Source organism: Phyllobacterium sp. K27 (assembly GCF_054796155.1).
The window spans coordinates 686,757-742,556 of record NZ_JBTWND010000003.1 but is presented as its reverse complement, the minus strand read 5'-3'; the positions used below and the strand labels follow the sequence as shown (position 1 = coordinate 742,556).

The window sequence follows — 55,800 nt, the reverse complement described above, 5'->3', positions numbered from 1 at the left end:
GGGATATATCAACAGGAAAGGCCACTCATTTTGCGCGTTGATGCCAGGCGCGCACATTCCTTCTCTTAATGTCCTGATAGTCTGTTCAATTGTGGGACCCTCTACTGGTGGGGGCATAGCGCGCTCACGAAACTCACGCAGACAAAGAAAGTCAGTTCAGCAGCATCCGTCGGGATTTCTGCTGGTTCCTCAGCAAAACTCTCAAGCCGATATCGTTGGTCTTGCCAAAAAGCATTTCGACCCATGCGTATCTCGGGATGATGTGAAAATGAATCGCGTGGCCGGCGGCGCGACCGTCGCCAAGCGTAATCGTGCGGCGCTCCCAACAGATGCTCGAGTACATTCTGTGCTTTTGCCGATAATGGACCAAGTGCACCGAGAGAGTTGTCTGACAGGTTGGCGAGCTAGCATCTTAGTCGTTTCATATTCGCTACAGAGCCTTTCTGCCAAGGTGCTTGCGCATCGCAGAACCATTTAGAGAAACTAATCTAAGTGCACCATGCCTTCGGCATCAATTTCGAAGCTCATACCAGCACGGTCGGAGGCAACGGACTGCCTCGCGCTCCGTCCCGGATTGTATCCATTCCACATATTCACGTCATGTGACGCCTTGATGAATTGCTTGGCGAAGTCTAAATCCGGCTGCGGCAAGGCGCTCGCATAGGTCATTGCGAAATTGAAAAAATAATAGCCAGGCCAGTCATACTTCTGCTCGCCGATCCAACCCTGCGGCCAGTTCGTTGCGAGATATTCATCCTCGGGCGGAAACTCCGCCAAGCGCGCCGTCATGAACAAACCTGCCTCGATGTTGGCACCTTCCAGTGCATCCAGAAGCTGGGCCACCGACATCGCCTGCGCATTATCAAGAAAGAACACAACCTTTTTGATTGTCGTCGATTGTGAGGACTCATAATCTTGACCGAAATCGATCAGGTTGAGGATAATCGCACGATCGATATCAGAGATTGGTGTTCTTTGACTCACGACGATATCGATGGCGGTTTCGTTTGCTTCGCGATAGGTCGCGACCGTTGTGCCTATACCGACCACGTCGTTCAGATAGCGCGCAGTGATATTCTTTGGAAAATCGTCGATGAGTTCACGTGAAGCGAACCTGTCGTGGAGAACAACACGGCAGAACCTATCACCGGCTGCTGGGGCGAATGAAACAGGAAAGTTGTATTTTCTCATAACCACCCTTCACGAACATTCGCCGGCGTATTTTTAAGGCGTTCAGCGTCGTCGGCCAGCCGCCCAAATAACCGCTGATCGAAGCGTTGCTCGCCAATGACCATTTTCTTTCGCTGCGTGCCTTCGTGCTTGTATCCCGCTTTCAAAAGAGCGCGGTCTGAGCCCGGATTTCCCTCCACTGTCCAAGCCTCCAGCCGATAAATCTTCATGGCTTCATGGCATTGCATCGTGACAGCGATTAATGCTTCCGTAGCGTAGCCTTTTCCCCAAAAGGACTTGCCGAATTCGTAGCCGATGACCGCCAGCGAGGCTGGCTTGTCGACGGAGTTCAGGCGGATACAGCCCAGGAGAACTCCCGTGTCGCGATCCCGCACCATCCAGCCGAACCCCTTGGACTGCTGGGACACGCGAACCATCCAGTTCACAAAGCCTCTTGTCCGCTTCTCCGTGGGTTTGCGTGGAAAATCGGAAAACCGCGATGTCTCGGGGGCTGAGAAGATCGGATAATAGGCCTCCCAATCTTCAGGGCGAACCCTTGAAAGCCGCAGACGAGAAGTTTCCAAATCCAGTGTCATTCAAAGCTCCTCACCCCTTTGTAACTTCACAGGCTGTACTCGCTCAATCCGGCGTTGCCGTTTGTCTCAACCGACAGCCGTACGGCGGCGCATTGCTATAAAGACGAAAATTCCAGCTGCAATACCGGCAAAGGCCCATTTCATCGGAAGTGTGTCGGCAGTTTCACTGCGTATTGGCAACACCGTCACGGTGCCGGGACGGGATTCGACACCAGGCTGTCCCTTTGCTTGTGCCTCTGCAATTTGTTGCGGTGATACGACCCATTCCGCTCCACGTTGTTTGTCGATCATCATATATCCACCGCCGACAATCACGGCGATGATGAGGGAGACGGCGAGACGTACTGGAGTATTCATTTATTTTCCTTTCTTGGATGCTATTGGCCTAGCCGCTTTATTTCTTCTGCGCCAGTACAAATACTGGCTCAGGCATCGTACTGCCGACGTCGACCATTTTGGGCGATCTGAACCTATGAGGTGGAGGAGATAAAAGCTGACGTTCACACAGCAACAGGTGCAGGATGACCTGCATTTGCCACGCCCGACCGATATGCCAGCGACCGCTTTGTCCTAACTGCGCAGTTATATTTGAGGAGCGTAAATGTCGTTTTTCTCTTAAAGGCGAGATGAGGAATTCAACAAAATCAAAGGGGTTCCTTTGTCTCTAAATCTGATATTTTTTGCCTTTAATTCGAGATTCTTACCCCTAAACTTGAGACAGGGTTCATAGGGCGGGCGGATGGCTGCATGGATAGGGAAGGGGACTACGCCGGGGCGTTTGGTCCAGAAGCGTCCGCTGCCGATAACGGCAGGGCGACGACCGCTTGCTCGTGCCGTCAACCGGATCGGTCGCTAGATCGAGAAACGTCATTGCGCCTAGACATCGGATACCATCGAACAGGGTTGTCATCTCGCATTTAAGGGCAAGGAATGGCGTCTGTCGACGCAAAACGCGACAAATCTCGGAACTAAAGGCAAAGCGGCACTGCGAAATCAGTGCAATTTTGCTCCAGTGAAGGGAAGAGGCTTTGACCTTGCCCCGTTGACATAATCCATTTTGAAGTACGCTCTGGCCCATTGAGAGGACCAGAGAATGAAGCGCAACCGTTTTACAGACGAACAGATCATCGGCATTTTGAAGGAGCATGAGGCAGGCATGCCGGTCTCGGAGCTTTGCCGCAAGCACGGTGTCAGCGACGCCAGTATCTATAAGTGGAAAGCCAAATACGGCGGCATGGATGTGTCGGAGGCCAAACGGCTGAAGACGCTGGAGGACGAGAACACGAAGCTGAAGCGGCTTCTGGCGGACGCCATGCTCGACAATGCTGCCTTGAAAGACCTGTTGGGAAAGAAGTGGTGACGCCCGCAGCCAAGCGGAAAGCTGTCGCGCATCTGATGAACCAGCATGGGATGAGCGAACGGCGGGCGTGTAAAACCATGGGCTGCTGCCGCATGACGATCCGTTACGAAACCGCGCGCGGCGATGATCGCGACCTTCGCGAGCGAATGAAGACGTTGGCGCAAGAGCGCCGACGCTTCGGATATCGCCGCCTTCATGTGCTGCTCAGACGCGAGGGGCACGTTGTGAACCACAAGAAGCTCTTCCGGCTCTTATCGGGAGGAGAAGCTGACCGTGCGCAAGCGTGGTGGCCGCAAGCGAGCGATCGGCACACGGGCACCAATGTTGATCCCGATGGCTGCCAATGATCGCTGGTCGCTGGACTTCGTGTCGGATCAGCTCACCGATGGCCGCAGATTTCGGATCCTGACGGTCGTGGATGACTGTACTCGGGAATGCCTGGGTCTCGTCGCCGATACCTCGCTGTCCGGGCTGCGGGTTGCCCGTGAACTTGACGGGATCATCCAGGAAAGAGGAAGGCCCAGAATGATTGTCAGCGACAATGGCAGCGAGTTCACCAGCAATGCGATCCTGCAATGGACAGATCATACCAAGGTGGATTGGCATTACATCGCGCCAGGCAAACCAATCCAGAATGCCTTCATCGAGAGTTTCAATGGGCGACTGCGCGACGAGCTATTGAACGAAACCCTGTTTTCGTCATTGGCTCACGCCCGATCAGCTCTTTCAAACTGGCGCAGCGATTATAATGATCACCGCTCGCACTCAGGCCTCGGCTGGTTGACACCTGCCGAGTTCGCTCAGACCATCAACCCGCGACGTGATGCGGTGCTGCGCAGCCGAAATGGCTCCGCACCGCAGCTCGCAGCTACCGCCCCAAACACCGCAACCAAAAACCGCTGGAGCGAACTCAGAATTGGATAAAGCCTGGGGGCAAGGTCAATGCAATCTGTGCCTGTACTGCGCAAAGCTCAGCAGTTAAGCTCAAAATCCGCGCCGACAGCTCATCTCTTTCGTCTTCAACTCAACTGAAACACTCATTCATCACTCCTGAAACAACGGGATTTCAGGGTATCAAATGAACTCTATTATGTTTGGTGGCAGTTGCTAATTCCGCTTATTTCCTCCGGCGGCGCAACTGGTCAAAATAGACAATCACAATGATAAGCAAGCCCGTGATAACGCGTTGCCAGAAAGAGTTGACGTTGAGAAGATTGGCCCCATTATTAATGGTGGCAAGGATGAAGGCCCCAAGCAAAGGACCTTGAACAGACCCGACAGCACCGAAGAGACTGGTGCCGCCAATGACAGATGATGCAATGGCTTGCAGTTCCCAACCTTCGGCCTGCGTCGGATTGCCAACTCCGATCCGGGTAGCAAGCAGAATGCCGACAAAAGAAGCGCAAACGGCTGACAACGTATAAGCGAGGTAGATGGTCTGTTTGACATTGACGCCGGAGAGCCTGGCGGCTTCGGCGTTTGAGCCAACTGCAAAGAGATAGCGGCCCCAACGCGTATGCTGGAGCAGAATATAGGCAGGAACGCCAACCAGAATTACCATCCAGAACAGGTTTGGAACTCCAAGAAAGTCATTCCGCGAGAAGTTTGTAAAATCATCATTGTTGATTGAAATGGTCGCACCATTTGTAATCAACAGTCCGATTCCGCGAAGTGATGTGAGCGTAGCCAAGGTGATGATGAACGGTGGCAAACCCATCTTGACAATGCCGAAGCCATGAAAAAGACCAATGCCGAGGCCAATGCCAAGGGTAATGAGCACTGCTGCCCAGACCGGAAATCCATTGGCCAGAAGCAATGCTACGATTGTGCTGGCAAAGCCTGCGATTGCGCCAACAGAAAGGTCTATCCCGCCGGTAATGATAACAAAGGTCTGACCAACCGCGAGAATTGCGATCATGGCCCCCTGGCGCAACAAATTGGCGATATTGTTTGCCGTCCAGAACGTCGTGGTCGACAGACCAAGTATGAGCCAAAGTACCAGCAGAAGAGCAAGCAATGTGAGCCCGAAGAGAACATTGTAACGCCGTTTTGTTGAAATGACTGGTTCCTTGGTATCGACACTCATAATCAGGACTCTCCGGATAAAATTGGGTTGGCTGGGGCCGAACCAAGCGCTTTTGTCAAAATATCTTCATGGCTGGCGGATTTGAATTGATGTGTTGTAACCATCTCACCACGCCGGAAAACATGCAGTGTATCAGCCAGTTCATAGACTTCCGGCAGGTACGAAGAGATCAGGATGATCCCGGCTCCTTGCGATAGCAACACAGAAAAAAGACGATAAATCTCAGCTTTGGTGCCGACATCGACGCCGACTGTCGGCTCGTCAAAAATGAAGAGTTTGGCACCATGGTTGAGCCATTTGCCGATGACGATCTTTTGCTGATTGCCACCTGACAGGCTGGCGGCGCTCGCGCTTCGTGTTGATGTCTTGATGCGCAGGTCAGCAATCTGGCGGTCAGCCTGGTTCGATTCTTTGGTCTTCGAAATAAGCCCGCCACGGCTAAGTTTCGAATAAACCGGCAAATTGAGGTTCAGGCTTACAGGCAGTGACAGGCAGAGCCCTTGATCCCTGCGGCTCTCGGGGGCGAGTGCAATGCCAAGCTTGATAGCATCCTTCTCGTGGCGAATATGAACCTCTTCGCCCTTCCACAAGATAGAGCCTGAGGATTTCGCATGTCGGCCAAAGACAGTGGTGACAAACTCGCTGCGTCCCGCGCCGATCAGCCCATAGAGTCCGACAATCTCGCCTTCCCGAACAGTGAGCGATATATTCTCGAAACCCTTGCCGGACAGATTGCGGGTTTCCAGGATGGGCTTGCCGAACTCGAAACTGTCCTTGTGATAAATCTGCTCGATGGACCGATTGATCATCATCGCAATCAATTCGTTCTCATTGGTGTCGGCAATTTCTCGTGTTCCGACCAGTGTGCCGTCTCGTAATACCGATATCCGATCGGCAAGTTCAAAAACTTCTTCCATCCGGTGGCTGATATAAACAATGGTCACGCCATTTGCCTGCATACGTCGGATAAGGGCAAAAAGTTGCATGCCCTCCTTTCGTGTCAGATAGGCGGTAGGTTCATCAAATATGAGAAAACGGGCGCCTCTTGTTGCCGCGCGTGCCGTCGCAATTAATTGTTGCTGGCCTATCGTCAAGTCGCCGAGCATGGCATGGGAAGGCAGGTCGAAGCCCAAATCATCGAGGATATTCTGGGCTTCTCGCACCATATTGCGGTGTTTAAGCAGTCCAAAACGCAGATGTTCTTCGCCCAGAAATATATTGGCTGCCACACTCAAATGCGGACAAAGAACCACTTCCTGATGCACTGCGTTAATGCCATGCCTGATGGCTTCGATCGGCGTGCTCAACGCTACAGGTTCACCGCGCCAGTAAATTTCGCCGCCTGTGCGCGGAATAACGCCGGTCAGAAGCTTTATGAGGGTTGATTTCCCCGCGCCGTTTTCGCCAACAATAGCGTGTATTTCGCCAGCCTTGAAAGCAAGGTCGGTTGGTTTCAGGGCGTGAGTGCCAAAATACTGCTTTTCCAGCCCTTTAAGTTCCAGGATAGGTAAATCGGCTGCCATGATCGCAGCGGTTGCATTTGTTCCGTTGCCGGATTGTGATGCAAAGTTCTCAGTTGCCATGGCAGCCCCTTCGATTGGAGAGCAGAGTCCCGGTTAATCAAGTTTCGGGTTCAACAACTCCTGCGCACGTGGCTCGTTCATGTTCGCCTTGGTAATCAGATTGGCGCCCGTGTCGACGTTGGTTTCAACTTTTTCCCCCTTTGAAGCGGCGAGAGCGGTCTTCACCCCATCGTAACCCATACGAAATGGGTCCTGTACAACGAGCGCATAGAGTATGCCATCACTCAGGAACTTCACCAGCTTTTCATCGCTATCAAAGGCGATGACCTTGATCTTGTCCTCGGCTTTGTTTTCGGCAATTGCCTGGCCAGCGCCCTGACCCATGATCAGGTTGGATGCAAAAATTCCACGCAGTTCGGGATTGGCAGTGATCAAGTCGGTCGTAATATTGAGGCCGGTTGTCGCCTGACCGTCAGCAACCTTATCGGCTACCAACTTGAGACCTGGGTATTTCGCAGCCAATTGCTCTTTGAAGCCCTTCGCCCGTTGATCCAGTGAACCGACACCTGGCAGCGCGGTAATGATCGCGACATCGCCCTCTGCCTTGCCATATTTTTCAGTAATTGCAGCAGCCAGGCCATCTGCGGCGACACGACCGCCCTCAACATTATCAGTTGTGAGGAACGAGGTGAATGCCGTCGAATCCGCTGCGGAATCAATCCCGATGATCTTTACCGATTTTGCGGCCTCATCAATTGGCTTGCCGAGCGCCTTGAACTCTGTCGGAGAAATTACAATTGCTGCCGGTGCCCCGGAAACGGCATTCTCCAAAATGGATATCTGGCCGTTGATGTCCGACTCTGCCTGAGCGCCGAGTTCTGGAACTTTAACGCCAAGATCTTTGCCCGCTTTACGTGCTCCGGCAAGCACGATCTGCCAGTAAAAGGAAGTGGTGTCCTTAACGATAATCGGGATGGTCACGTCCTGTGCACGCACAGGTGCAGTTCCCATCATGCCGGCCATAATAGCGACACCGGCTACACCAAGCAGAGTTCTGCGGTTCAAGTGTTTTCCAAAAGATATCATTTCGAGGTTCCTCTCCAAGCGCCTTTCTTGTTTGATTGTCAGCAGGATCGTGGCGCACTCGATCCCGCTTGTCGTAGTTCTATTTGATTGTGAACTGTTCCACTTCCGCAAAGAAAGAATCGGGGACCGTCACGTTCAAAAGATCCATATTTCGGTTGAGACTAGCCGCTTTTGCTGTTCCGATAAGAACATTTGCAACCACAGGTTCTCGTAGTGGAAACTGCATGGCGGCAGCAGCCAGAGGGATGGAGTATGCCTTGGCGATGGACTCCATGGAGCGGACACGCTCTGATATGTCGTTGGATGCCGGTCCATAATCAAAGTTGGCTCCCGGTACCGGTCCTGTTGCCAATATGCCGGAGTTGAATACGCCGCCAATGACCAGGGAGATCTTCTTCTTGCGGCATTCTTCAAGCAAGCCACGTTCTGCCGAACGGTCCAGAAGAGAGTATCGCCCGGCCAGAAGAATGCAATCTATATCGCTTTGGGCGATGACATCCATACATACTTCAACCTCGTTCACCCCGAGGCCGTAAGCCGATATCGCACCTGACGATTTCAGCTCCTCCAACGCCCTCATTCCACCGCCCAGAAGTTGTCGCTGATAGACAGCATTTTTTTCAAGACCATGAGTGTATGCGCCGATATCATGCACATAGAGAATGTCTATTCGGTTTAGCCCAAGCCGGGCAAAGCTGAACTCGAATGACCGCATGATACCGTCATAGCTGTAATCATAGTCAACGGTGAAGGGCAGGGGATTGACGTAGGAGTGATCCGGGATTTGATCATCGGGTACCGGCCTGAGCAATCGGCCTACTTTTGTTGAAAGCACATAGCTGTTGCGTGGTTTTGAGCGCAGAAAGTCACCTGTTCGGCGTTCTGAAAGACCAAATCCGTAAAATGGAGCGGTATCGAAGTAGCGCAGACCTGCATCCCATGCTGCTTGCAGCGCTGACATGGCATTCTCGCGGGGGCATTCTCTATAAAGACCACCTATTGCCGCACCCCCAAATCCAAATTGGGTTAAGGCCAACGGCGTTGTGCCAATTTTACGGATTTCCAAAGCGTTCCTCCCAGACACGCAAAGTCTATATTGTCTTTTATCGACAAAAAACCTTTTCAGTCAATCGTTCTTGTGCCTAAATGTTTGGGAGCACGCAAACATGCGCGTTGGGGGGCGGTATGTCGAAGCAGAATACGGTTTTCAAGGAAGGCTATAACAGATGCCTCCGTCTGTTGAACGACGTGGAAACTGTGCCATCCGAGTCTGAGCTTGGCGCGATATTGGGTATAAGCCGGACGACAGTGCGGGCCATTCTTAAAAAACTGGCCGAATCCGGGCTGGTGAAAATGGAAAAGCCGGGCAAGTCTGTACTGCGTAAACCAGGCCCCAAAGACTATTTTCCCGAAGACCAGACGGATTCTCTTTCGGAGATTATCGAACGAAGTTTCATGAAGCGCATTCTTGCCGGTGGCGCACAACCGGGAATGCAGATCAATGAACTGGAACTGGCGCGTGACATTGGCGTCGGCACCTCAGGCGTTCGGGAGTTTCTGATAAGATTCAGTCGCTTTGGCCTGATTGAAAAGCGAAAGAACAGTCACTGGATACTCAAAGGTTTTACGCGTGAATTCGCGCTGGAGCTTTTCGAAATTCGTGAAGTGTTTGAATTGAGATCAGCCGTTGCATTCACCAAACTGCCCGATGATCATCCTGCGCGCGCGAAGCTGGATGATCTCGAAGTTGAGCACCGGAAGCTTCTGGACGAGATCGATAGAAGGTACACAGAGTTTTCTGAACTGGATGAACGGTTTCACCGGCTGATCCACTCAGCTTCCCATAACCGGTTCGTTGATGATTTTTACGACATTATCGCAATTGTGTTTCACTACCATTATCAATGGAACAAGCAGCATGCCCGAGAGCGTAATACGCGTGCTGTTGAAGAACATCTGGCTTACATCGAGGCGCTGCGCTCCCGCGACCCTTCGAGCGTCAACAAGGCGTGTCGCGCGCATCTGAAATCCGCGCGCGACACTTTGCTTCAGTCCATAATGCCCAAAGACAAAGAGCAGGAATTGGGCTAGAGCAAAAACGCAGTCGCTTTCAATGCTCTATCTCTTTGTTTTTACGCAATTCCGGACGCAAAACCGGTTCCCACTTTTGCTGGAATTGCTCTAACTACTTTTTACGCATGGCATCGGCCAATACTGCGCCAAACGCACCCTGCGCCGCCGTGCTCTGCGGCTTGGGTGGTTGGTGCGTACGATCGGTTGGACGTGGGCTCCGGGGCTTTTCATTCCCACCCCCGTCTTTGCGCATTGTCAGGCTGATGCGGTTGCGTTTTGGATCGACCTCTACAACACGAACTTTAACCACATCACCGGCTTTGACGACTTCATGCGCATCTTTGACAAATCGGTCTGCCAGTTGGGAAAGGTGGACAAGCCCGTCCTGATGCACGCCAATATCGACAAATGCACCGAAAGCAGCAACATTTGTCACGGTACCTTCGAGCAGCATGCCGGGTTTCAAATCCTTGATGCTATCAATGCCATCCGCAAAAGTTGCCGTCTTGAACTCCGGCCTGGGATCGCGGCCGGGTTTTTCCAGCTCCGCAATAATATCGCGCACTGTCGGCAGGCCAAAGCGATCATCAACAAAAAGCCGCGGATCAAGTGCTTTCAACGCGGCACTGTCATTCATCAGGGAGCGCACATCCCGTCCGCAGGCACTGACGATCTTCTTTGCAACGCCGTAAGCTTCCGGATGGACGGCAGATGCGTCAAGAGGTTCGCTGCCATCGCTGATGCGCAAGAAACCGGCGCATTGTTCAAAGGCGCGGGGGCCAAGACGGGCAACTTTCAAAAGATCGCGTCGCGTTTTGAATGGACCTATTTCATTGCGATGCCCAATAATGGCCTCTGCCAGTGAAGCCCCCAGACCGGATATACGCGTCAACAAGGAGGCTGATGCTGTGTTAAGGTCAACGCCGACAGCATTGACCGCATCTTCCACAACGCCTTCGAGTGATCGTGCAAGACGATACTGATCAACATCATGTTGATACTGGCCGACGCCAATGGATTTTGGCTCAATCTTGACCAGTTCTGCCAGTGGATCTTGCAGGCGTCGGGCAATTGACACTGCACCGCGCAATGAGACGTCCAGAGCCGGAAATTCAGCGGCAGCAGTTGCCGAGGCTGAATAAACCGAAGCGCCGGCTTCACTGACAATGACTTTCATGGGCTTTGGCGCAGGCATATCGCCAAGCATATCAGCAACGAGCTTTTCAGTTTCGCGGCTGCCAGTGCCATTGCCGATGGCAATGAGTTCAATCTTATGCTTTGCGATCAACTTTGCCAGTTCAGCCTGCGTGCCTCGCACATCATTGCGTGGTGGAAATGGGTATACAGTCGTCGTGTCAAGCAGTTTGCCGGTGCCGTCAATGACAGCAACTTTCACACCCGTGCGAATGCCGGGGTCAAGGCCCATCGTTGCGCGGGAGCCAGCGGGAGCTGCAAGCAGCAGGTCTTTAAGGTTCCGGGCAAACACGCGGATTGCCTCTTCCTCGGAGCGCTCGCGCAAAGCCGTCATCAGATCGACGGAGAGATTGAGGGAAAGGCGAATGCGCCATGTCCAGCGCACAACATCCATAAGCCAGGTATCGGCGGCACTATTTCCCGAGATCGAATAGGCTTCCGCAATCATCCGCTCAACCGGCTTGATGGCAGCCGTGCCGTCGGTATCGATTTCAATATCAAGAGAAAGCACCTCTTCATTGCGACCACGCAACATTGCAAGGGCACGGTGACTGGGCGTCGTTGCCCAACGCTCGAAATGATTGAAATAGTCCGAAAACTTTGCGCCTGCCTCCTGCTTGCCATCAACAACCTTGGCGCGCAGCACTGCCCGATCTTTCATGTAGTTCCGCAAGCGACCAATGAGATCGGCGTTCTCGGAAAACTTTTCGACAAGAATATCGCGTGCACCATCAAGCGCAGCCTTTACATCGGCCACGTCAGCAGTGACGAAATTTTTCGCAAGTTCATGCGGAATTGTGCGCCGATCAGAAATGATTGCTTCTGCCAAAGGACCAAGACCCCGTTCCCGTGCTATCTCCGCCTTTGTTCGCCGCCTGGGCTTATAGGGTAGATAAATATCTTCCAGCTCGGCTTTGGTGGTTACGGCCGCAATCTTTCCTTCCAGCTCCGGGGTAAGTTTTCCCTGGCTGCGAATTTCGGTGATGATCGTATCGCGACGCGCATCCAGTTCACGCAGATAGATCAACCGTTCATCAAGCGTGCGCAACTGTGTGTCATCAAGTGCGCCAGTTACCTCTTTACGGTAGCGGGCAATGAAAGGGACTGTTGCTCCACCATCCAGCAATTCAATCGCGGCATTGACCTGCTCAGGACGCGCATTGATTTCGGTGGCGATGAGACGGGCGATGCTGGCAGTATTGGTATTCACTTTGTATCCATAAAATCATGATCGGGCGACCAACATAGTGGCGCCCGACCATGACCGCAATCGCTTGGGAGCGATGGTTTATTGCTTTTTCAACAGTGATCTGGCTTCCTTGATGCCCAGTGCCTCCGGTCGGGAACAGCTCGTTTTGATGTCGATGAATTTCTTTTCCTCACCCGATCTGAGGATCGAAACCATGACATCGACGCCATGCAATGCGCGTTCCAGCGAGCAGCGAATGTCCCTGTCATCGAGAATCGCCACAGCCATATCGGCGAGACCCGAAGTGCGATAGTTCGCCATCATTCCCTGGGAATGTTTCTGGTTGGGAGCGCCCAGCGGGTGAGCCCAGGCTTTGACCGCTTTGGCTTTCTTGCCCGGCTTTGCCAGCCTGACCTCGCCGCCAAAGAAATTTGGATCGGGAAGGAACAGCGAGCCGTCTGTGCCATAGAGTTCCATATTGGGGTGATTATGCGCCCAGACATCCCAGCTTGCAGACAGGGTGATGGATGCGCCGCTTTCAAATTCAAGCAATGCCTGAATTGTTGTTGGCGTTGTCACACTGATTTTCTCGCCAGCACGTGGTGCGCTTGAAATCGTTCGGATGGGGCTGGCCATTGATGTGAGCGCGGCGACGCGCCGGACAGGTCCGATAAGATTGATGAGATTGGCGATGTAGTACGGCCCCAGATCAAGGATGGGCCCCCCGCCGGGGCGGAAGAAGAAATCCGGGTTTGGATGCCAATGCTCCATTCCGTGGCTCATCACGTGGGCCGTCCCGGAGGTTATCGTCCCGACTTGCCCATCATCCACCAGTTTGCGCGCAAGCTGATGCGCGCCCCCGAGAAAGGTATCAGGCGCACATCCGGCTTTGAGTTTTTTCTTGTCAGCGAGTTTTTGAAGTTCCAGTCCATCTTTCAACGAAAGTGTCAGAGGTTTCTCTGAATAGAGATGCTTGCCCGCTGATAGAATCTGTTTGGATACGTCGAAATGTGCATCCGGGATGGTCAGGTTCACGACAAGATCAACGTCTTCGCTGGAAAGCAATGCTTCGATGCTACGTGCCTCCACGCCAAATTCAGAGGCGCGCGCAGTTGCTGCCGTGTTGTTGATGTCTGCAACGGCACGAATCTCGATGCCTTTGAAAAGTGGTGCCAAACTAAGATATGTTGCGGAGATATTGCCCGAACCGATAATGCCGACGCCTAATGTTTTGGCCATTTTCTTGGTCTTTCTTCCTGGTGCCGGAACTTCAAAGTGTTTTAACAGTTGCAATGGACCGACGGGCAAACCGCTCGTCATCCGCTGGCTTGTCATGCTCCATCACGAAATACTTCACGGGTGTGGTCTTCAGCGCGGTGAGCAGTACTTTCCAATCAACGGTTCCGTATCCGACATCAGCCCAGCCATCCTCATTGGTGTTTTCTCCAGCAGGAGCGATGTCCTTGACGTGCACCGCGCCAATGCGGGAACCATAATTCTTGATCCATTCAAAGGGATCACCGCCACCACGTATGATCCAGGCAATATCCGCCTCCCAATTTATGCTTGGTGCGGCGTCAAAAATCAGCTTCTGGGGAATTGAGCCATCGGGAAGGGCTACGAATTCGAAATCGTGGTTGTGCCAGCCAAAGCTAAATCCCGCTTTGCTGTAGACGCCGTGGGCTGCTTCAAGCCGCCGTCCAAACGCAGACCAACCGGCTGCATCTGTGGGGCGCTGCTCTGCTGCCAGATGTGGACAGTAAATGGCTTTGATCCCGAGGGTTCCCGCGATGTCGATGACCTTCTGCGGGTCATTTTCAAGCAAATCAATGCTGAAATGCCCGGTTGGCATTGCAAGGTCGTTTGCGTCCAACGCTGCCTTGGTAGATTTCACGTCGGTATAGACGCCGCCATAGCCTTCTACCTGCGCATACCCATGGCGCTTCAACATTTCCAATGTCTTTTCAAGTGGTGGAAATTCACGGGAGCTATAGAGCTGGTAGGAAAAATTGGTCATCATATTCTCCGTAAGTTATATCGTCTCGGGATTTAGATACGGTTTTCGGTCGTGGCATCGAACAGTGACGCCATCACGGGATTGAAGCTCAGGAAAACTTTCTCGCCAGGCCTGTAGCGTCGACCGGAATCAGCGCGTACCGATATTGGTTTGCCCGCAACTTTCAGCCAGACCAGGCTGTCGGCACCCATCGGTTCATCGAGATCGACCGTCGCTTCGCAAGACAATCCTTCCGGGCCGGGCTTGTCGTTGATCGTGATGTGCTCTGGCCGGAAACCGAAAATAACATCGCGGTCGCCCGTCAGAGGTTCCTGTGCGTCATAGCTTGCCAGTGAGACCATAAAGTCGGACGCAGTGAATGACGGCGCACCGTTCGTAGCGGTGATCTTGCCCTGCAAAAAGTTCATTGCCGGTGAACCGATAAAACTGGCAACGAAGAGATTGCGCGGCTTGTTATAGATGGTCAGCGGCTCATCCAATTGCTGGATCAATCCGCCCTTCATGACCGCAATTCGATCGGCCAGCGTCAAGGCTTCGATCTGATCATGCGTTACGTAAATCATTGTATTGGCAAGTTTGTGATGCAGGCGCTTGATCTCGACGCGCAATTCAGAGCGTAACTTGGCGTCAAGGTTCGAGAGAGGTTCATCAAACAGGAACACGTCAACATCGCGGACAAGCGCACGACCAATGGCGACGCGTTGGCGTTGGCCGCCGGAAAGCGCGGCAGGCTTGCGTTGCAATAAGGGTTCCAGTTGCAAAATATCAGCCGCATTTGCGATACGCTTCTGGATTTCTGCCTTAGGCAGTCCGGCGACGCGCAAGCCGAAAGAGAGGTTTTTCTCAACGGTCATCTGGGGGTAGAGGGCATAGGATTGAAAAACCATGCCTATGCCACGATCTTTCGGTTCCTCCCAGGTGACGTTCTTGCCTTTGATGAATATTTGGCCTTCCGAAATGTCCAGCAGACCAGCAATACAATTCAGCAATGTCGATTTCCCACACCCGGAAGGGCCAAGCAGGACGAGAAATTCACCGTCAGCCACCTCTATATTGAGGTCTTTCAGAACGTTGACCGAGCCAAAGCTGACAGAGAGATCCTTGATCAAAACACTGTGCACAATAATCACCCTTTAACGGCGCCAGCGGCTATGCCCCTGACGAAATATTTGCCTGAGAAAAAGTAGACGAGGAGTGGCACTGCACCGGTCAGAATGGTGGCCGCCATGTTGACGTTGTATTCCTTCACGCCTTGCGTGGAATTGACGATGTTATTGAGCTGAACCGTCATGGGCACATTCTTGGAACCGGCAAAAATCACGCCCAAGAGAAAGTCATTCCAGATGCCGGTCACCTGCATGATGATCGCAACGACAAAGATCGGGGCTGAAAGCGGCATCATGATCTGGAAGAAAATGCGCCAGAACCCTGCACCATCGACCCGCGCCGCTTTGAAAAGTTCGGTGGGCAGGGACGCGAAATAGTTGCGGAACAGCAGCGTCAAAATCGGCATGCCAAAGACGGTGTGGATCATAATGATGCCCGTCAGCGTTCCGAAGATGCCGAGTTCACGTGTAATGATTACCAACGGATAGAGCATTACCTGATAAGGGATGAAGGCTCCAAAGAGCAGGATGCTGAAGAATATTTCGGACCCTTTGAAACGCCAGTTTGCAAGCGCATAACCATTCACGGATGCAATCAGGATTGAAATGATCACGCTGGGGATGAGGATCTGGACCGAATTCCAGAAGCCAACTTGCAGACCTTCGCAATAAAGACCGGTGCAAGCGCTCGCCCAAGCCGTCGCCCAGGGCTGGAATGTTACTTCGACGGGAGGCGAGAAAATATTGCCAAGCCGAATTTCGGGCATCCCCTTCAGCGAGGTCACAATCATCACATAGAGTGGCAAAACGTAGTAAAGCGCTGCGACCAGCAAGACGCCGTAGATCATAATCTTCGCTGGGGTAAATGTTCGTGCTGGCCGCTTGCCGCGCGGTTCGGCGGATATGGTGTTAATCGCGGTCATTTGCGCTTTCCTCCACGATATTCCATCAGAGCCCACGGAATGACGATAATGAGAACGGTGGTGAGCATGATGGTGGAGGCAGCCAGACCCTGTCCAAGATTGGCGCGCCGGAACATGAATTCGTACACATATTTGGCGGGCACCTCACTGGCATTGCCGGGCCCTCCGCCCGTCAATGCGACGACAAGATCATAAACGCGCACAATGCCGGTTGAGATCAGGACAACGGTCGTTATGAAAACAGGGCGCATCATCGGGATGACAATGAAAAGATATGTCTTCCAAATGGGAATTCCGTCGACGCGCGAGGCTTTCCAGATGTCCTCGTCGATTCCCCGCAAGCCCGCCAGCATAAGTGCCATAACGAGACCTGTGCCATGCCAGAGTCCGGCAACAACGATGGCATAAATGGCAAAGCGCTGATCATTAAGAATCGAGAAAGTAAATGTCTCAAATCCGAGGTCTCGAACAACACGTTGTATGCCGTATGTGGGCGTGAGAATCCATTGCCAGACAAGGCCGGTGACAATGAACGAGAGGGCATAAGGGTAAAGGAAAACGGTTCGGAACGCCCCTTCAAAACGGATTTTCTGATCCATAAGCGCTGCAAGTACAAAGCCGATCACAGTTGAGAAGACCAGCGTGAAGACACCGAAAATGCCCAGGTTGATGGCTGAAATATTCCAGCGCGGTGTATTGAAGAGACGCGTATACTGCTCAAACCCAACGAAAGTGAGTTCGGGAAGAGATCGCGATGAGGTGAACGAAAGAACCACCGTCCACAGGGTGCAGCCAATGAACACAACAAGGACCGTTGCGATCATGGGCAAGGCTGCAACCTTGGCATTCAGATTTTTGAAGAGAGTGTTGGGGGGCGTTGTGGCACTCATCGTTTTCTCCATCAGACCGAACGGCGCCTTGGCGTTTGTTGTGAGCAAACCCAAAGGCACGGCATGGTTGATTATCGGGCCTGTTCGATGATGCTGACGAAGCGAGCCTGTGCGTCCTCAACTGTCATGCTGGCATCGGCGAAGAACTCTTTCGACAGGTCTTCAACCTCCAGTTTTGAGTCGGGCGACAGAAGCTGATTGATTGACGGGACGACATTATCGAGTTTGTTGAGGACCTCGACACCCTTCTTCATGCAGGCGTTCGCTGCAGCAAGATCGACATCACCGCGGATCGGAAGCGAACCTTTGGCGAGATTGAATGCGACCTGTGTTTCCTTTGACACCAGCATGCTGGCGAGCTTGAGCTGTGCTTTGGTGACTTCCGGGTCTGCGTTCTTGGGAAAATAGAAGGCATCGCCGCCGGTATTGAGAACAGGATTGTTGCCGAGCCCGAGCAGGCAGTCATAGTCCGTTTCGGCAACCTTGCCGGCTACGCCGAATTCACCCTGCGCCCAATCGCCCATGATCTGAGCACTTGCCTTCCCACTAATGACGAGACTTGTAGCCTCGTTCCAGGAGCGCCCGACATAGCCAGGGTCCGCCAATTCACGCGCTTGAGCATAGGCTTCAAAAACGGCCTTCATCTCGGGGCTTGCTGCCGCTGCGGCATCCTTGTCCCGATAGACTTTCAGGAACAGTTCCTTGCCCCCAATCGATGATACCATGTCATTGAAAATGAGATTGACCTGCCATGCATCGCCGGTCGCAAGCGGAATGATATCTTTTTCTTTGAGTTTTGGACCAACGGCAACAAACTCCTGCCAGTTTGTCGGAACAGATACGCCTCCTGCTTTAAACGCTGCCGGGTTTACCCACATCCATTGTTCGGTGTGGATATTGACGGGTACGCAGTAAATCTTGCCCTCATATTTGCAGGCATCAAAGAGTTTGGATGGCCGAATAAAGTCTGCCCAACCTTCCTTGGCAGCAATTTCGGTAAGATCGGTCATAAGCCCCGCTTCTACCAGATCTTCGGCATCGCGCCCCGTATTGAGCTGCGTCGCGCCCATGGGATTGCCGCCAAGAATGCGACTGACAATGATTGGTGTCGCCGTGCTGCCACTGCCGGCAATGGCGCCGTCGACCCACTTGTCATCGCCCAGCTTATCAAAGGATTCTGCGAGGACTTTTGCAGCGGCGGCTTCGCCACCCGCAGTCCACCAATGCGTAACCTCAAGGTCCGCAGCATTGGTACTGCTGATCGTAAACAGGAATGTCGAAGTGGCCAATACGGTAATAGCTGCACTGTAACGCATCTTTTCCTCCCAAATCTGAAACGTTACAGGTACGCTAGACTAATCTTCACGGCAGCGCAATTCCCCGGGTTTATTTTTCTTGTACAGGTGTTTTGGTGTTAAAAAACAAGCTATTCAATCTGATTTGGCATATTTAGGCACCTTTGTGCCATTGCAAGTCCGGTTTGAGCTGGTCTGAGTTGTGCTTTGAAATGCCAAAGAGCTATACTTGGATGAGAAAAGAACGTAATGTTTCTGAAACGATACAGAAATTGTTCACCAATTGAGGACGGCTTTAATCGCCGAATAGTATGAACGCAAAAGATCCGAGACGTGTTTCCGGTACCGAAACAGCTGAACTTCCCGAAGGTGAACGTCCAACTTTAAAGACGATAGCCTTTATGGCAGGGCTGGGTGTGACAACGGTTTCACGTGCGTTGAAGGATGCTCCTGAGATTGGTCGCGCAACCAAAAATCGTGTGCAGTTGATCGCCAAACAGATTGGCTACCGGCCAAACCGTGCCGGCGTGAGACTTCGTACCGGCAAGACCAATGTCATCAGTCTGGTTCTCAATGCGCAATCTGAAATTATGGGTCTGACGTCAAATATGGTCTATGGTATTTCAGAAGTATTGTCGCAGACGCCTTATCATCTGACCGTTACACCTTACTCGCTTGAAAACGACCCCATGCAGCCAATTCGCTATATCGTCGAAACTGGTTCTGCAGATGGTATCATCATGTCACGGACGGAGCCTGATGACGTTCGCGTTCGTTATCTCACCGAGCACGGTATCCCGTTCGCTACACACGGGCGAACGGAAATGGGCATTGAGCATCCGTTCCATGATTTCGACAACGAGACGTTTGCCTATAAATCAGCCAAGAGCCTGTTGAGCAAAGGCCGCAAGAAAATTGCCATGATGGCAGGCCCGACCGCAGAGGTAACGTATCACAGGCATCTTGAGCGAGGTTTCTATCGGGCGATCGAAGAGGGTGGTGCGCAAGCCATTCTGGTGCCTGACATCAACGTCGATACATCGCTTGGCCGCATCCGGGATCGAACGGAAGAAATCATGTCTGGTCAGAATCGTCCGGATGGAATTGTCTGTTGTAGCGGAAGCGCTGCTATTGCTTTGGTTGCAGGAATTGAAGCGGCGGGACTGAAAATCGGCAGGGATGTCGATCTCGTATCCAAGCAATCAACTGATGTGTTGAAGTGGTTCCGACCCGAAATCATCGTGTTCAATGAAGATGTTCGTCACGCCGGACGTGAACTGGCACGCGCAGTTTTGCGCCGCATCGAAGGAGTGGATGCGCGCGAGTTGCAAAGTTTGAGCTATCCGGAGGAATAGCACTTGCCACATATGCGCGCTATTATGTAGGAGCCACCACCGAGCGTTGGACGGCTACTTTTTGTGATGTCACTACGGTCATTTTTCCGGACTTAGGCAGCAATTGCAACGCGTGATTACGCGCCGCCTTTCGGTTATGCGTATTGCTTCACATAGATTTCGGGATCGAAGTCAACCCGCTTTGCCTTGCCGTCAGGTGTCTTCAAGACCAGCTCGACACCGCCTCCAATGGAGTGCATGTAGCGTACTACTGAGGAAAGGAGGACATCGTCAGCGCTCTCGATCTTCGAGACGGTATTCTGCGTCATAGCGGCACGAGTGGCAACTTCCTGCTGTGTTGCATTCATCACCTTACGCACTTCAGCCAGAGCCTTGCCCAAGCGACGCGCTTCGCGCTTTTCGTCAAGGCGCGAACGAACGTCTTCCGGGAGTTCGGCGCGTAGCGCCTTCCAGTCATTGCTCATCTTTTTTCTCCTTCAGCCACGAATCGAAACGCGGGTCAGCCTTGCTTAATAGTTGTTTGAAAAAGAGCTTTTGGTTCTTACCTTGCTTCTCCCGTCGCAAAGGATAATGGCAGCCTGGGCGGGGTCAAAGGCAAAGGCAAAACGCAACACCTGCTTTACAAACGTAACTCTGCTCTCTTTCATATTGGCGTGGCCGGAACCCGAAAGCGTATCCACCTCAGGGCGACCCAAGAACGGGCCATCGTCTTCAAGGCGGTCCAAAACCTCGCCAACCATTCTTTCAACCCCATTTCCAACTCCTTTGGGAATGAAGGTGGGATGGAGTTTCACATCGTATGAGATTGTCTACACCAAAATATATCTTCAAAGATATAAAGTTGAGCCTGAAAGGCACTCGTCGGGCGCATGGAAGAGCTTCACGGCTTCCCGCGAGGGAGGGTTATGGCTTGAAGGGCCGCGTAGAGAGACGGCCCGAATACTTCAAGCAGTCATAAAGCCACCGCCAGATTTTGCATTTGCGATCCAAGGCATGACCGACGCAGGGTCTTCAAGTATCTTCGCTTTACGTGCGAAGCCTTCGAATGCTGAATGCGCCACGTTCAAGGGTTTGTGGCCATCGAACACCTCGCAGCACGTGCGCCAAGCAGTTTCATGAATAAGGTCGCGTTGCGGTTCCGGCCAATTGTCCAGGAATTCAATAGCATCTTCAAGCGTCGCAATTTCTCGCACAATTCGTGAACCATCTTTTACGAAGATCGGGCTCTCAAAATAGAAGTTCGTCAATTCCTCCAGAATGGTGAACCGAAAAATGGTTTGGGTTATTCATGCTTTTCCTGATGATTTTACGCGGCGACGCATACATCCGCCTTTCGCTCTGCGTAATATCTCGGAGATTGTTTCAGGCGGTGAGTAATCTCGAACCATCTGAGATTTAATTGTCTTGAGCAGCTCCGGTGGAGCTACACGATTAACAGAGGTCCTTTGAGTCAATCCTTCCATGTTTTGCCACTCCCTGAAGAATAACAAACTGCGCCAGCGTGCGAGTACGCCGGGTAGCATTCTGGGTTGTTTGGATGACAATTTTATAATTCTGAGCAAAGCGTATTTCAAGAGTTTTGTCGTAATTTTCAGTACCATGCGGATTGGTAAAGTGGTCTTCTCGTCTGGCTCATAAGCACGAGGCCGTCGGTTTGAAGCCAGTTAAAGCTTTTCGCGCGCATTCTTTCGAGCAAGAACGTCCTTAAGCGGACGGTCATTGACTTTAGTCTTTGTCGGGCGCGTGGCCTTTAACGTTGCTTTGTGAAGAGCAGCCTCATCAACAAGTTCGATATCAATGGTTGCCTTTGCGATCAGACTTTTGCTGGTATGCCGTCCTACCCGGTTGGATGCCGCTTTAAACCGGGGGATGGCTTTGCGTTTAGCCTTGTTGTTCTCTCCGTAGGAATCTCGGCAGTCCTTCTCCAGTGAAAGACGTTTGTCTTCTGGAGGAGAGCGGTCAATTCGGGTTTTGGTGTTACTCATTATTGACAAACAATAACAAACTCTTGATCGGACAAGCCGCTCTGTCCTTCCGGATGGGGAACCGCCATTGCAACGTTCGCGCACAAGATCATTTGCAACGCACAGCCAATCTGAGTGCGATCTATCCTCAAATGCGTTCTATGAGTGCATTCCCAATGTCATCGAAAGTTCCCGATATGAGCTTTACCTTCCCCCTGAATTGAAGTTCCTCTAATACTTCACCCCAAATTTGCATTGCCAATCCCGACATCTGGTCAAGCAAAAGGTATGGTCGAACCATCATAGTATCATGGGCTAGGAGCGTTTCATCGCTGAACCTGCTTGCATCAATGCATTTCATTGTATTGTCCCAGTTGGTCCTTAAGGGCGATCGATAAATCAAAAGCTGCACTGTCCTTCGGGATGGGGCGACGCTTTTTTCATAGTTTGCGGTATCTGCGGCCCGCACACGCTTTGATCGCGTCAGAAGCGATAGCGTATGCCGATCGTATTGGCGTTGGATGTTTCACCCATATCGCCGAAAGTGCCTCCACCCCCGGAGCGGTGATGCAATTGCCATGTTAGTTCAAGATTGGGTGCACCGCGCCAGCGGAACGACAATTCCGGTCCCAGGAAGCCAATGAATGTGGCATTGCCGTCATAGCGCTCCTCACGCCCCTTTTCGATTTCCGTCTTTCCCGTCACAGCGCTCAGACCGGCCGTGAACGCTGGAGAGATCAACAGATCGCCGATGACCAGACCCTGATGTTTTAGGCGCGCTCCCGCCCAGACCTCTGCTGATGTATCATCATCCTCGCCAAAGCGGATGGCTGCGCCTGCCACACCGCCAAGTAGAAAACCGGCGCCAATATCGAAGACATCACGACCGTAGGTTGCACCAATAATATAGTTGGACGTGTAGTCGGTCGTGAACAACCGTAGGGCACCGCCAGCGGTATCGGTTGTAAAGGCACCGCCAAGCAGGGTGACATCATTTTTTGTCGGTTGCTGCCCGGGTTTCAGAAATGGATCCGAAGTGGCAAAATATATGAAGGGTTCGACCTTCGACTTGGTTGACACATCGGCCGCGACAGCGGCGTTTAACGGTATCAATATAAGCGTTGAAAAGTACGCGATTTGCTTGAACGCTTTGAAATTCATCTGCTGACCCCCAAGACGGTAATCATGTGTGCGAATCAACCGCTAGTCCTACAATTCCGCGATTATGCCTTCACGCGCAACTCTGCGTTTAAATATTTTCTTGCGCCAGATAAACGGGCCAATCAAGTAATTCAAAATGAGGCGTTTTTTCCAAAATTTTTTTGCCTGAATCCTTGAATTCAATTTGGCCAAAACTAAATCATTTTGCGTCGATCGCTAAAGTAGGATCGATACCGCTGGAGGCGTCAACTTCGGCGTCTCAGCGTCATGTTGCTTCAAGGAGGATATGGCAATGACAGCAAATTCAAATTTCGCTCCACTGTTCCGGTCCAGTGTTGGTTTTGACCGGGTGTTCAATCTCTTGGAAAACGCTCAGCGCGCAAGGTCGATAAGCGACTGGCCGCCCTATGATATCGCAAAGACGGGTGAAGACACGTACAGGATTACCGTCGCTGTTGCAGGCTTCTCCCAAGATGATCTGGATTTGACCTATCAATCCAATCTCCTCACGATCATCGGGAAGAAGGAAGAGTCGCAACATTCTGAGTATCTTCACCGAGGCATTGCCGGGCGACCGTTCGAGCATAGGTTCGAGCTCGCTGATCATGTGCGTGTAATTGGGGCGGGGCTGGAGAATGGTCTGCTTTCAATAGAGTTGATCCGAGAGGTTCCAGAAGCCATGAAACCACGCAAGATTTCAATTGGCATAGAGAAAGCCGTCTCGGCATCGAAGGAGTTGGCGAAGCCAAAACATCAAGAAGCGGCCTAGCATAAGCAGCCGGGGAGGGCGCTAAGAGTGCCTTCCCTTTATAAAGGGAACAACTGTCATGATGGAGAAGTATTTCATGAGGCCCGTTTCCATCCTGGTTGGCCTCGGCGTACCGGCAGATATCCACTCAGTTATGGAAGCCTACCAGTTATTGAATGACTGGCCAGTCCATAGCCGGGATATTTCGCACAGCCTTGCGTTAAATGCTTGCAAGGGTGTGCTGACGGGCGCCATTGAAACTGAAACGGCCCGTGGGCTGTTTGTAGCTTTCGCGATGAAACACGACTTGCTTACGCCGAAGCTTAACCCATCAATCGAACATAGGCGTGGGGGAATAAGCTTGCGAGTAGAATAAAATCAGAGACGCGGCGACTCGTGAAACTCGGCGAGGCTCAAATCAACACGCCACGACTGAGGCCAATCATCGAAGCTTTCAATAGCCGCTGCGTCACACAACAGTGTATACAATGGTTCCGCAGGGAAATCGTTCAATCGAATAGCCAGCTTGCTTCCATCTGGAGCGACTGCCGTATAAACGACCTCTACATCTTCCGTTTTCATCCAACGAATATTATGTTTCAGAAAAGATTTTGCGCTCATTGTTCTATCATATGCCGGTTCATGTTTTCCGCCTCAGGCGCGCCGTCGCATCTTTTCCTTGCGCCACTTCTCCAGCTTACCCGTTGGCTGTGGCCGTCCGGGAGCGTCGATATAGATATCAGCTTCCTTCGCAGCTTCAATGAATGCCATGCGGGCGACACCGGCGACATGCAATCGTCAGAACTTTCGGCGGTTTGTATCCACAACCCTCACTTGGTCACCGGGCCGGTGTCACTCATCCGGGTTGTCGACCTCACAGCCAATACCATGGCATCCTTGATAGTTGCCTTGAGTGTCAAAATTCGGATTGCCGTCTTTGTCGTACTGGGGCCGGTCATCGATGATGCTAGACCCGGCAGTGGATTCGAGATCTTTCAGACGCCTCCGGTCTCTTCGATCCTGTCGTTCCAAGTCATCCATTGTGCGCCGCTGGTCGTCGGCGCGTTTCTGGTCTTGATCCATCATGCAATCAGCAAAGCGGTTTGTTCCCTGTTGATAGCCGTATGAAGCGCACTTATCCTGATCCATTGCTCGCTGGTCTTCAGAGCTGACGCAACCGGCAACAGCCAGCGGCACAAGCGCGATCAGAAAATATCTCATCTTGAAACTGGGCATTCGTCCCCTCCAGATTGTTCGGCCGGTTCCGCACATCAAACATTCACATGCACAACGTTGTCAATCTATCCGCTCGTCTCTGTCCTTCGGGATGGGGCGGCGTTGTTTCGTTAATTCCCAATTGGTTTTCACATAACAGCAAGCAATCGAAATCACCAGTCTTCAGTCGCGGGGTGGTTCGGAAGGCACGAGCCACATAGGACCCAAGGTAACCGCGAGCGGTCATTGTAATTGTAGGTGGGAACAGCAAGCTGCGGTTGATCCAGGGTACCGGCGTAAACTGCGATCTCATCGGAAGCGTCATAGATCAAGGCAATCGGAGTGCCGCAATCTCCACAGAAACTCCTCGTTGCCAAGGGTGATGACCGACGCTGTTTGGGTAATGATGATTCCCAGTGGAGGTTTTCGGCTTTAATCCAGCTTAGAACAGCAAAAGGGCTCCCTGTGGCCCGTCTGCACATGTCACAGTGGCAGAGATGGGTTCGCTCTAGTGCCGTTGCGTGAAACCTTACGCGGCCACATAGACAACCACCTTTTATAAGGCCAGGTTGTTCCGTCATATGGCCTTCCTTGTCCCTTTGAAAACCCATCAACCAAATTTGTTATAGGAGCAGTCGCCCTGTCAAGCCCTGCGCTGCTCCTTCCCCTTGCGCCACTTCTCCAGCGCCAGGTGAAATCACTTCCTGCCTAGTTCGGCTGCGGATTCTTCGACCAGTGATCGATGGAGGAGTCATCAAGGTATCGCCCTAGCGAACGAAGATGTGCGACGATCTCAAGTATGAGATGGTCCCGATCACCATACTTTTCCTTTATTCGCCCCAACTCGGATGCCACCTTATCGTAGTGTTCGTCAGGGATATCAGCATCGCCAACCACGTACATGTCGTGACCGATCGCACATATATCGCACCCGGATTTTATCACCTCGTCAATGAAATCTGGGATTTCGCTTTCAAGCATTAATCTCTGTCGTTTGTCTGCCATTTGTTTTTCCTTCATGGTTTTGGCCTTTCCGCGCCGCTCTGAAAGACAAACCATTAAGGCAGGTGTTTCGAAACTTTCTACTGTGTAATTCTACAGTGCCGATCAACGTAAAGCTGGGCACTTCGATGAAAGGGCCATGGGAACTGATTCATTCTACCCGCATTGAGTCCTGTCACAGGAGTGAGTGTCATGATGAGACCAGCCATCGTCGGTCCCCTGACCGAGATAGAATACGAAAGCCCGGAAGAGCGTCATGCCCATTGTATGGAAGCTCTCCGCGACCGTTTTCTTGAAGAAGTATCAACGCGAGAAATGCAGGCAATTGCAGATGAGGCCCAGCTGTCGGGCTGGGGCCTCATGGAAGTGCGGCGGGCAATTGACGCTCTTGTAAAAGAACGCGCGCGTTTGGCGGGTGCAGACACGTGCGAATAAATGGCGGCTGGGACTTCGTTGACTGTGACGAACTCAGCCCTCAGGCTTTTCTTTCGATTTGCCCGTCTTTCATTTCAAAAATGCCGTCCTGCCCACCTTGCGTGTTGAAATCGCGTTCAAGCTCTGCCCAACGACCAATATATTGATTGCAGGTGCTGCAAAAAATCGGCGTGTCGCCAGTAACGTTGTCAGGAATCGTCAAATAAATCGTGCCGCAATCTTTGCAATCTAGTTTGTGGTCGAGTCTTTCCATTTCTCTGTCGCCTCAATGAAGTAAAACCCGTCTTCACTAGCGATATCATCATCGCTAGTGGCTGGCATGCCGCGTGTGCGTGCAGCATCTATCAAGCTCATTTCCCGGCTCATCGCCAATGAGCTTAACGTGCTCGCACAGTGTACACCGCTGTCAAAGAACGTCATGACGCACCGCGCCAGCCGGTAACGTTGCACAGATGGACTTTTTCCAATGTGTTGAATTGCAAGTTCGTAGGCTTTCGCCATCATGTCCCAGTCGCGGGACGTGTACTTGTTAGCATAGATATTATTACGAAAAGGCATAATCGTGCTCCTCCCACTAGGCTAAGAGTACGCATCACCTCTCAAGCATCAACCGCCGGTTGCTTAGTGTTGGTGCCGGATGAAGTATATGCTTCACAGCGAATGAGTCCATGCCTTGTCGGTTAGGGAACTAATTCGGTTGCGGCATGTTCTACGACTAATAGAGAGGCAGGCTTGTGGATGGTGACGAAGCAAAAAAGAATCGAACCGATGCGAGTAACCTGCGCTTACAAATGCAAACGCTGATCTTCGGGCAGGCGATGCGCTCCGCACAGGGGCCTATTGAGACAGATGGCTATTTCAAAGGTCTATTGAAAAAGCTGGATGAAGCTTAGAAGAGGCAATGGTGATTTTGATCGCTTGCGTATATTGGAGATCGCGCGCTTTTACGTTTAAATATCCGAATGTTCGTTTCCATATGCGAGCATGGGGCACGAGTTCTTGCTTGCATGAACACTCGATTGGGAGACAGTGCGATCAAGACTGAAACGGAGAAAACATGTTTGAAACGCTTCGCAGCGACTTCCGGGTTGCCAACCTTTGCTTGGCAACGCTGCTTTTAGCTGCTGCCATTCCACATACCCATGTGATTGCACAAGGACTGGATGCACCTGATGCAATGGAAAAGATCATCGGATCGGATGTCCGTGAAGAGGAAGCTGCGGCATCCGATGATGAAGATGACATCGTGGAGGCAATCAAGAAAACTGCCGACAATATAAACATCGTTAAAATGATAACGAATCTTGATGCGATTAAGATTGTGTTTCTTTCGGATGCAACCGATGTTCATGGTGGGCCGCCGCCCAAAGTTGAAGCCAGCTTGAATGAATCCGACGATGCAATTCAGGATTTGCGACGAGAGCTTGAAGGCAATGCTATGCTCTACCATGCCATCAATTCGCGTGGCATTTTAATGCGCGATGTCTTGGCAATAAAATTTGACGGAACGAAAACGGCCGTCGTTTATGCCGCTGCCAAGCCAACGCAGTGAACTCGGCCTTTTGAGCGTCCCCGATAAATATTGATGACACCATCCTTGAGGGCAGGCTGACATTCTGCAAAGCGCTCCGGGTGGCAGCGGTCGACGCGTGGTCGCATTCTGGGGCTCCTGAAGCAGATTCTGCTCTCCCGGATATTCGATCTCCGGTTGTACGCAAGCCAGCGTCTTTATCGACCGCAAACGCTTTTTAGCTGCCATGATAGCCCACCAGCATGCGCGTATAACGCGGCACCCAATTGCCTCTTCTGCTCTATTCAGGCGTTATCCATTCGTCTTCAAAGGCTTTCAGGAACTCGGGCCGGACCACTTCCTACGTTTGTAGCAGAGACATCGAACTTTCGGCATCGGGTTGGGCGCACTCTTACGCTCGTGTAGGTTTTTTACCACCGGTGTTCTTGCTCAATGAGGTCGATACGATAGAAATCGAAGAGGCGGACTTGTTAACTTTGGGATACGGATATTTGGCTAACGCGTGGGCGGTCCTGAACGACATGCACGCACTCATTCGACAATCTCTATCGCCTGATCAACGTTTTTCAATGCGTGAAGTTAGTTTGCATGGAGCCAAATACTGGCAACTTCCCGCAAGGTAATGTGGTAGGAAACGCAAAGCGCCATATGCTCTGATGGCTCAAATCCGGCGCATTGGAGGGGCAGTATTTTCACCGGGTTTCATTTTCCTACCGAGACTTTTATTCGGCAAGGCGCGACGGGGGCGAGATCACTGTCGTTCAAGAGGCGAGCTTACAACCAACGACGCGAAAATATCGGTCGGCTGATAGTGGGACAGTCGATGCAAATTCTATAATGATTTCAAGGGGCACAGAATTGTCCCACTCTGTTGTAACCTATTGAGCTGAAATGCTTTCCGGTGAACCTCCGGGCCCACCATGCTATTCGCGAGCGGCGATTATTTGGGCGGGACCTGCTTCCGAAAAGCATTGTAAAAACATGAAGCATGAAAATGTCCAGAAGCTCTCTAACCAATTGAAATTGTTCAAAAGAAGCACTCCGCGCCTAAGCGCATCGATCTTCCTAGCGACCTCGTCACGTTTGGTCTTTAGTTCATCAGCAATTTGCATGGCAACTCTCTCTAAAAGCACTGCTTTTAAAGTAGTGGATCAAACCTGCGAAGTCTGGTGGTGGGTCCTACATAATAGCGCATATGCGAATTGGGGAACGCCAAGGTGGCGTTCCCCAAATTCTAATTGTTCTCGCTCAAAATTTCGCGTTTGCCCACATGGTTTGCCGGGCCGACCAACCCTTCTTTTTCCATGCGTTCCACAAGTGAAGCGGCACGATTGTAGCCAATCTGGAGACGGCGCTGGATGTAGGATGTCGAGCATTTTTTGTCGCGCAGCATGATCTTGACCGCTTGGTCATAAAGCTCGTTTCCATCTTCGGAAGCCATATTGCCTTTGTCAAAAACGGCACTATCGTCGCTTTCAACCTCTTCTTCCTCGCTCTCATCCGCAGTCACCGTATCGAGATAAGTCGGCTGGCCTTGCGCTTTCAGATGCGTCACGACCTGCTCGACTTCTTCATCGGAAACAAATGGACCATGAACGCGGGCGATCCGGCCGCCGCCGATCATATGCAACATGTCACCCTGGCCCAGCAACTGCTCAGCGCCCTGTTCGCCCAGAATGGTGCGGCTGTCGATTTTCGACGTTACCTGAAACGAGATGCGTGTGGGGAAGTTTGCCTTTATGGTGCCAGTGATCACATCGACCGATGGCCGCTGGGTTGCCATGATGAGGTGGATACCGGCGGCACGTGCCATCTGTGCAAGACGTTGGATTGCTCCCTCGATGTCCTTGCCGGCCACCATCATCAAGTCAGCCATTTCATCGACGATGATGACGATGTAGGGCATTGCCGTCAGGTCCATTTCTTCCTGCTCATATTCAGGCGTGCCGGTACCCTTGTCGAAGCCGGTTTGAACCGTACACATCACGGTTTCACCCTTTTCGCGGGCGCTGGCGACGCGTGCATTGAAACCGTCAATATTGCGCACACCAAGCTTAGACATCTTGCGATAGCGGTCTTCCATTTCGCGGACAGCCCATTTCAATGCCATGACAGCTTTCTTGGGGTCGGTAACGACAGGAGTAAGCAGATGCGGAATGCCATCATAGATCGACAGTTCAAGCATCTTCGGATCGACCATGATCAAGCGGCACTCATCCGGGGTAAGACGGTAGAGCAAGGACAGGATCATCGTATTGATTGCAACGGATTTGCCGGAACCCGTTGTACCCGCCACCAGCAGATGTGGCATTTTGGCGAGCTCAGCGATCACCGGCTCGCCACCTATGGTCTTGCCAAGGCATAGCGCCAGTTTGAATTTGGTCTTGTCGAAACTGTCGGATTCGATCATTTCCCGCAGGAAAACGGTTTCGCGTGTCGTGTTGGGCAATTCAATACCGATAACATTGCGACCTGGAACAACCGCAACACGCGCAGACAATGCCGACATGGAACGCGCAATATCGTCAGCAAGACCAATGACGCGCGAGGATTTTACGCCCGGCGCAGGCTCAAACTCATACAATGTGACCACAGGGCCGGGGCGCACATGGATAATCTCGCCGCGGATACCAAAATCTTCAAGCACGCTTTCCAGCAAACCGGCATTCTGCTCCAGCGTTTCCTGCGAAATGGTGATCGTATCCCGTGTGGTGTGCTCCTGCAGCAATTCGACAGGGGGCTTTTCGTACCCTGTATGGACTGGTGCCATACGAGTCTCGATACCGCCTACGATGGCAAGTCGTCTCTGTGGTGCAAGCATCTGCGCAGGTGCGGGTACTGGCTGTGGAGCAATCTCGCGCCGCTGCACAATGACTGGCTGCTCTTCGACAGGAGCAACGGTGGGCTCGTCCACCACGGCTTCTACAACCGTCTCCAGCGTCTCGTTGACGGTCAACGCGGCGTTCGGCTGATTTTCTGATTGTGACGGCGCAGACAGGGCCAAAGACTGCGGGTCTATAGTTTCCGCAGCAAGCGCCTTTTTACACTCTACGATACGGAAACGGGCAGTGATCTCGTCAGGACTATATTGTATCTTTCTGGGGCGCACATAGGCGGTGAATGTTGGAGCTGCATCAGCGATCGCACCCATAGTTTCCCAGAATGCGAAGTCCGACACATATGCATAGGCTGAGGTGTCTTTGGCCGGTGGAGGCGCGGCAACCGTACTTGTGTTTTTTTCTTCGGTTCGGACCGGCGGTACTTTGCTCACTGAAACCGGTAAACGTTCAGGTTGCACGTAGCTCTGCACAACGGGTGGACGTGGCGGAGCCACAGGTGCCTTCACGCTTATAGGAGCGGCATTCTGTGTCGTGGAAACTTGTGCGGGCCTATCGACAGGCGGCTCTTTGCCTTTTTGCAACTCACTGTCTGGCGTGCGGGTAAAGCGGACATTTTCAGACAACGAGAACATGCGCTTTGAAATCGGGGCTGTCGCAGAATCCGGCAATACATAGCCAGCGCTGTGCAACCGCTCAATGGGATGCGCAGGAGCTTGCGCAACTGGCGGAGCGGAACGGCGAACGTTAACCGGAGCATAAGCTGGTGCTGCCGGAGCTGACTTGTGCGTCGGGGCATTTGCAGGAGGCGTCTGACTTACCTCGGTTGCGTCATAGTCATCTGATTTTATTGGGAAATTTGTTCTGGAAATGTGCATGATGCCTGCGAACGAAACGGGATGAAGTGACCGGAATTGTGCAGCCTTAGGAATAGAAAATGAAGGTTAACAACTCTCTACCGAGCGTCGTTTTCTCGTCGCTGCGCGTGCGGAAAACACAAAAAAATATCCCGGAAGCGAACTTCCGGGATAGTGTTCAATATAGAATCTGTGCAGCTTTGGATCAGCAGGCCATCAGGCCTGGCGTTGCAGCAATGCCCCGGATGTGTGTGCTGCATCGTTGGTGCCGTCGATTCCAGTTGCAACGACTGAAACGCGGAAGACACCCTCCAGAGCATCATCAAATGTTGCGCCGAGAATAATATTTGCCTGATCGTCAACTTCTTCCCGAATGCGGGTAGCGGCTTCATCGACTTCAAACAGTGTCATGTCGCGACCACCGGAGATGGAGACGAGCACGCCCTTGGCACCCTTCATCGATTCAACATCAAGCAACGGATTGGCAATTGCAGCTTCTGCGGCTGCCTGCGCGCGCCCTTGGCCCGTGCCTTCGCCGGTACCCATCATGGCGCGGCCCATGTCGCGCATCACGGAGCGAACATCGGCAAAATCCAGATTGATCAGTCCTTCGCGTACCATCAGGTCGGTGATGCAGGCGACACCCGAATAGAGAACGCGGTCTGCTATGGCGAAGGCATCGGCGAATGTCGTGTTGGCGCTGGCGACGCGGAAAAGGTTCTGATTGGGAATGACAATCAGCGTGTCGGCACTCTCGCGCAAGGCTTCAAGACCTTCCTCGGCCATGCGCATGCGCCGGGTACCCTCAAACGAAAACGGCTTTGTCACCACGCCAACGGTAAGGATGCCTGCGGACCGTGCTGCACGCGCGATAACAGGGGCTGCACCTGTACCGGTGCCGCCACCCATACCGGCCGTGACGAAACACATATGCGTGCCCGTCAAATGGTCCATGATTTCGTCAATGCTTTCTTCGGCAGCAGCGCGCCCGATTTCCGGGTGTGAGCCGGCACCGAGGCCCTGCGTAACATTTGCGCCCAATTGTATAATTCTGGTTGCCTGGGACATCGACAATGCCTGCGCATCCGTGTTTGCAACGATGAACTGGGTTCCTTGCAAGTTTTCGCGGATCATGTTGTTGACCGCATTGCCACCACCACCTCCAACGCCGAACACGGTAATATTCGGCTTCATCTCGGAAATTTCCGGCTTTTGAAGGTTGATCGACATGGGTGCAATCCTTGTTCCGCGCCGCTTGTTGTCATCGGCGTACAGGTCTAAATCTCAAAACATAGCGTCCGTGAGAATCAAAACTGACAATATCCCGGAGCGGCGGCAAAGAATCAGAAGGAGGTTTGCGGCGCAAGCCCTGAATTGGTCACTTATCGTATCGCCTATGTTTTTCTTGGTATTTCTGGCTGGACACGGTCTCGAAAAATCAAAGTCAATAGCCTTGCACATCGATCCTTTCCGGATGCATTCCTCACTGAACCATTCTAGTCTTCCCCGGGATTCGGCCACACAGAGCTTCATGAAGGAACGTTTCAATGTCTGATATTTCCGCCTTGCACCCGATTTCGCGCCGATCCCTTTTGGGTGGTATGGCCGCAACATCGGCACTCTTGTTGCTCCATCCATTTTCAGCGCGGGCAGCATCCAATCAGGCACATCTACGGCTGATGGAAACCACTGACATTCACGTGAACGTCTTTCCCTATGACTACTACGCCGATAAGCCAAATGACACGATGGGATTGGCCCGTACTGCGACAATCATGGATTCAATTCGTGCTGAAGCCACAAACTCGTTGCTTATAGACAATGGTGATTTTCTTCAGGGCAATCCAATGGGCGATTTCATCGCCTATCAGCGCGGCATGAAGGAAGGCGATGTCCACCCCATCATCAAAGCCATGAATGTTCTCGGCTATGACGTCGGCACGCTCGGCAATCACGAATTCAATTACGGTCTTGATTATATGTTCAAGGTCGTTGGCGGGGCGAACTTTCCTTATGTCTGTGCAAATCTGACCAAAGGAAAGTTAGCCAGCGATCCCAAGCAGGATGAGCTTTTTTTCAAACCCTATGTGATCATTGAAAAGATCATCAAGGACGGTTCCGGTGCGGAAAGCCCGGTAAAGATCGGATTTATTGGCTTTGTGCCGCCTCAAATCATGTTGTGGGATACCAAGAATCTAGAAGGAAAGGCGCAGACGCGCGATATTGTCGAAGCAGCCAAAGCCTGGGTGCCTGCCATGAAGGAAGAAGGCGCTGATATCATCATCGCATTGTCTCATTCCGGCATTGATGGCGCAGCATTGTCCGATCGCATGGAGAATGCCTCGCTTTACCTGGCCGGAGTTGAAGGCATTGATGCAGTTTTCACCGGACACCAGCACCTGGTTTTCCCGGGGCCGAGAAGCTGGGAGGGCATTGCGGGTGTTGATCCCGTTAAAGGCACATTGTCGGGCAAACCTGCTGTCATGGCCGGGTTCTGGGGTTCCCATCTCGGACTGATCGATTTGCTGCTCGAAAAAGATGGAAAGAACTGGAGAGTCGCTGACTTTACGGCAGAGGCTCGTCCGATTTACCATCGTGATGACGCAAAGAAGGTTGTGGCAGACGTCGCCGACAAACCTGAAGTAGTTGAGGCTGCCAAAGCTGAACATGAAGCAACACTGACTTACGTCCGCACACCCGTAGGAAAAACGTCAGCGCCGCTTTATTCCTATTTCGCGCTCGTCGCGGACGATCCCTCCGTTCAGATCGTGTCTCAGGCGCAAACCTGGTACATAAAGCAGATGCTCAAGGAAACGGAATACAAGGATTTGCCTGTTCTATCGGCCGCAGCTCCATTCAAGGCTGGTGGGCGTGGCGGCGCTGACTATTATACTGATGTTCCCGCCGGTGATATTGCCATCAAGAATGTTGCAGACCTCTACCTTTATCCCAATACGGTGCAGGCGGTTTCCATCACTGGCGAGCAGGTCAGGAACTGGCTGGAAATGTCGGCGGGTATGTTCAATCACATACCGGCAGGGTCGAAAGATGCAGCCCTGCTCAATGCGAATTTTCCATCCTATAATTTTGATATTATCGACGGCGTGATTTATGAAATCGATTTATCGCAGGAACGCAAATTCGACAATGACGGGCAGGTTATCAACCCTCAGGCAAACCGTATCCAGAATCTTCAATTCGCGGGCAAGCCGATTGATCCCGCCCAAAAATTTGTCGTTGTCACCAATAATTATCGTGCTGGCGGCGGTGGTAAATTCCCCGAAATTGCTGCGGACAAAGTGATTTTTGTAGCGCCCGATACAAACCGCGATGTCATCGTGCGTTTTATTGTTGAAGAGGGAACGATCAATCCGTCGGCGGACGCCAATTGGACTTTCAAGGCGCTTCCTGGCACCACTGCGATCTTTGAAAGCGGCCCCAAGGCGAGGCAATTCCTTGGCGATCTGAAAAGTGTGAAGATTGAAGACGCAGGTGATGGTGCAGAGGGCTTCGCCAAATTCCGGCTCGTTTTATGAATGCATTCGCAAGGGCCGATGCGTTCATGGTAACAAATGAGCCATTAGAACCCTCCCGCTTTATTACTATCGGGAGGAAGCGAATGGGTCAGAACAACTTCGGAAAACGGGCGCGGCTTCTCTTTGCCACCTGTGTGGTTCTGGTCTTTGACAAGGCTTTCTTTCCTACAGCTGATCCCATGATAGGAGTTTGCTCGGCCTCGGTACTTTCGCTATAGGTTTCATTGCCCGTCCGTTGGGTGGCGCAACATTCGCCATGGGGCTTCTGGACCAGCTTTCCAATTGTTGGTGGTCCTGCCGCCAACGTTCTGGCAGCAGCCACGATCAGCTTTCTAACACTACGGGCTGAATGGGCCTACCTCGTGCCGACCTGTGTTGCTTTTCCAAATTCAAGCAAATGCTTGGATCGACTTCTTTTGAGGATTTGTTACGATAAGTGCACGACTCCACGATTGAAATCTAGTTAAAGCAGGTGCCGCCATGAGCAAATACTATTTTGTCGGAAGTGGGATTGCATCACTGGCCGGTGCAACATTTTTGATCCGGGACGGCGGCATTTCAGGCCGCGATATCGTCGTCCTCGAGGAATCCCACCAGTTCGGCGGTGCATTCGATGCCCATGGCGACGCAGAACACGGCTACTATATGAGTGGTAGCCGAATGTTCGAAGCAAAGTACGAATGCACCTTCGATCTGCTCGCCTCGATCCCTTCCGTGAGCAACCCGAACATTTCGGTTAAGGAAGAGACCGATCAGGCAAACGCAAAATGGCCCTGGTACAACAAGGCCCGCCTCGTCGATCGCGACGGCAACATTCCCGACTTTCACAAGATGGGTTTCAGCGAACGCGATCGCGTTGACCTCGTCAAGATTATGGCCGAGCCCGAGAGCTTCCTGGACTCCAAGCGCATATCGGATTGCTTTGAGGAGCATTTCTTTCAGACCAATTTCTGGTTCGAATGGTGCACGCTGTTCGCCTTCGAGCGCTGGCACAGCGCCATCGAGTTCAAGCGCTACCTGCTGCGCTTCGTTCACCATTTCTCGACCATCGATACACAGGAGAACATTTATCGCAGCCTGTATAATCAGTACGACAGTTTTGCCGTACCCTTGGTCAAATGGCTGAAGGACCGCGAGGTCGACTTTCGATACGGTGTCCGCGTCAATAATTTGGGCTTTACGTCTGGAACCGACGCGATCACGGTGAAGAGCATCGAGTGCAGCAAGGAGGGTGTTTCGGACCATATCGAAATCGCCGACACGGATCTGGTCTTTGTCACCAACGGCTCAATGACCGCCGACAAGGTGTTCGGATCGATGAGCAAAGCGCCGCTGATCGACCGCAGCAACAAGTCAGGCGCATGGCGACTGTGGGAGACGCTCGCGGAAGGTCGGCCTAGCTTCGGCAACCCCGCCGCCTTCAACGGTAATATCGCGGAATCCTCATGGATCTCCTACACCGTCACGGTCAAGGACCCGCGGTTTATCGAACTGATAGAAAAGTTCAGCGGGCGACCGGCAGGAAGCGGCGGCCTGATCACCTTCAAGGATTCAAACTGGTTGATCACTATTTCGATCTTCCATCAGCCGTTCTTCCCCGGGCAGCCGGAGGGCGTTTCGGTATGGTGGGGGTACGGTCTGTTCCACGACCGGCCAGGCGATTACGTCAAGAAGCCCATGAGCGAGTGTACCGGTGCCGAAATCCTTGAGGAGGTACTCGGTCATCTGCACTTTGCCCAAGCGGACAAGGACGCCATTCTTGCCGCCTCCAATTGCATTCCCTGTACCATGCCATACATCACAAGTCAGTTCATGGTCAGGAAGGCTGGTGATAGGCCGAAGGTGGTTCCAGAGGGCTCGACCAATCTCGCCTTCATTGGACAATATGCCGAGCAGCCCGATGACGTCGTCTTTACCGTGGAGTACTCAGTTCGGAGCGCAATGACCGCCGTGTATTCGCTGCTCAAGCTGAACAAAAAGCCGCCACCGGTCTACAAGGGTCTGCATAGCCCCCAGGTCATCGTCGACGCCATTCGCACGTTGCACCGCTAAAGGACCGCCGGGAGGGAAAAGGCATTGCGGCTGCGACGGGCTGCCGCTCAAACCACAAAGGTAACTTACCTTGGCAAAAAAGGTAAGCTTTTGACCAAAAAGGTCACAACTGACATTCCCATGGCCGTACGTGGACAATTTAATCCTCATTATACATACAGGAAGCACTTTATGTTAAATTATGGCCCCCTTTATCGATTGATAAGTCTTTTGTCCCGTGGGAGGCTGCGAATTGGGAGCCACGCCAAGATTTTATACAGACTGCGATTTCGATGGAGAGCAGGCAGCATCCAAATTGGTGAAAAGTTTTCAACCCGATGTGGCGTTGTTATTGATGCGCAGAGCGGGCATATAGAGATTGGCAACAATGTTTCGCTGAATGATTATACCATTCTGCTGGGTCACGGCGGAATCAAAATCGGAAATGACGTAAGAGTTGCTGGCCAAGTCTTGATCGCCTCCTTCGACCATAATTTCGAGGATACCTCACAACTTATTCGAAAGCAGGGCCTGTCGCGGAAACCAGTAATTATCGAGGATGATGTTTGGATCGGCGCAGGTGCGAAGATACTTGGTGGCTCACACCTATCGATGGGCTGCGTAATCGGAGCGAACAGTGTTATAAAGGGAAAAACGAAGCCATATGGGATTTACGTTGGAGTTCCCGCGAAACATATCAGACAGCGTGGTAGGCTTGTCGAGGGCCAGGCTCGACTTGCCCTGGATTAGTAGAGAGATAATCCCCCGTTTTTAACGGCTATCTGATGCACACATCCCCGAGCAGCCAGCATTTCCTTTAAAAGACTGATTCACTGAGTGCTCATTTGCTCAGGAGTTGAGATGGACATCAACGGTTATTGGTGAGCGGGCGTTTCGGTTTGCGCCTGTAATGGCCGAATGGACAGGATTATTGCCATGGTCGCACAGAGCATGAGTCTTAGTCGTTGACGTACGTTCGTTGTTCATTATCAGATATTGCCTGGTTCCTTTGCATCGTTTTATTGTTCCAGAGCGGCATCCCAAGCAATTCTGATACTTCAGGGTCCGTCGTATATACCGGGAATCCTCTCTCCAAAAGCCTGACCAGAACTTCACTGTCGGTTTGAACATGGAAGCGAGAAAGATTCGCGTCATTGTAAATATGGCCAGCGGAATTTGGATTAATGCCAGTTATAATAACCGCCGTTGCTCCATTATATAGAGCAAATAGAACAGCAATTACTCCATTTGAACATTTCGAGTGCTTGTCTTGCTCGAACATTTTGATACCGCTCACCTTTTCAATGAGGGCCATTCGCTTATAACGATTTACAATTTGTAGATCTGTATAACGATAATCAAAAGTTTCAAGTTTTTGCTCAAGGCGCTTTCGCCCTTTGCGCCAAAGGAGCACATAAAGAACGCCCGTGCGCTGACCCTGAAGTACACGTCGGACATGTTCAGCGTTCGTATTTGTACCTTCGAGCTGTCGGTGTTGCATCAGCGTTATATGAGGCACTTCGATACCCCATGTTCTCGTGACGGCCTGAGATCCATTGATTGTTATTACTCGAAACGTGTCATCAAAATCCGCCGGCATGTGCGATACTGGGGCTGAACCAACCACCAACACAGGTCCATCAAAGCGAATCGGTGCCGTGGGCGGCTTCGGCTGACGAACTAAGTATTTAAACTTCCTGAATAGAAGTTTCGTGGCATCTGCCAGCGATGCCCTCATCCATCAATCTCCAATTGCATATGCGATCTATTCACGAGACCTCCCCGTTTAAACATTCTGTCCACGTTGCACTCAGCGCCCACGTATGGCAAGTCTACCCGCTCTTACACGTCTATCCACGAAGCGACCACTAAGCATCTGCGAGAAAAAACACTTGAAGAGAAATATCCGGCTGGTGTCACCAAAATCAGAAATCGCATTTCCTTATTCTGCGAACGAGAGACAGCGTTTGGACCCGGTTTCACGGACAGTAACTCACAAGCTCCTCAGTCGCTGGCGAACGTTTCAAACCAAGAAGAAGCCAAGCGGAACTGGCCTGATACCACTCAATTCCAACGGTATCAAACCGCTCGTTGCCTCCGATTTACCCTTGATATTTCTGACCCGAAATAGTCTGCGCTTTTTGGAATCTTTTTTGACCCATTACCGCGGACTGGGGATCACACGGTTTCTTTGCGTCGACGATCAATCAACTGACGGCACACGAGAGAAACTTCTGAAAGAGCACGATGTCGAACTTTTTGGCTCTGATATTCGATATCGCGAGGCAAAAGGTGGTTTGTTGTGGCGAGAGGCTATCATTGGCTTATACGGGACACAGCGATGGTATATGAATGTCGATTGCGATGAATACTTTGTTTATAGTGGGTACGAAACAAAGAAGCTCCCTGAGTTTATTCTGCGTTTGGAAGCAGCCGGCATTCTCCATTGTCCAGCACCCATGATCGATTTATACCCAGAAGATTCGATCTGCTCTGCTGTTTTCAATGGTACGAATAATTCGATGCCTTGGACAATCGCTAACATGTTCGATCGGACGGGCTATCAGCTTTTTCGAACCAGCTCTGGAATGATCATGTCTGGTGGCCCGAGAGATCGAATTCTGGGACGTCCTGCGATCCACGATGAACTCATGAAGTATCCGCTGGTCTACGTCGAACATGGCACCACATTTAGTGTAAGTATACACAAGCCTTGGCCATTTACCCGAAATTTTTCTCCGATAGTTGGTGCACTCCTGCATTTCAAATTTTTCAATGAGACCGAAAATTTGATCAAGGAAGCTATAAGAGATAATCAATATTATAAGGGCTCCCGTTCATACAAGAGCATGTTAAAGGCGCTGGATGAAGGGAAACTTGTTAATCTTAAGTCGGACATCTCTGTCGGTTATGAGAACTCACAGCAACTGGAGACGCTAGGATTTTTTAAAACGCTTTTCTAACCATCAATACAACAAAAACGGCAGCGGAACATGGATCATCCTTGAGACTTGTTATAATTGCGAGAACACATATTGCTCCGTATGTATTCTTCCCTTAGGTTACACGTAAGTTCCGGCGGTTTATTTCTCGCCGGTCCCGTTTCGGATGCTTGAGATAGTCGAACATACGCGTGGAATTTCAATGAACATTTGGCTCGTATACTGTTTGGGTAGCATTTCTACAGTTCTAATGCTGAAAGCAGCTTGGCATTGGCATTCTGCATCTGAGAGCTTAACCCCAGCTGATTTAGCCGGAATGTCTGATGGCAGAGATGTGGTTCACGATTTGATCAACGACATGTTGGCCCAAAGTGCGTCAAATGCGAAAGGTGCACTTTTTGCTTCGGTGTCTGCAGTATTCGGTTTTGTTGCGTTGGTAGCGTCTCTTTATTTTATTGGATCGCGGTTTCATCCTTCCTAACTCCAGCAGAAAGTGGCCCAAAAGGACTTATTGTCTCAGAGTTGGCTGACGAATATTCTCAATGATTGCTAAGAAGGTATACGAGCACTTGGAAATGTGCCGTCTGGGTTCCACAGTAGCTTTTCTGATTGGACCATCGATCAGTCGCAGCGATCGGGATGTTGGTTAGAAGGTTGCAAGTGATGAGATTTCCTCGATTTGAAATCGTGACTAAAATTCGCAGATCAATAATCTATCGGTTTGGGCGATATCAACCGTCTGCACATCCTTTTAGATTCGATGGACCCGTTGTTGTGGTCGGTTCGGCTCCTGTATCAAACGTGCCGGAAGGCTTCGACAATCGGTTTTTCGTAATTTCGGTAAACGGCTCGCAGGTTGTTGCCGGCACTTGGGGAAATCAAAAACCCGATGCAACTTTTATGCAGTTCAATCAGATCGAAGGGCAGACTACAAATGCTTTGCATGTTCGGGAAGTACTGCGTGGCAAACAAACGAGTCTCTTGTATGTTGTTCGCTGGTCCAAAAGCCTAAGGAGCCTTCAAAAGGGATTGGCTGCGTTCAGATATTCCTACGATGAACTGCGTGTACTAAATCGCTACAACCGCATGGCATTGTATGAAACAGTTACGGGGAACCTTAATCTCGAAATTGATGATGATATGAAGTTTTCCAACGGAATCACGGCTGTTTTATATGCTATTACAAATGGTGCCGGAGCGGTGATTGTCACGGGAATAAACCCTTCTTCATCTGGACATGTTTATAATGACGCAAATCTAAAGCGCCTACATGCCAACACCGACAAACAAATTTTAGAATCGCTCATTGATCGAGGCTATCAATTGTTTACGGCTGATGCGGATGTGGCAAAAGAGTGCCGAATTCCTCTTTGGACTGCCGAGACTTTAAAAAGATTTGAAGAAACAAATAAGCGGATTGAATAATGGCATTGGCCGACGTGCTGTTAGAAGTATCTGTCGATATCGTCGAAGGTTGAAAGATTTTGTACGTCGTGATCGGTAGAGACTGAGCGGCCGGATAAGAACTGCCGTCGTTGTCGAGCGATCTTGGCTTATTAATTCGTGGTAAAATGAAACGAGCTCGTTGGACTATTAGGCAGCAAGTTCGAGCCATCATAATCTTCCAACGAGCTCGCGATGCAGTCGACAGCTAGAGGTTTCTCCGCACGCGGACGGTGATCAGCTTCTTGCGTCTCGAAGCAGGTAAGTCACAGCAATGCATCGCTATATCTTAAACCCTTTCCTCCCACTCTTTTACTTTGTAGGAAGCTGCCCCATATTTTATCTCTCTTAGAATAGCCTTGAACTCCGTAACCGGGGAGTCAGACTATCAAATGGGTTTCCAGCCAGGATGCAGCTCATCTGCCTCGGCACGCCATTCGTCCGCATAATCGACATTTTGCCAATCCTTAAACCAGGGGCCGCCATTGGTGTAGTGAACGGCGTTTGGATAGCCTCGCTGCGGCTTTTGGTTCCACCCTTCCAACCAATTCCACTCGACCGGCATTTCACCGATTTCTTCGTCTTTGGCCCATTGCATTCGGTGTAAGTATGCGCCGCTTTCCTTATTAATCAGCTCTGGCGTCAATTTTCGTGTAGAGGGGTGGTCGCAGTTAAACAGCATAAACGATGACCAATTTTTTCTCGGGTAGCTGGTTTGGATTTGCCCATCCATTTTGGTGCCTTCCTTTGGCGTATAGTCATGCTTAACACAAACCACGGCCTTGGTTTCATCTCGATACTGCAGCAGTTGTGCTACATCGGAAAAAAAGAGGAAGTCGCAATCACAAAATAATGCCCAACCCTTATATCCGGCGAGCAAAGGGGTAAAGAAGCGAGAATAGGTAAATTCTGTAGATGCAAGGGGATCGATCTCGCGTGAATAAACGCCGGAATCAACAAGCTCGGTCAATTTGATCGGTATGACGCGAACCGGAATAGTAGCGTGCTTCAATATTGTACGTTCGGCGACGTCGAAGGCAATAGGTTCCCGTGAGTCCCAGCCGACATACACGTCAAGTTCATTTTGCATTGGTGCCTCGCTTCAATGGTCTAGAATCAGATGACCTTATGACAGAATGCTTAGAAAGAAAACTTCGCCTCAGGTGGACTCTACGAATCCCAGGAGCTCATTATTTACGTCTCGCTCTTGCATTCTAAAAAGAGAACCAGCCAGGCAAAAGGCCGTCATGACATTTAGCTTTCCAAACATTTTCTTGTTTCGTTTGAAATGGTCGTTGATAGTTCCCCAGGCTGGAGTTTTTCTTCAGCTGGATTGGGGTATGAAGCTGTTATGACAGATGAAAAAAGAGAATTGTCGCTCGGAGAGAACCCGATAGCTGTGAAACGACACCCGCTTCGCTTCTTGGCCAGGATTTGGTGGAATTGCTTGCGTGCAACTGTTTCTGACGGATTCTATTTGAAGGAGTTGGCAGCTTTCGAAGCCAGTTTAAAGGGAGAACTTCCAACTGGCCGCGACGTATCTGATTTGATTCTTGTCGCGTGCAACGATGCTTACTTCGCGAAGTACGCACATGCGTTGGTCAATTCGGCCGCTTCGGTAGGTCAGCATTTCGCTGTACATATACATCTCTTGGATCCGTCGCAAAAAACTTTAGAAGAAATACAGTTGCTGCAGCGTCGCCATTCGACCGTGCGTCTCTCTTTCACGATGGACCAATGTGAAATCGCAAATACGCTTCGGTATCGGAACATTTACTATACTGCGGCAAGATTTCTGTTGGTACCGTCTCTTTTGGAGCGTGGGGTGACCCGCGTATTGGTGATTGATATAGACACAATAATGAAAAATTCGCCCTGGCCTATTCTCGACCAAGGTGTGAAGTCTGACAATGGTGCATTTATCTTTCGGTCGCGTCAGTGGAAGCCATGGAAAAAGATACTCGCTTCAGCTGTCTACTATCGTTCCACGGAACAATCTCTGAAAATGTCGAGAAGAATTGCGAAATCGATCCTCGCAACAATCCACCGCAGCCCCAAATATCATGTCGACCAAGTTATTCCGCACTACATAATGCAGATTGGCTTACACAGACTAAGATCCACTTATTCTCAGATGCCACCCGACATAATGAGCTATCGGTATGCACCTTCCGCGGCTTTTTGGACTACAAAAGGACCGGAAAAAGAATCGGAACAGTTCACACAAGCGAAGGCCCAATTCGAGAATTGAGCCTTTTCAAAGTATCACTGCCAGAGGTCCGCGACTTCACTGTGCTGACCTCAATCCAGCAGATGCTGCACCCGATCAACTGCCCAGTGATAGAAACTACCGGGTTTGATTGGCAATGTCGTGGGCTTCTTTTTGTGAATATGAAATCCTATGAAGTTAGGATGTAAAGTGGGTTCCAAGCCGTACTGGGGTTCAAAGATCTTCAATGCATCTCTTCCGGTCCAATAATAGAAATTCTCTTTGGGTGCGGCATTTTTGAAGAAACCATGACGGCGAGCCAATCTGGAAATCCCATCATTTCCGAAAACGGTATGTCCGATTGCAGTGGTCGTTATCTCTTGATGCATCAGTCGCCTCAGAGCAGGTTTGATTACGCGCCGACGAAATCCCAGCCAACCGGGTAGGATTTCTGTGCCGTTCATGTAAGTCTCAAAATCGTCGATGATGGGATTACCGCGCGGCAAATAAAGGGCGGAAACTCCGACGCGGCTGAAATTCTCCCTTGCAAAGTAAGGCGCATCTAGGGATGGCGCGAAGTGCTTTACGAGATAAACGTCAGTATCCAGCCACAACCCCTGACCATGTTTCATGAGCATTATCCGGAATAAGTCACTAAACTGAAGAACAGTTATACCCGGTGCTCGGTGAGGAAAATCTTTATTAATTCGTGAGATGGCGCTCTTGGGGAGAATTAGTTCGGCGTTGAATATCTCAATACCAGCGGGGACGTTGGTTATCTCATCATAGCAAAAGAGTTTGACCCGGTGACCCGCGAGTATCATGGATGCGAGGCAGACGCGATCAACAGCGCGCAAAGAGCGGCCGTACCAAAATGTACAAATTTCCAAGGTCGCTCCCGCCTTCAGCGATTGCTATCGAATCTAACTCCCAAAATCTATCTGCAGCAGGAAAATACAGCAACCCGGAAACTGGCTTGATCAGAGTACTGCGTCTTCGAGTTAATGAACTATTGAAATGTTACGTACCCTTCGATAGCTCCTATACTTCGCGTCAAGGTAGCGGTCGGTAAGTTTCCCATCTGTTCTTTCAAATGGCCAAAATCTCAGGTTCGGGCCGATTAGGCCTCCCTGTTCTCTGGCATCAGGGAACAGAAACTGCGACGGTTTACGCAACCTTTTTCGCGGGCGTCATCACCATATCGACATGAATATTTCCATACGGGCAATGTACCGCGCCGCGCTCGTCTTTCTCGATCAGGCCCAACTCGACCAAAACCGCGGCGTCTTCGTGGACACGCTTAACGTCGCGGCCCAATCTGCGAGCGAGTTCCCGCACGCCCACGGTGCCACTTCCCAGAAGCTCATTCAACAAGCGCCAGCGGCGTTCGGTAAGGTGAGAAAAGAAAGCTCCCGGCGTCTCGAAGTTAAGCGTTTCACCCTGATATTCCCCTGACGCCAAACCAATCTTGGCCCGTTGTCCGGCTGTACGCAACGCCGATTTCCAGTCTGGATTCGTCGTGATCGTCAATGTTCTCATGACTGCCTCCGTTTTTCTATTTCGGACAGAAAGTCCTCAATGAGTTGATCCAGTGTTGTGAACTGGTAAGGTTGCTCCTTACCGTCCAGATGCATATGATCACCTTTTCCACGCTCATTATCGAAGCCGACGACACGTTCCCCATTTCGAATGTAAACCATTCGGTATTTAAAGCCGTGGGAGGTGGGCGGAACCGGTGTCGGGACCTTCCAGATAACGAACTGGATAATGCTTCCATCTGTCTCGACGCTCTTGTGTTCGGTGATCTTTTGCGCCTTCATGTTGTCCATGATGCCAACAATTGAAAGTGTTGTCAAGTCGGCCAACACATGGATTTGGGGTTAACCGGGATCCACTGACTGTGCCCCATGCGAGACGCGAGGGGTAGACCTGACAAAACCTAGGGTCCGGACCCTAACCTTCGTCTGTCAAAGCGCCTGACATGCTTTGCCGGTAGTATGTTTCCAGCGCAGCGAGCCCGGCTTTCAAATCACGCGCGCCGCGCTCGCCAAGCTTTGCAAACAGATCGGTCTCAAATCCGTGGGCGAGCCTGGCTAAATGCTCATATGCTTTGAGCCCCGCAGGCGTCAGTTCCAGATGTTCGGTTCGACGATCAGCCTCGTCGCGCCTGCGCTTCAACCAACGGCGCTGCTCCAGTGCATATACCGCGCGGCTGACTTTGGTTTTATGCATCGAAGAATGCACGCCGATGGCAGTGGCGGTCTGAGCACCAAACTGGCCAAGTGTCGCCAGCGTCCGCCATTCAGGTCGCGTCAGGCCATATTGCTCGCGATACTGGCTGGAAAAACGCCGACTGATCGTCTCCGCTGCCTTGTTCAATCGATAGGGCGTAAACTCTTCCAGAATAAGTGGAACTCGTTCCAGTATTTCATGGGTCATGACTCAAAAGCCTTCTTTTCAATTGATAGTTACAAAAAAGATAGTCACAAATGCAACTAAATAGATGGAGGTTCATCATGACTCTCAATTACATGCCGGGCTTCGGAAATGATTTCGAAACAGAATCGCTTGCAGGCGCGCTGCCTCAAGGCCAAAACTCACCGCAACGCTGCGCCTATGGCCTTTATGCAGAGCAGCTCTCGGGCTCTCCCTTCACCGCGCCCAGAGGCATAAATGAGCGTTCCTGGCTTTATCGCATCCGGCCATCCGTCAAACATAGTGGCCGGTTCACGTCGGTAAAGCGCGAGCATTGGAAGACAGCCCCCAATCTCGATGATCATGAATTGCCTATCGGCCAGTTGCGTTGGAACCCGACGCCGATGCCGAAAGTCGCTGTAAACTTTATCGACGGCATTCGCACCATGACGACTGCTGGAGATGTCCACGGCCAAGTTGGCATGGCCGCCCATGTCTATGCTTTCAATCAAGACATGGAAGATGACTATTTCTTCAATGCAGATGGCGAAATGCTGCTGGTGCCCGAGCAGGGTAGGCTTAGCATCTTTACGGAGATGGGCATTATTGAGATAGAACCATCGGAAATCTGCATCATCCCCCGCGGCATGATGTTCAAGGTTGCAGCACTTGATGGTGAAGCGCGGGGCTATATCTGTGAAAATTATGGCGCAAAGTTTTCTTTGCCGGATCGCGGACCCATCGGAGCGAACTGTCTTGCCAATCCGCGTGACTTTAAAACACCGGTTGCGGCTTTCGAGGAAAAAGAAACGCCATGCCGCCTGCACGTAAAATGGTGTGGCAAATTTTACGAAACCACGCTTGGACATTCTCCGCTGGATGTTGTCGCCTGGCATGGAAATTATGCGCCGTATAAATATGATCTGCGGACTTTCTCGCCCGTTGGCGCAATCCTTTTCGATCATCCCGATCCATCCATCTTCACAGTGCTGACAGCGCCATCGGGCGAAGAGGGGACGGCCAATGTCGATTTTGTGATTTTCCCGCCGCGCTGGCTGGTGGCGGAGCATAGTTTTCGTCCGCCCTGGTATCATCGCAATATAATGTCGGAGTTCATGGGCCTGATCTATGGGCAGTATGACGCAAAGGAAGAAGGGTTTGTGCCTGGCGGCATGAGCTTGCATAATATGATGCTTGCTCACGGGCCGGATAGCATGGGTTTCAACAAGGCATCCACCGTTGAACTGAAACCGCAACGATTGGAAAACACCATGGCTTTCATGTTTGAAACGCGGTTTCCCCAGCATCTCACCCGCTTTGCCGCAGAATTGGAAACGCTGCAGGATAATTATGCCGATTGCTGGACGGGCCTTAAAAAGCGATTTAACGGTACAGTGGAGGGGGACTGGTCAGAATGAAACTGGCATCAATCAATAATGGCACGCGGGACGGTAAACTCGTTCTCGTGTCAAAGGATTTGGCCTATTGCACCGATGCTTCCTTCCTCGCTCCGACGCTGCAAGCGGCGCTTGATGATTGGGCGCGGATCGCACCGCATCTGCAAGCGCTCGCTACCAGCCTTGACCATGGCGCTGTGCCGACCTTGCGGTTTCATGAACATGAGGCATTGTCGCCATTGCCGCGTGCCTATCAATGGGCGGATGGCTCGGCTTACGTCAATCACGTTGAACTGGTCCGGAAAGCCCGCAATGCTGAAATGCCGGAAAGCTTCTGGACAGATCCTCTTATGTATCAGGGCGGCTCAGACAGTTTTCTCAAGCCCCGGGCTCCCATTCGCATGGCGGATGAGGCCTATGGCATCGACATGGAGGGCGAAGTCGCGGTCATCGTTGATGATGTAGCAATGGGTGCAACCATTGATGAAGCGCGTGATGCAATCCGTCTCCTCATGCTGGTCAATGATGTCAGCCTGCGGGCTCTCATACCGGCAGAACTGGGAAAAGGATTTGGCTTCTTTCAGTCCAAACCCTCGTCCGCCTTTTCCCCGGTAGCGGTGACACCAGATGAATTGGTCGATGCCTGGGATGGCGGCAAGGTGCATCTGCCCCTCAGTGTTGATCTCAACGGCAAGCCCTTTGGCCGGGCAAATGCCGGTATCGACATGACATTTGATTTCTCAAAATTGATTGCTCATGCCGCCAAAACAAGGCCCTTGTCGGCGGGCACAATTATCGGATCGGGCACGGTCTCAAACAAGCTTGATGGAGGGCCGGGAAAGCCGGTCGATCAAGGCGGGGCAGGTTACTCATGCATTGCTGAAGTGCGTATGATCGAGACCATTCACAGCGGCGCTCCACAAACGCCATTCATGCGGTTTGGCGATATTGTTCGCATCGAAATGCGCGATCGTCATGGGCGTTCAATTTTCGGCGCCATTGAACAACAGGTCGAAAAATATGAGCACTGATGCAATCCTCTATGATTACTGGCGTTCATCGGCGAGCTATCGCGTTCGCATCGCGCTCAATAGTTTGGGGATAGCTTACAAAGCCGTCCCGGTTGATTTGCTCCAGGCCGAGCATAAGAGCAATGAGCATCTGGCGCGGAATCCTCAAGGGCTGGTGCCTACATTGGTGCTGGATGGTCAGCTATTCACGCAATCCTTAGCCATTATCGAATATTTGAACGAGACTTTCCCTCAGGCAGGCTTTCTACCTTCCGATGCAATGGGACGGCACAGAGTCCGTGCCTTGTCTTATGCAATCGCCATGGAAATTCATCCGATTTGCAACCTGAGTGTCGGTGCTCACATTATGTCGCTTACAGGCGGAGGCAATGGCGCGCGCAAGGACTGGATGCGAAAGTTTATTTCTGAGGGGTTGACAACTTTTGAACAGATGCTGAACCATCCCGACACCGGCATGTTCTGTTATGGTGATACACCCGGAATGGCTGACTTCTGCCTTGTGCCCCAAATTTATAATGCCCAACGCTGGGGAGCAGACATTGGCAATCTCGCCCGCATCAACGAGATTGCTGAACGCTGTGCGACATTGCCTGCTTTCGCAGCAGCCCATCCTGATCGGATGAAATAAGCGCAGCCGAAATTACTCAGCTGCGTCCATCTTGATCACGCCGCGCCGGATCTGATCCTCTTCAATGGATTCGAACAGCGCCCGGAAATTACCTTCACCAAAGCCTTCATCGCCCTTGCGCTGGATGAATTCGAAGAAGATCGGGCCGATCACTGTTTTGGAGAAAATCTGCAACAAAATCCTGGTCATGCCGCCGTCTACAACGCCTTCGCCATCGATCAGAATGCCGTGCTTTTTCATGCGATCAAGCGGCTCATCATGACCATTCACGCGCTCATGTGACTTTTCGTAGTACGTTTCCGGCGGACCTGGCATGAACTTCAGGCCGTTCTCGTCCAGCCTGTCAGTAGCGTCGTAAATGGCTTCTGTCCCTACAGCGATATGCTGTATGCCTTCGCCGTTATATTTGCGTAAGTATTCCTCGATCTGGCTCTTGTCGTCCGTCGATTCATTCAATGGAATGCGGATTTTACCACAGGGCGATGTAATTGCCCGCGAGACAAGGCCGGTAAATTTGCCGGCGATGTCAAAGAAATGGATTTGCTTGAAGCCGAAAAGCTCGCGGTAGAATGCCCACCACTTATCCATATTGCCGCGATAGACATTATGGGTCAGGTGATCGAGATAATAAAAACCAACGCCTTCCGGTTTCGGGTCATGCTCTCCCAGCCAGTCGAATTCCGCATCATAGGCCGATTCACGATCACCATAAGCGTCCACGAAATAGAGCATTGATCCGCCAATGCCGACAATGGCTGGCACGTCAATGGTCTTGTCGTCTCCCTCATAAGGAGTAGCGCCCTTCGCGACCGCATGATCAAAGGCATGCTGCGCATTGACCACGCGCCAGGCCATCGACGGCGCGCAGGGGCCATGTTCCGCGACAAATTTCATGGCGTGCGATCCGGGTTCTGCATTCAGCAAATAGTTTATATCGCCCTGGCGCCATAAGGTGATCTTCTTGGTTTTATGACGGGCAACAGGCACATAGCCCATACGTGTGAACAGCTCCTCAAGCTTTTCAGGTTCCGGATGTGCAAACTCCACGAACTCAAACCCGTCTGTTCCTGCCGGGTTTTCTTTGCTGATTGTTGCCTTTGGTGCGTCGTGCGGAAACGGACCCATATCATCCTCCATATGTTGCAAGGATTATCGCGCAAATCATCCGCAAGGTGTTTGCGTTATTACGCTTGTATACGCTATGATATGCACGATACGTGCATGTAAGATAGAAAAGGTGCATTATTGGAACATTTGGACGCGTCAGATCGCAAAATACTAAGTTGTCTTCAGGAAGATGGGCGACTCACGAATAATGAATTGTCGGAGCGGATTAACCTGTCTCCCTCGCAATGTTCGCGTCGCCGGACGCGGCTTGAGGAAGAGGGATTTATTCGCGGCTATCGCGCGGAAATTGACCGGGAAAAACTTGGGCTTGGAATCGTCAACATTATTTCAGTGACGCTTGCCACGCATAATCGAGACAATGCCCGCCACTTCTCCGACCTCATTTCCAGATTGCCGCAGGTCATGGAAGCTCACGCACTGACTGGTGAGATGGATTATTTCATCAAAGTTGTTACGCCGGATCTGCGGGCACTGTCCGCGTTCGTGAACGAAATCTTGCTGCCTCATGAATCGGTGCAGAATGTAAAGACGGCAATTGTTCTGGAAACGCTCAAGGAAGACGGGCGTTTGCCAATATAAGCCTATCCCTTCATTGCAGTTGCCGAGAGTTTGCGGCATCATTCCTGCTGTAGATCATATTGACGAAGGCGGAAAATAACCTGACAGAATCGCAAGGCTTCAGCGCTTCACTTCGTATTCTTCATTGGATTATTGCGATGCTCGTCTTCGCAATATGGCCGCTTGGTTTGCTGCTTAAATATTTCAAGGAAGACGTTAAGCTCGACTTCTATCTCTTGCATGAATCCTTCGGGTTCCTTGTCCTTTGGCTCATGTTGCTGCGGGTGGGGGTGCGATTGATCCAGGGTCGGCCAGAGCAAGAGACGGATTGGACGGGCAAAGTATCAGCAATTGTTCATTGGTTATTGTACTTTGCGCTGATCCTGATGCCCATCAGCGGTTTTTTGGCCACCAATGCGCACGGCTTTCCCTTGCATTGGTTTGGCGTTGTTCCTGTGTGGAGCCCAATTGGCCGGGAGCCTCAGATTGCGCCTGTTTTCAGCGTTATTCACGCGGTGATGGCGTGGTTCATTCTCGCGCTTGTTTCGCTTCATATAGCGGGCGCACTTTTCCATCGGATAATCCGCAGAGATGGTGTTTTTCAGCGGATGCTCTGAGGCAGCGCGAGGACATCACAATGCACCACGCGACATTTCGACGTTTCAGCTTTTCCGATGCGAAAGGCGTGCCATTCGCTGATTTTTCCCTGCTCCAGCATGCCAGTCTCTGCGACAGCAGAAGCCATTCCATCGATGAATAATCGATGAAGTTCGATTGCTGTCTCATCAATCAACCAATCGCTTTGAGCAAGTTCGACCGTGTAGTCCACCTTGCTAAATACGGCCGCAAGAACATCGGAAGCCTCCGGGCCAAGGGCGGGACCAAATCCCTTATCGGATTTCTGATGATGATTGAATAATCGGATCATGAGAGCGTCATTTGCATGGGGAGCGTCGAACACAATCTCACCGGAATAATTCAAGGCGGCGTATAGCCCGCTTTTGGAGCTATCGAGACGACCCGCCAGACTTTCAACAAACGGCCTTGAGCATAGGTCAAAAAGTGCGGATGCGCTGACAAGTTCTGCCTCACCAAGGAACAGGGATGCCAGATCGTTGAGATCGGCTCTTTGATAGGTAATGTTTTTCTTCCCGGAGTGCTGCCGAGCGGCTTCCTGGAGCAGTTTTTCATCAAGGTCTATCAATCGCCATTGGGCATCAGGCACGTAAGGTGCCAGCGCCCTGAAGGTTGAACCTGTGCCACTTCCAAGATCCGCGATTGTTTGGCGCTTTGAAGCTTGAACAAACCCCCCGGCTTTTCGCAGCAGGGTTTGATCGCGCGCACGCCTGTCCAAAGGCTCTCGAAGTTCAAGCCAGTTAAGATCAAATCCGCTCATCTGCAGCCTTTGTCAGTGCTGTGGCGAACAGTTTTGCCGTGTCAGCCCATTGCGGCAGCAATTTGCTGTGATGGAAGGACGCATCTGCCAGTTGATTTGCCAACTCCTTGTCTTCAAGCACGCGCCGCAAGGCATCGCCGAAGGCAGCGGGATCATCTGGAGGGACGAGTATGCCGGCATCAACCGGCACAACCTCCGGTATGGCACCGGCGCGGCAGGCGATGATCGGCAGGCCGTGAGACAGCGCCTCGGCAAAGACCATGCCATACCCCTCATATCGGCTTGCCAATGCGAAAATATCAGCGCTGGCCAGCTCAAGGCGCGTGTTATCGACTTGCCCGACCAGACGAATACGATCTTCAAGTCCACTATCACTGATCTGCTTTTGAAGTGCAGCATCATAATCCACATCCATTGTTCGGTTGCCGACAATGGAACATTCCCAGGAAAGGTCGGTGATTGTGCTGAGTGCGGCAATAAGCACGTCATGGCCCTTGCGGGGAATGACCGAGCCAATGCTCGAAATTCGCGGGATTTTTGAGTTTCGTCTTGAGCGGATGCCTCTTTCTGTGCCGGGAATGGCGACGATGATCCTGTCTTCAGTAACCCCGTAATCGCTGACAAGTTGCTGCCGTGTTGCCGATGACGTTACCAGTACCGTTTTTGCATATGCCAAAGCTTCTCGTTCGGAATCGGCAAGCGCAATTTGCTGCTGCTCCGGCATATTGCCTTCAGAAGCAAGCGGATGATGGACGAGCGCTATAATTTTGAGCTTTGCTGACAGCCGTGCGGCGATCTTGCTGAAGGCTCCATAGGCCAGGCCATCGATGAGCACGAGCGCCCCTTCCGCCAGGCCCCCCAGCGTCTCTTCGGCCTTTTGCAACGTTGCGTCATCGGGAAACGGGAATCCTGCTCCAAGGGGAACCAAGCTCACCTGCCACCCGGATTTCCTCAGCTCCGAAACGATCTGGCGGTCATAGCCATAGCCGCCTGTTCTCGTTTCAAGATCACCTGGATAGGCAAAATGCACGGAGCGCGTCAAAGGTCTGCCTCATACCAGCCGCGAGCGACATGGGATTCATTGAGCAGCACCCGAATTTTGCAAATGCGCTGGCTTCCCTTGCCGAATTCACCTGACTGAACGGCTGCAGCCAATTGGTCGAATATATGTTTTGCCAGAACTTCTGTCGTTGTAACCTTGCCGGAAAATACCTCCATTTCATCAAGGTTCTGGTAGTTCAACGGCTTTAAAATCTTTGACAAAACCGCAGTTGCCAGTCCGATATCAACTGCCAGCCCATCTTCATCCAGTTCCTTGGTAAAAAATGCTGCATCGACAACAAATGTTGCGCCATGCATTGCCTGAGCCGGGCCGAAAACCGGCCGCGGCAGACTATGCGCAATCATGATGTGGTCGCGAACTTCAATTGCAAACATGGATGTTCCTTCTGAACAATTCAGTAGACGATACGGTGGCACAGGGTGGAGGGAGATCCGAGAATCCCTGCATAGTCGTGATCAAGTGTATCGAACGGCGTTTCCCCCGAAAACAACCCGTCAAGCCTTTGATCTGCCAACAGCGAGAGCGCCGCATTGAGGCGCCTTGCAAATGTCCAGCGTGAGCGCCGTGAGCCGCCGATCCCGCCGACTTGAGAACTTACGAGGGAAATGCGCTTTGAGTGAAACTGTCTTCCGAGATTGATCTCGATTTTCTTGTCGCCATACCAGCTGGCTTCAATAATTCGCCCTTCATAGCCAGCACACTCAAGCGCTTGATCAAGAGCCGCAGAAGAGGCGGAAGCATTGATAACGACATCGCAATCGCGTGGTGCATTATCCGGCAATGCAAATGCAATTCCGAGATTTGCAGCAACATTCATTCGGTCGGCGTTTATGTCGACAAGAGTGGTTTCAGTTCCGATGATTCCAGTTGCAAGATAGGCGGTGAGCAGTCCAACGACACCGCCGCCAAATATGACGACCCGGTCGCCCGGGAGAATACCGGCATCCCAGATTATATTGAGAGCGGTTTCCATATTCGCTGCCAGCACCGCACGTTGCGGGGGAACGCCAGCCGGAACGAGATGCAGATCAGTCCTCTTTGCCACAAAATGCGTTTGATGGGGGTGAAGACAAAACACGGCGCGACCGAGCATTTCTTCCGGCCCCGTCTCAATATCACCAACGATGGAATAGCCATACTTTACAGGAAAGGTGAACGAGCCGTTCTGATGTGGGCAGGCCATGTTCTCATATTCGCTTGCAGGCACCTTTCCATTGAATACAAGCGATTCCGTGCCACGGCTTATTGAACCAAACCGCGCCTTTATACGTAGATTATTATTATCCACCGGTGGGAGTTCTTCGGTTCGCAATGCGCAAGCGCCCTGTCTTTCAATCCATAAAGCACGGGGCGATATGTCCGGGTAGTCTTGCTTCATGGCTTATCCATTCCTTATCCAGGCTCAAACTACTCATTTGCAGCGCCGGATAAAAGCGCGATCGTCACTTTTAATTGAAACCTAAAAGCCTGCCGGGATGTTGTAGACTAATGATAGTCAGCTAATGCTGACTGCGGAGCAAAGAATGACGATCCTGTCGGAAGAGAACGTTCAAAATATCTATACCGGAAGCCAAACGCTGTCCGCGTCAAGCAAGGTCAATTCTGACCAATCTTCGCAACTTGTTAAAAGCACGCTCGTCGTCCTGACATTTGTCGGCGCTGTGGTGGCTGGTGCCTCCATCTGGCTGGCATATGCAAGCGATCTCAACTGGCTTTTTCCGATGCTCTCCATCGGCGCGTATTTGGTTTCAGGCGGGCTTGTAATGGCCATGTTGAAGACTCATCCCTACAGACAATTTGGTGCAGCCAATGCCATCACTGCCATAAGAGCAGGGATAACATGTTTGATAGCCGGGGCATTGTTCCAGGCAGAGTGGCTTTTGGAAACACAGATGCTGCCGGTATTGCTTGCTGCCGCGGCCATCGCCCTGTGCCTCGATGGAATTGACGGCTACGTCGCTCGACGTTCCGCCATGAACTCCGATTTCGGCGCGCGTTATGATATGGAGGTGGATGCAGCGTTGATCCTCTGCCTGTCAATTTTGGCATTCTTGTTCGAAAAAGCAGGCTGGTGGGTCATGATAATTGGCAGCATGCGTTATTTGTTTGTTGCGGCACAATATCTCGACACAAGGCTTCGGATAGAGCTGACGCCCTCCTTAAGGCGGCAAACAATATGCGTGTTACAGATAGTGGCCCTTGGCATCATCCTTTTACCTGTCGTGGAAGCACCCATTTCAACGGTGATTGCAGCAGTGAGCCTTATGACGTTGAGTTATTCTTTTGGATTGGACGTTACAAACCTGCTCCGTAGAGGTCGTCATCTGTCAGCGCGATCGAAAAGCGGGTGAGATGAACAGCGCCAGACCGGGCAATGTCCCCAATGTTACGATTGCACCGTATAAAATGC

58 protein-coding genes and 3 pseudogenes (1 of these 61 cut by a window edge) are annotated in these 55,800 nt (G+C 51.5%); 22 read left to right on the top strand and 39 right to left on the bottom strand.

Annotation, left to right across the window (positions count from 1 at the left end):
- Window positions 1–483 precede the first annotated feature (483 nt).
- From ACYJL1_RS21430 to ACYJL1_RS21420, 3 genes are all read right to left on the bottom strand, one after another.
- Window positions 484–1,191 (bottom strand): hypothetical protein, encoded by a 708-nt coding sequence (locus ACYJL1_RS21430; RefSeq protein WP_460899137.1) that lies wholly within the window; start codon window positions 1,189–1,191, stop codon window positions 484–486.
- Entirely contained in the window at window positions 1,188–1,766 is a 579-nt protein-coding gene (locus ACYJL1_RS21425) for a GNAT family N-acetyltransferase (protein WP_460899136.1), read from the bottom strand. Before ACYJL1_RS21425 ends, ACYJL1_RS21430 begins: the two co-directional genes overlap by 4 nt.
- Window positions 1,767–1,832: 66 nt before the next feature.
- Window positions 1,833–2,123 carry a hypothetical protein gene (locus ACYJL1_RS21420; RefSeq protein WP_460899135.1) on the bottom strand — a complete coding sequence of 97 codons (291 nt, stop codon included), beginning with the start codon at window positions 2,121–2,123 and terminating at the stop codon, window positions 1,833–1,835.
- Between the two features lie 736 nt (window positions 2,124–2,859).
- Here ACYJL1_RS21420 and ACYJL1_RS21415 point away from each other — a divergent pair.
- Window positions 2,860–4,050, top strand: a pseudogene (locus ACYJL1_RS21415) (IS3 family transposase).
- A gap of 193 nt (window positions 4,051–4,243) precedes the next feature.
- Here ACYJL1_RS21415 and ACYJL1_RS21410 read toward each other — a convergent pair.
- The 4 genes from ACYJL1_RS21410 to ACYJL1_RS21395 form a co-directional block, all read right to left on the bottom strand.
- Complete coding sequence (locus ACYJL1_RS21410) at window positions 4,244–5,212, bottom strand: ABC transporter permease (protein WP_460899134.1); 969 nt, start codon at window positions 5,210–5,212, stop codon at window positions 4,244–4,246.
- A gap of 2 nt (window positions 5,213–5,214) precedes the next feature.
- A complete protein-coding gene (locus tag ACYJL1_RS21405) occupies window positions 5,215–6,735 on the bottom strand; it encodes a sugar ABC transporter ATP-binding protein (RefSeq protein ID WP_460899192.1) in 1,521 nt (506 codons plus the stop codon).
- Window positions 6,736–6,828: 93 nt separating this feature from the next.
- Entirely contained in the window at window positions 6,829–7,821 is a 993-nt protein-coding gene (locus ACYJL1_RS21400) for a substrate-binding domain-containing protein (RefSeq protein WP_460899133.1), read from the bottom strand.
- A 79-nt stretch (window positions 7,822–7,900) separates the two neighbouring features.
- Entirely contained in the window at window positions 7,901–8,887 is a 987-nt protein-coding gene (locus ACYJL1_RS21395; RefSeq protein WP_460899132.1) for an aldo/keto reductase, read from the bottom strand.
- A gap of 119 nt (window positions 8,888–9,006) precedes the next feature.
- Here ACYJL1_RS21395 and ACYJL1_RS21390 point away from each other — a divergent pair, with 119 nt between their 5' ends.
- The gene (locus ACYJL1_RS21390; protein ID WP_460899131.1) at window positions 9,007–9,912 is read left to right on the top strand and encodes a GntR family transcriptional regulator; all 906 of its coding nucleotides are present in this window, start codon (window positions 9,007–9,009) and stop codon (window positions 9,910–9,912) included.
- Window positions 9,913–10,006: 94 nt separating this feature from the next.
- Here the strand turns inward: ACYJL1_RS21390 and ACYJL1_RS21385 are convergent, their stop codons facing one another.
- The 7 genes from ACYJL1_RS21385 to ACYJL1_RS21355 all read right to left on the bottom strand — a co-directional run bounded on the left by ACYJL1_RS21385 (window position 10,007) and on the right by ACYJL1_RS21355 (window position 18,529).
- On the bottom strand, window positions 10,007–12,298 hold the full coding sequence (locus ACYJL1_RS21385) for a Tex family protein (RefSeq protein ID WP_460899130.1): 2,292 nt from the start codon (window positions 12,296–12,298) through the stop codon (window positions 10,007–10,009).
- Between the two features lie 78 nt (window positions 12,299–12,376).
- Window positions 12,377–13,516 carry a Gfo/Idh/MocA family protein gene (locus ACYJL1_RS21380; protein WP_460899129.1) on the bottom strand — a complete coding sequence of 380 codons (1,140 nt, stop codon included), beginning with the start codon at window positions 13,514–13,516 and terminating at the stop codon, window positions 12,377–12,379.
- 31 nt (window positions 13,517–13,547) lie between these two features.
- Window positions 13,548–14,294 (bottom strand): sugar phosphate isomerase/epimerase family protein, encoded by a 747-nt coding sequence (locus tag ACYJL1_RS21375; protein ID WP_460899191.1) that lies wholly within the window; start codon window positions 14,292–14,294, stop codon window positions 13,548–13,550.
- 32 nt (window positions 14,295–14,326) lie between these two features.
- Window positions 14,327–15,418 (bottom strand): ABC transporter ATP-binding protein, encoded by a 1,092-nt coding sequence (locus tag ACYJL1_RS21370; RefSeq protein WP_460899190.1) that lies wholly within the window; start codon window positions 15,416–15,418, stop codon window positions 14,327–14,329.
- A gap of 2 nt (window positions 15,419–15,420) precedes the next feature.
- Entirely contained in the window at window positions 15,421–16,323 is a 903-nt protein-coding gene (locus tag ACYJL1_RS21365) for a carbohydrate ABC transporter permease (protein WP_460899128.1), read from the bottom strand.
- Window positions 16,320–17,213, bottom strand: a complete 894-nt coding sequence (locus ACYJL1_RS21360; protein ID WP_460899127.1) for a carbohydrate ABC transporter permease — start codon at window positions 17,211–17,213, stop codon at window positions 16,320–16,322. The genes ACYJL1_RS21365 and ACYJL1_RS21360 overlap by 4 nt, the downstream gene beginning before the upstream one ends.
- Window positions 17,214–17,284: 71 nt before the next feature.
- Window positions 17,285–18,529, bottom strand: coding sequence for an ABC transporter substrate-binding protein (locus ACYJL1_RS21355; RefSeq protein ID WP_460899126.1), 1,245 nt, complete (start codon window positions 18,527–18,529; stop codon window positions 17,285–17,287).
- A gap of 290 nt (window positions 18,530–18,819) precedes the next feature.
- On the opposite strand from ACYJL1_RS21355, the gene ACYJL1_RS21350 reads away from it, so the two are divergent.
- Entirely contained in the window at window positions 18,820–19,863 is a 1,044-nt protein-coding gene (locus ACYJL1_RS21350) for a LacI family transcriptional regulator (RefSeq protein ID WP_460899125.1), read from the top strand.
- Between the two features lie 134 nt (window positions 19,864–19,997).
- On the opposite strand, the gene ACYJL1_RS21345 is transcribed toward ACYJL1_RS21350, so the two are convergent.
- The 5 genes from ACYJL1_RS21345 to ACYJL1_RS21325 all read right to left on the bottom strand — a co-directional run bounded on the left by ACYJL1_RS21345 (window position 19,998) and on the right by ACYJL1_RS21325 (window position 22,988).
- Window positions 19,998–20,327: a helix-turn-helix domain-containing protein gene (locus ACYJL1_RS21345; protein WP_460899124.1), complete on the bottom strand. Its 330-nt coding sequence runs from the start codon at window positions 20,325–20,327 to the stop codon at window positions 19,998–20,000.
- 45 nt (window positions 20,328–20,372) lie between these two features.
- On the bottom strand, window positions 20,373–20,603 hold the full coding sequence (locus ACYJL1_RS21340; RefSeq protein ID WP_460899123.1) for a type II toxin-antitoxin system RelE/ParE family toxin: 231 nt from the start codon (window positions 20,601–20,603) through the stop codon (window positions 20,373–20,375).
- Between the two features lie 204 nt (window positions 20,604–20,807).
- Window positions 20,808–21,110 carry a DUF982 domain-containing protein gene (locus ACYJL1_RS21335; RefSeq protein WP_460899122.1) on the bottom strand — a complete coding sequence of 101 codons (303 nt, stop codon included), beginning with the start codon at window positions 21,108–21,110 and terminating at the stop codon, window positions 20,808–20,810.
- A 417-nt stretch (window positions 21,111–21,527) separates the two neighbouring features.
- Window positions 21,528–21,848, bottom strand: coding sequence for a hypothetical protein (locus tag ACYJL1_RS21330; protein ID WP_460899121.1), 321 nt, complete (start codon window positions 21,846–21,848; stop codon window positions 21,528–21,530).
- Window positions 21,849–22,310: 462 nt separating this feature from the next.
- Entirely contained in the window at window positions 22,311–22,988 is a 678-nt protein-coding gene (locus ACYJL1_RS21325) for a hypothetical protein (protein WP_460899120.1), read from the bottom strand.
- Between the two features lie 292 nt (window positions 22,989–23,280).
- Here ACYJL1_RS21325 and ACYJL1_RS21320 point away from each other — a divergent pair, with 292 nt between their 5' ends.
- Window positions 23,281–23,757: an Hsp20 family protein gene (locus ACYJL1_RS21320; protein ID WP_460899119.1), complete on the top strand. Its 477-nt coding sequence runs from the start codon at window positions 23,281–23,283 to the stop codon at window positions 23,755–23,757.
- Between the two features lie 58 nt (window positions 23,758–23,815).
- On the top strand, window positions 23,816–24,112 hold the full coding sequence (locus tag ACYJL1_RS21315) for a DUF982 domain-containing protein (RefSeq protein ID WP_460899118.1): 297 nt from the start codon (window positions 23,816–23,818) through the stop codon (window positions 24,110–24,112).
- 2 nt (window positions 24,113–24,114) lie between these two features.
- On the opposite strand, the gene ACYJL1_RS21310 is transcribed toward ACYJL1_RS21315, so the two are convergent.
- The 4 genes from ACYJL1_RS21310 to ACYJL1_RS21295 all read right to left on the bottom strand — a co-directional run bounded on the left by ACYJL1_RS21310 (window position 24,115) and on the right by ACYJL1_RS21295 (window position 25,956).
- Window positions 24,115–24,357: a hypothetical protein gene (locus ACYJL1_RS21310; RefSeq protein WP_460899117.1), complete on the bottom strand. Its 243-nt coding sequence runs from the start codon at window positions 24,355–24,357 to the stop codon at window positions 24,115–24,117.
- A gap of 231 nt (window positions 24,358–24,588) precedes the next feature.
- A complete protein-coding gene (locus ACYJL1_RS21305) occupies window positions 24,589–24,972 on the bottom strand; it encodes a hypothetical protein (protein WP_460899116.1) in 384 nt (127 codons plus the stop codon).
- 152 nt (window positions 24,973–25,124) lie between these two features.
- Window positions 25,125–25,532 carry a GFA family protein gene (locus ACYJL1_RS21300; protein ID WP_460899115.1) on the bottom strand — a complete coding sequence of 136 codons (408 nt, stop codon included), beginning with the start codon at window positions 25,530–25,532 and terminating at the stop codon, window positions 25,125–25,127.
- Window positions 25,533–25,659: 127 nt separating this feature from the next.
- Window positions 25,660–25,956 (bottom strand): hypothetical protein, encoded by a 297-nt coding sequence (locus ACYJL1_RS21295; protein ID WP_460899114.1) that lies wholly within the window; start codon window positions 25,954–25,956, stop codon window positions 25,660–25,662.
- Between the two features lie 189 nt (window positions 25,957–26,145).
- On the opposite strand from ACYJL1_RS21295, the gene ACYJL1_RS21290 reads away from it, so the two are divergent.
- A complete protein-coding gene (locus tag ACYJL1_RS21290) occupies window positions 26,146–26,388 on the top strand; it encodes a hypothetical protein (protein ID WP_460899113.1) in 243 nt (80 codons plus the stop codon).
- Between the two features lie 40 nt (window positions 26,389–26,428).
- Here ACYJL1_RS21290 and ACYJL1_RS21285 read toward each other — a convergent pair whose 3' ends face one another.
- Both ACYJL1_RS21285 and ACYJL1_RS21280 read right to left on the bottom strand, forming a co-directional pair.
- Window positions 26,429–26,641: a hypothetical protein gene (locus ACYJL1_RS21285; protein WP_460899112.1), complete on the bottom strand. Its 213-nt coding sequence runs from the start codon at window positions 26,639–26,641 to the stop codon at window positions 26,429–26,431.
- Window positions 26,617–26,946 carry a hypothetical protein gene (locus ACYJL1_RS21280; protein ID WP_460899111.1) on the bottom strand — a complete coding sequence of 110 codons (330 nt, stop codon included), beginning with the start codon at window positions 26,944–26,946 and terminating at the stop codon, window positions 26,617–26,619. The genes ACYJL1_RS21285 and ACYJL1_RS21280 overlap by 25 nt, the downstream gene beginning before the upstream one ends.
- A 176-nt stretch (window positions 26,947–27,122) precedes the next feature.
- On the opposite strand from ACYJL1_RS21280, the gene ACYJL1_RS21275 reads away from it, so the two are divergent.
- Both ACYJL1_RS21275 and ACYJL1_RS21270 read left to right on the top strand, forming a co-directional pair.
- On the top strand, window positions 27,123–27,281 hold the full coding sequence (locus tag ACYJL1_RS21275; protein WP_460899110.1) for a hypothetical protein: 159 nt from the start codon (window positions 27,123–27,125) through the stop codon (window positions 27,279–27,281).
- Between the two features lie 164 nt (window positions 27,282–27,445).
- A complete protein-coding gene (locus ACYJL1_RS21270; RefSeq protein ID WP_460899109.1) occupies window positions 27,446–27,940 on the top strand; it encodes a hypothetical protein in 495 nt (164 codons plus the stop codon).
- Window positions 27,941–29,153: 1,213 nt separating this feature from the next.
- Here the strand turns inward: ACYJL1_RS21270 and ACYJL1_RS21265 are convergent.
- Window positions 29,154–31,634 carry a DNA translocase FtsK gene (locus tag ACYJL1_RS21265; RefSeq protein WP_460899108.1) on the bottom strand — a complete coding sequence of 827 codons (2,481 nt, stop codon included), beginning with the start codon at window positions 31,632–31,634 and terminating at the stop codon, window positions 29,154–29,156.
- 231 nt (window positions 31,635–31,865) lie between these two features.
- Window positions 31,866–32,843, bottom strand: a pseudogene (gene ftsZ, locus ACYJL1_RS21260) (cell division protein FtsZ); the annotation flags it as partial.
- 317 nt (window positions 32,844–33,160) lie between these two features.
- Between ftsZ and ACYJL1_RS21255 the strand changes: the two are divergent.
- The 4 genes and pseudogenes from ACYJL1_RS21255 to ACYJL1_RS21240 all read left to right on the top strand — a co-directional run bounded on the left by ACYJL1_RS21255 (window position 33,161) and on the right by ACYJL1_RS21240 (window position 37,930).
- A complete protein-coding gene (locus tag ACYJL1_RS21255; RefSeq protein WP_460899107.1) occupies window positions 33,161–35,149 on the top strand; it encodes a bifunctional 2',3'-cyclic-nucleotide 2'-phosphodiesterase/3'-nucleotidase in 1,989 nt (662 codons plus the stop codon).
- Window positions 35,150–35,232: 83 nt separating this feature from the next.
- A pseudogene (locus ACYJL1_RS21250) lies at window positions 35,233–35,408 on the top strand (MFS transporter); the annotation flags it as partial.
- Between the two features lie 221 nt (window positions 35,409–35,629).
- The gene (locus tag ACYJL1_RS21245) at window positions 35,630–37,201 is read left to right on the top strand and encodes an oleate hydratase (RefSeq protein WP_460899106.1); all 1,572 of its coding nucleotides are present in this window, start codon (window positions 35,630–35,632) and stop codon (window positions 37,199–37,201) included.
- 24 nt (window positions 37,202–37,225) lie between these two features.
- Window positions 37,226–37,930 carry an acyltransferase gene (locus tag ACYJL1_RS21240; RefSeq protein ID WP_460899105.1) on the top strand — a complete coding sequence of 235 codons (705 nt, stop codon included), beginning with the start codon at window positions 37,226–37,228 and terminating at the stop codon, window positions 37,928–37,930.
- A 208-nt stretch (window positions 37,931–38,138) separates the two neighbouring features.
- Here ACYJL1_RS21240 and ACYJL1_RS21235 read toward each other — a convergent pair whose 3' ends face one another.
- Entirely contained in the window at window positions 38,139–38,918 is a 780-nt protein-coding gene (locus ACYJL1_RS21235) for a membrane-anchored protein (protein ID WP_460899104.1), read from the bottom strand.
- A gap of 154 nt (window positions 38,919–39,072) precedes the next feature.
- Here ACYJL1_RS21235 and ACYJL1_RS21230 point away from each other — a divergent pair, with 154 nt between their 5' ends.
- The 3 genes from ACYJL1_RS21230 (at window position 39,073) to ACYJL1_RS21220 (ending at window position 41,547) form a co-directional block, all read left to right on the top strand.
- Window positions 39,073–40,143 (top strand): glycosyltransferase family 2 protein, encoded by a 1,071-nt coding sequence (locus tag ACYJL1_RS21230; protein WP_460899103.1) that lies wholly within the window; start codon window positions 39,073–39,075, stop codon window positions 40,141–40,143.
- Between the two features lie 181 nt (window positions 40,144–40,324).
- The gene (locus ACYJL1_RS21225) at window positions 40,325–40,603 is read left to right on the top strand and encodes a hypothetical protein (protein ID WP_460899102.1); all 279 of its coding nucleotides are present in this window, start codon (window positions 40,325–40,327) and stop codon (window positions 40,601–40,603) included.
- Window positions 40,604–40,785: 182 nt separating this feature from the next.
- Window positions 40,786–41,547, top strand: a complete 762-nt coding sequence (locus ACYJL1_RS21220) for a membrane-anchored protein (protein ID WP_460899101.1) — start codon at window positions 40,786–40,788, stop codon at window positions 41,545–41,547.
- Between the two features lie 406 nt (window positions 41,548–41,953).
- On the opposite strand, the gene ACYJL1_RS21215 is transcribed toward ACYJL1_RS21220, so the two are convergent.
- Complete coding sequence (locus tag ACYJL1_RS21215; protein ID WP_460899100.1) at window positions 41,954–42,655, bottom strand: glycosyltransferase; 702 nt, start codon at window positions 42,653–42,655, stop codon at window positions 41,954–41,956.
- 261 nt (window positions 42,656–42,916) lie between these two features.
- Here ACYJL1_RS21215 and ACYJL1_RS21210 point away from each other — a divergent pair, with 261 nt between their 5' ends.
- The gene (locus ACYJL1_RS21210; protein ID WP_460899099.1) at window positions 42,917–43,816 is read left to right on the top strand and encodes a hypothetical protein; all 900 of its coding nucleotides are present in this window, start codon (window positions 42,917–42,919) and stop codon (window positions 43,814–43,816) included.
- 50 nt (window positions 43,817–43,866) lie between these two features.
- Here the strand turns inward: ACYJL1_RS21210 and ACYJL1_RS21205 are convergent, their stop codons facing one another.
- The 4 genes from ACYJL1_RS21205 to ACYJL1_RS21190 form a co-directional block, all read right to left on the bottom strand.
- Window positions 43,867–44,664 (bottom strand): glycosyltransferase family 32 protein, encoded by a 798-nt coding sequence (locus tag ACYJL1_RS21205; protein WP_460899098.1) that lies wholly within the window; start codon window positions 44,662–44,664, stop codon window positions 43,867–43,869.
- A gap of 277 nt (window positions 44,665–44,941) precedes the next feature.
- Window positions 44,942–45,313 carry an HVO_A0114 family putative DNA-binding protein gene (locus ACYJL1_RS21200; RefSeq protein WP_460899097.1) on the bottom strand — a complete coding sequence of 124 codons (372 nt, stop codon included), beginning with the start codon at window positions 45,311–45,313 and terminating at the stop codon, window positions 44,942–44,944.
- Window positions 45,310–45,630 (bottom strand): toxin-antitoxin system TumE family protein, encoded by a 321-nt coding sequence (locus ACYJL1_RS21195; protein WP_460899096.1) that lies wholly within the window; start codon window positions 45,628–45,630, stop codon window positions 45,310–45,312. Before ACYJL1_RS21195 ends, ACYJL1_RS21200 begins: the two co-directional genes overlap by 4 nt.
- Window positions 45,631–45,727: 97 nt before the next feature.
- Window positions 45,728–46,213 (bottom strand): MarR family winged helix-turn-helix transcriptional regulator, encoded by a 486-nt coding sequence (locus tag ACYJL1_RS21190; RefSeq protein ID WP_460899095.1) that lies wholly within the window; start codon window positions 46,211–46,213, stop codon window positions 45,728–45,730.
- A 77-nt stretch (window positions 46,214–46,290) separates the two neighbouring features.
- On the opposite strand from ACYJL1_RS21190, the gene hmgA reads away from it, so the two are divergent.
- Genes hmgA through maiA form a run of 3 tightly spaced genes read left to right on the top strand, consistent with a single transcriptional unit; the run spans window position 46,291 to window position 49,245 of the window.
- A complete protein-coding gene (gene hmgA / locus ACYJL1_RS21185; protein ID WP_460899094.1) occupies window positions 46,291–47,607 on the top strand; it encodes a homogentisate 1,2-dioxygenase in 1,317 nt (438 codons plus the stop codon).
- Window positions 47,604–48,617 (top strand): fumarylacetoacetate hydrolase family protein, encoded by a 1,014-nt coding sequence (locus tag ACYJL1_RS21180; protein ID WP_460899093.1) that lies wholly within the window; start codon window positions 47,604–47,606, stop codon window positions 48,615–48,617. The genes hmgA and ACYJL1_RS21180 overlap by 4 nt, the downstream gene beginning before the upstream one ends.
- Window positions 48,607–49,245, top strand: coding sequence for a maleylacetoacetate isomerase (gene maiA / locus ACYJL1_RS21175; RefSeq protein ID WP_460899092.1), 639 nt, complete (start codon window positions 48,607–48,609; stop codon window positions 49,243–49,245). Before ACYJL1_RS21180 ends, maiA begins: the two co-directional genes overlap by 11 nt.
- A 12-nt stretch (window positions 49,246–49,257) precedes the next feature.
- Here the strand turns inward: maiA and hppD are convergent, their stop codons facing one another.
- Window positions 49,258–50,370: a 4-hydroxyphenylpyruvate dioxygenase gene (hppD, locus tag ACYJL1_RS21170; RefSeq protein ID WP_460899091.1), complete on the bottom strand. Its 1,113-nt coding sequence runs from the start codon at window positions 50,368–50,370 to the stop codon at window positions 49,258–49,260.
- Window positions 50,371–50,490: 120 nt separating this feature from the next.
- On the opposite strand from hppD, the gene ACYJL1_RS21165 reads away from it, so the two are divergent.
- Entirely contained in the window at window positions 50,491–50,952 is a 462-nt protein-coding gene (locus ACYJL1_RS21165) for an Lrp/AsnC family transcriptional regulator (protein WP_460899090.1), read from the top strand.
- A gap of 137 nt (window positions 50,953–51,089) precedes the next feature.
- A complete protein-coding gene (locus tag ACYJL1_RS21160; RefSeq protein WP_460899089.1) occupies window positions 51,090–51,548 on the top strand; it encodes a cytochrome b in 459 nt (152 codons plus the stop codon).
- Here the strand turns inward: ACYJL1_RS21160 and ACYJL1_RS21155 are convergent.
- The 4 genes from ACYJL1_RS21155 to ACYJL1_RS21140 are packed head-to-tail and all read right to left on the bottom strand — an operon-like array spanning window position 51,533 to window position 54,768.
- A complete protein-coding gene (locus tag ACYJL1_RS21155; RefSeq protein WP_460899088.1) occupies window positions 51,533–52,327 on the bottom strand; it encodes a class I SAM-dependent methyltransferase in 795 nt (264 codons plus the stop codon). The two genes, ACYJL1_RS21160 and ACYJL1_RS21155, sit on opposite strands and share 16 nt — an antisense overlap.
- Window positions 52,314–53,369 (bottom strand): glycosyltransferase family 4 protein, encoded by a 1,056-nt coding sequence (locus ACYJL1_RS21150; protein WP_460899087.1) that lies wholly within the window; start codon window positions 53,367–53,369, stop codon window positions 52,314–52,316. The genes ACYJL1_RS21155 and ACYJL1_RS21150 overlap by 14 nt, the downstream gene beginning before the upstream one ends.
- The gene (locus ACYJL1_RS21145) at window positions 53,366–53,764 is read right to left on the bottom strand and encodes a 6-pyruvoyl trahydropterin synthase family protein (RefSeq protein WP_460899086.1); all 399 of its coding nucleotides are present in this window, start codon (window positions 53,762–53,764) and stop codon (window positions 53,366–53,368) included. The genes ACYJL1_RS21150 and ACYJL1_RS21145 overlap by 4 nt, the downstream gene beginning before the upstream one ends.
- A gap of 20 nt (window positions 53,765–53,784) precedes the next feature.
- Window positions 53,785–54,768, bottom strand: a complete 984-nt coding sequence (locus ACYJL1_RS21140; RefSeq protein WP_460899085.1) for a zinc-dependent alcohol dehydrogenase — start codon at window positions 54,766–54,768, stop codon at window positions 53,785–53,787.
- A 145-nt stretch (window positions 54,769–54,913) separates the two neighbouring features.
- On the opposite strand from ACYJL1_RS21140, the gene ACYJL1_RS21135 reads away from it, so the two are divergent.
- Window positions 54,914–55,741, top strand: coding sequence for a CDP-alcohol phosphatidyltransferase family protein (locus tag ACYJL1_RS21135; RefSeq protein WP_460899084.1), 828 nt, complete (start codon window positions 54,914–54,916; stop codon window positions 55,739–55,741).
- Here ACYJL1_RS21135 and ACYJL1_RS21130 read toward each other — a convergent pair.
- On the bottom strand, window positions 55,718–55,800 hold the 3' end of the coding sequence (locus ACYJL1_RS21130) for a lysylphosphatidylglycerol synthase transmembrane domain-containing protein (RefSeq protein WP_460899083.1). 844 nt of this gene lie beyond the right edge of the window; the window shows 83 of its 927 coding nt (coding positions 845–927); the start codon falls outside the window, past its right edge; it ends in the stop codon at window positions 55,718–55,720. The two genes, ACYJL1_RS21135 and ACYJL1_RS21130, sit on opposite strands and share 24 nt — an antisense overlap.

Excerpts from the sequence above, each read along its gene's own strand:
- ACYJL1_RS21430 (WP_460899137.1), bottom strand. The coding sequence starts at position 1,191 with ATGAGAAAATACAACTTTCCTGTTTCATTCGCCCCAGCAGCCGGTGAT.
- ACYJL1_RS21425 (WP_460899136.1), bottom strand. The coding sequence starts at position 1,766 with ATGACACTGGATTTGGAAACTTCTCGTCTGCGGCTTTCAAGGGTTCGC.
- ACYJL1_RS21420 (WP_460899135.1), bottom strand. The coding sequence starts at position 2,123 with ATGAATACTCCAGTACGTCTCGCCGTCTCCCTCATCATCGCCGTGATT.
- ACYJL1_RS21410 (WP_460899134.1), bottom strand. The coding sequence starts at position 5,212 with ATGAGTGTCGATACCAAGGAACCAGTCATTTCAACAAAACGGCGTTAC.
- ACYJL1_RS21405 (WP_460899192.1), bottom strand. The coding sequence starts at position 6,735 with ATGGCAGCCGATTTACCTATCCTGGAACTTAAAGGGCTGGAAAAGCAG.
- ACYJL1_RS21400 (WP_460899133.1), bottom strand. The coding sequence starts at position 7,821 with ATGATATCTTTTGGAAAACACTTGAACCGCAGAACTCTGCTTGGTGTA.
- ACYJL1_RS21390 (WP_460899131.1), top strand. The coding sequence starts at position 9,007 with ATGTCGAAGCAGAATACGGTTTTCAAGGAAGGCTATAACAGATGCCTC.
- ACYJL1_RS21380 (WP_460899129.1), bottom strand. The coding sequence starts at position 13,516 with ATGGCCAAAACATTAGGCGTCGGCATTATCGGTTCGGGCAATATCTCC.
- ACYJL1_RS21375 (WP_460899191.1), bottom strand. The coding sequence starts at position 14,294 with ATGACCAATTTTTCCTACCAGCTCTATAGCTCCCGTGAATTTCCACCA.
- ACYJL1_RS21365 (WP_460899128.1), bottom strand. The coding sequence starts at position 16,323 with ATGACCGCGATTAACACCATATCCGCCGAACCGCGCGGCAAGCGGCCA.
- ACYJL1_RS21360 (WP_460899127.1), bottom strand. The coding sequence starts at position 17,213 with ATGAGTGCCACAACGCCCCCCAACACTCTCTTCAAAAATCTGAATGCC.
- ACYJL1_RS21355 (WP_460899126.1), bottom strand. The coding sequence starts at position 18,529 with ATGCGTTACAGTGCAGCTATTACCGTATTGGCCACTTCGACATTCCTG.
- ACYJL1_RS21350 (WP_460899125.1), top strand. The coding sequence starts at position 18,820 with ATGAACGCAAAAGATCCGAGACGTGTTTCCGGTACCGAAACAGCTGAA.
- ACYJL1_RS21345 (WP_460899124.1), bottom strand. The coding sequence starts at position 20,327 with ATGAGCAATGACTGGAAGGCGCTACGCGCCGAACTCCCGGAAGACGTT.
- ACYJL1_RS21340 (WP_460899123.1), bottom strand. The coding sequence starts at position 20,603 with ATGGTTGGCGAGGTTTTGGACCGCCTTGAAGACGATGGCCCGTTCTTG.
- ACYJL1_RS21330 (WP_460899121.1), bottom strand. The coding sequence starts at position 21,848 with ATGAGTAACACCAAAACCCGAATTGACCGCTCTCCTCCAGAAGACAAA.
- ACYJL1_RS21325 (WP_460899120.1), bottom strand. The coding sequence starts at position 22,988 with ATGAATTTCAAAGCGTTCAAGCAAATCGCGTACTTTTCAACGCTTATA.
- ACYJL1_RS21320 (WP_460899119.1), top strand. The coding sequence starts at position 23,281 with ATGACAGCAAATTCAAATTTCGCTCCACTGTTCCGGTCCAGTGTTGGT.
- ACYJL1_RS21315 (WP_460899118.1), top strand. The coding sequence starts at position 23,816 with ATGATGGAGAAGTATTTCATGAGGCCCGTTTCCATCCTGGTTGGCCTC.
- ACYJL1_RS21310 (WP_460899117.1), bottom strand. The coding sequence starts at position 24,357 with ATGAGCGCAAAATCTTTTCTGAAACATAATATTCGTTGGATGAAAACG.
- ACYJL1_RS21305 (WP_460899116.1), bottom strand. The coding sequence starts at position 24,972 with ATGCCCAGTTTCAAGATGAGATATTTTCTGATCGCGCTTGTGCCGCTG.
- ACYJL1_RS21300 (WP_460899115.1), bottom strand. The coding sequence starts at position 25,532 with ATGACGGAACAACCTGGCCTTATAAAAGGTGGTTGTCTATGTGGCCGC.
- ACYJL1_RS21295 (WP_460899114.1), bottom strand. The coding sequence starts at position 25,956 with ATGGCAGACAAACGACAGAGATTAATGCTTGAAAGCGAAATCCCAGAT.
- ACYJL1_RS21290 (WP_460899113.1), top strand. The coding sequence starts at position 26,146 with ATGATGAGACCAGCCATCGTCGGTCCCCTGACCGAGATAGAATACGAA.
- ACYJL1_RS21285 (WP_460899112.1), bottom strand. The coding sequence starts at position 26,641 with ATGGAAAGACTCGACCACAAACTAGATTGCAAAGATTGCGGCACGATT.
- ACYJL1_RS21280 (WP_460899111.1), bottom strand. The coding sequence starts at position 26,946 with ATGCCTTTTCGTAATAATATCTATGCTAACAAGTACACGTCCCGCGAC.
- ACYJL1_RS21270 (WP_460899109.1), top strand. The coding sequence starts at position 27,446 with ATGTTTGAAACGCTTCGCAGCGACTTCCGGGTTGCCAACCTTTGCTTG.
- ACYJL1_RS21265 (WP_460899108.1), bottom strand. The coding sequence starts at position 31,634 with ATGCACATTTCCAGAACAAATTTCCCAATAAAATCAGATGACTATGAC.
- ACYJL1_RS21255 (WP_460899107.1), top strand. The coding sequence starts at position 33,161 with ATGTCTGATATTTCCGCCTTGCACCCGATTTCGCGCCGATCCCTTTTG.
- ACYJL1_RS21245 (WP_460899106.1), top strand. The coding sequence starts at position 35,630 with ATGAGCAAATACTATTTTGTCGGAAGTGGGATTGCATCACTGGCCGGT.
- ACYJL1_RS21235 (WP_460899104.1), bottom strand. The coding sequence starts at position 38,918 with ATGAGGGCATCGCTGGCAGATGCCACGAAACTTCTATTCAGGAAGTTT.
- ACYJL1_RS21225 (WP_460899102.1), top strand. The coding sequence starts at position 40,325 with ATGAACATTTGGCTCGTATACTGTTTGGGTAGCATTTCTACAGTTCTA.
- ACYJL1_RS21220 (WP_460899101.1), top strand. The coding sequence starts at position 40,786 with ATGAGATTTCCTCGATTTGAAATCGTGACTAAAATTCGCAGATCAATA.
- ACYJL1_RS21215 (WP_460899100.1), bottom strand. The coding sequence starts at position 42,655 with ATGCAAAATGAACTTGACGTGTATGTCGGCTGGGACTCACGGGAACCT.
- ACYJL1_RS21210 (WP_460899099.1), top strand. The coding sequence starts at position 42,917 with ATGACAGATGAAAAAAGAGAATTGTCGCTCGGAGAGAACCCGATAGCT.
- ACYJL1_RS21200 (WP_460899097.1), bottom strand. The coding sequence starts at position 45,313 with ATGAGAACATTGACGATCACGACGAATCCAGACTGGAAATCGGCGTTG.
- ACYJL1_RS21190 (WP_460899095.1), bottom strand. The coding sequence starts at position 46,213 with ATGACCCATGAAATACTGGAACGAGTTCCACTTATTCTGGAAGAGTTT.
- hmgA (WP_460899094.1), top strand. The coding sequence starts at position 46,291 with ATGACTCTCAATTACATGCCGGGCTTCGGAAATGATTTCGAAACAGAA.
- ACYJL1_RS21180 (WP_460899093.1), top strand. The coding sequence starts at position 47,604 with ATGAAACTGGCATCAATCAATAATGGCACGCGGGACGGTAAACTCGTT.
- maiA (WP_460899092.1), top strand. The coding sequence starts at position 48,607 with ATGAGCACTGATGCAATCCTCTATGATTACTGGCGTTCATCGGCGAGC.
- hppD (WP_460899091.1), bottom strand. The coding sequence starts at position 50,370 with ATGGGTCCGTTTCCGCACGACGCACCAAAGGCAACAATCAGCAAAGAA.
- ACYJL1_RS21160 (WP_460899089.1), top strand. The coding sequence starts at position 51,090 with ATGCTCGTCTTCGCAATATGGCCGCTTGGTTTGCTGCTTAAATATTTC.
- ACYJL1_RS21155 (WP_460899088.1), bottom strand. The coding sequence starts at position 52,327 with ATGAGCGGATTTGATCTTAACTGGCTTGAACTTCGAGAGCCTTTGGAC.
- ACYJL1_RS21145 (WP_460899086.1), bottom strand. The coding sequence starts at position 53,764 with ATGTTTGCAATTGAAGTTCGCGACCACATCATGATTGCGCATAGTCTG.
- ACYJL1_RS21140 (WP_460899085.1), bottom strand. The coding sequence starts at position 54,768 with ATGAAGCAAGACTACCCGGACATATCGCCCCGTGCTTTATGGATTGAA.
- ACYJL1_RS21135 (WP_460899084.1), top strand. The coding sequence starts at position 54,914 with ATGACGATCCTGTCGGAAGAGAACGTTCAAAATATCTATACCGGAAGC.